At 69.4% G+C, this 57215-nt stretch carries 50 protein-coding genes and 5 pseudogenes (3 of these 55 cut by a window edge); 19 read left to right on the top strand and 36 right to left on the bottom strand.

The features are described from left to right. Positions 1-7, top strand: a pseudogene (locus OHB49_RS35720) (transposase); its annotated part reaches 158 nt to the left of the window's first position; the annotation flags it as partial. Here OHB49_RS35720 and OHB49_RS35725 read toward each other — a convergent pair. The 9 genes from OHB49_RS35725 to OHB49_RS35765 all read right to left on the bottom strand — a co-directional run. Further along, on the bottom strand, positions 1-205 hold the 5' portion of the coding sequence (locus OHB49_RS35725) for a hypothetical protein (protein WP_158711316.1). Its footprint begins 26 nt before the window's first position; the window shows 205 of its 231 coding nt (coding positions 1-205); its start codon is at positions 203-205; the stop codon falls past the left edge of the window. The pseudogene OHB49_RS35720 and the gene OHB49_RS35725 overlap by 33 nt on opposite strands. A gap of 224 nt (positions 206-429) precedes the next feature. Continuing rightward, a complete protein-coding gene (locus tag OHB49_RS35730) occupies positions 430-1434 on the bottom strand; it encodes an N-acetylglucosamine kinase (protein WP_329165015.1) in 1005 nt (334 codons plus the stop codon). Beyond that, on the bottom strand, positions 1425-2690 hold the full coding sequence (locus OHB49_RS35735) for a 6-phospho-beta-glucosidase (RefSeq protein ID WP_329163784.1): 1266 nt from the start codon (positions 2688-2690) through the stop codon (positions 1425-1427). Before OHB49_RS35735 ends, OHB49_RS35730 begins: the two co-directional genes overlap by 10 nt. Position 2691: 1 nt before the next feature. Next, positions 2692-3603, bottom strand: coding sequence for a carbohydrate ABC transporter permease (locus tag OHB49_RS35740; protein WP_030979739.1), 912 nt, complete (start codon positions 3601-3603; stop codon positions 2692-2694). A 5-nt stretch (positions 3604-3608) separates the two neighbouring features. Continuing rightward, entirely contained in the window at positions 3609-4544 is a 936-nt protein-coding gene (locus OHB49_RS35745; RefSeq protein ID WP_030979737.1) for a carbohydrate ABC transporter permease, read from the bottom strand. Between the two features lie 21 nt (positions 4545-4565). Further along, positions 4566-5906, bottom strand: a complete 1341-nt coding sequence (locus OHB49_RS35750) for an extracellular solute-binding protein (protein ID WP_329165018.1) — start codon at positions 5904-5906, stop codon at positions 4566-4568. 88 nt (positions 5907-5994) lie between these two features. After that, entirely contained in the window at positions 5995-7170 is a 1176-nt protein-coding gene (locus OHB49_RS35755) for an ROK family transcriptional regulator (protein ID WP_329165019.1), read from the bottom strand. A 272-nt stretch (positions 7171-7442) separates the two neighbouring features. Then, positions 7443-7568, bottom strand: coding sequence for a hypothetical protein (locus OHB49_RS35760; RefSeq protein WP_329165020.1), 126 nt, complete (start codon positions 7566-7568; stop codon positions 7443-7445). 68 nt (positions 7569-7636) lie between these two features. Then, positions 7637-7921, bottom strand: a complete 285-nt coding sequence (locus OHB49_RS35765) for a substrate-binding domain-containing protein (RefSeq protein WP_392755336.1) — start codon at positions 7919-7921, stop codon at positions 7637-7639. Between the two features lie 415 nt (positions 7922-8336). Between OHB49_RS35765 and OHB49_RS35770 the strand changes: the two genes are divergently transcribed. The 4 genes from OHB49_RS35770 (at position 8337) to OHB49_RS35790 (ending at position 12151) form a co-directional block, all read left to right on the top strand. Further along, positions 8337-8789, top strand: coding sequence for a hypothetical protein (locus OHB49_RS35770; protein ID WP_329165021.1), 453 nt, complete (start codon positions 8337-8339; stop codon positions 8787-8789). Then, on the top strand, positions 8789-9313 hold the full coding sequence (locus OHB49_RS35775) for a hypothetical protein (RefSeq protein WP_329165022.1): 525 nt from the start codon (positions 8789-8791) through the stop codon (positions 9311-9313). The genes OHB49_RS35770 and OHB49_RS35775 overlap by 1 nt, the downstream gene beginning before the upstream one ends. A 51-nt stretch (positions 9314-9364) precedes the next feature. After that, positions 9365-10428, top strand: a protein-coding gene (locus OHB49_RS45920; RefSeq protein ID WP_443079684.1) for an IS630 family transposase whose coding sequence is annotated in 2 segments (ribosomal slippage) — positions 9365-9812 and positions 9812-10428 — 1065 coding nt in all. Because the reading frame shifts where the segments join, the coding sequence is not laid out codon by codon here. A 49-nt stretch (positions 10429-10477) separates the two neighbouring features. Beyond that, complete coding sequence (locus OHB49_RS35790) at positions 10478-12151, top strand: hypothetical protein (protein WP_329165024.1); 1674 nt, start codon at positions 10478-10480, stop codon at positions 12149-12151. A gap of 29 nt (positions 12152-12180) precedes the next feature. Here OHB49_RS35790 and OHB49_RS35795 read toward each other — a convergent pair whose 3' ends face one another. The 4 genes and pseudogenes from OHB49_RS35795 to OHB49_RS35810 all read right to left on the bottom strand — a co-directional run. Continuing rightward, a complete protein-coding gene (locus OHB49_RS35795) occupies positions 12181-12399 on the bottom strand; it encodes a hypothetical protein (RefSeq protein WP_329165025.1) in 219 nt (72 codons plus the stop codon). A 318-nt stretch (positions 12400-12717) separates the two neighbouring features. Further along, entirely contained in the window at positions 12718-12861 is a 144-nt protein-coding gene (locus OHB49_RS35800) for a hypothetical protein (protein WP_329165027.1), read from the bottom strand. 1 nt (position 12862) lies between these two features. Continuing rightward, complete coding sequence (locus OHB49_RS35805) at positions 12863-13108, bottom strand: hypothetical protein (RefSeq protein WP_329165028.1); 246 nt, start codon at positions 13106-13108, stop codon at positions 12863-12865. Continuing rightward, positions 13105-13983: pseudogene (locus tag OHB49_RS35810) on the bottom strand (ricin-type beta-trefoil lectin domain protein); the annotation flags it as partial. The pseudogene OHB49_RS35810 and the gene OHB49_RS35805, both read right to left, overlap by 4 nt. A 70-nt stretch (positions 13984-14053) precedes the next feature. On the opposite strand from OHB49_RS35810, the gene OHB49_RS35815 reads away from it, so the two are divergent. After that, positions 14054-15216 (top strand): IS3 family transposase gene (locus OHB49_RS35815; protein WP_329165029.1). Its coding sequence is split into 2 segments (ribosomal slippage): positions 14054-14338 and positions 14341-15216, totalling 1161 coding nucleotides; the frame shifts between segments, so codons are not numbered across the junction. Between the two features lie 34 nt (positions 15217-15250). Here OHB49_RS35815 and OHB49_RS35820 read toward each other — a convergent pair. Then, positions 15251-15403: pseudogene (locus OHB49_RS35820) on the bottom strand (ricin-type beta-trefoil lectin domain protein); the annotation flags it as partial. Positions 15404-15875: 472 nt separating this feature from the next. Between OHB49_RS35820 and OHB49_RS35825 the strand changes: the two are divergent. Beyond that, positions 15876-16283: pseudogene (locus OHB49_RS35825) on the top strand (protein kinase domain-containing protein); the annotation flags it as partial. A gap of 132 nt (positions 16284-16415) precedes the next feature. Here the strand turns inward: OHB49_RS35825 and iolB are convergent. The 11 genes from iolB to OHB49_RS35880 all read right to left on the bottom strand — a co-directional run bounded on the left by iolB (position 16416) and on the right by OHB49_RS35880 (position 29665). Beyond that, positions 16416-17297, bottom strand: a complete 882-nt coding sequence (gene iolB, locus OHB49_RS35830) for a 5-deoxy-glucuronate isomerase (RefSeq protein WP_329165030.1) — start codon at positions 17295-17297, stop codon at positions 16416-16418. 29 nt (positions 17298-17326) lie between these two features. Beyond that, complete coding sequence (locus OHB49_RS35835) at positions 17327-18205, bottom strand: Cgl0159 family (beta/alpha)8-fold protein (RefSeq protein WP_329165032.1); 879 nt, start codon at positions 18203-18205, stop codon at positions 17327-17329. Between the two features lie 106 nt (positions 18206-18311). Continuing rightward, entirely contained in the window at positions 18312-19325 is a 1014-nt protein-coding gene (gene iolC / locus OHB49_RS35840; protein ID WP_329165033.1) for a 5-dehydro-2-deoxygluconokinase, read from the bottom strand. Between the two features lie 29 nt (positions 19326-19354). Next, the gene (locus OHB49_RS35845; RefSeq protein WP_329165035.1) at positions 19355-22024 is read right to left on the bottom strand and encodes an alpha-mannosidase; all 2670 of its coding nucleotides are present in this window, start codon (positions 22022-22024) and stop codon (positions 19355-19357) included. After that, entirely contained in the window at positions 22017-23171 is a 1155-nt protein-coding gene (locus OHB49_RS35850; RefSeq protein ID WP_329165036.1) for a Gfo/Idh/MocA family protein, read from the bottom strand. Before OHB49_RS35850 ends, OHB49_RS35845 begins: the two co-directional genes overlap by 8 nt. Then, positions 23168-24058, bottom strand: coding sequence for a sugar phosphate isomerase/epimerase family protein (locus tag OHB49_RS35855; protein WP_329165037.1), 891 nt, complete (start codon positions 24056-24058; stop codon positions 23168-23170). The genes OHB49_RS35850 and OHB49_RS35855 overlap by 4 nt, the downstream gene beginning before the upstream one ends. Beyond that, on the bottom strand, positions 24049-25275 hold the full coding sequence (locus OHB49_RS35860) for a CehA/McbA family metallohydrolase (protein WP_329165038.1): 1227 nt from the start codon (positions 25273-25275) through the stop codon (positions 24049-24051). The genes OHB49_RS35855 and OHB49_RS35860 overlap by 10 nt, the downstream gene beginning before the upstream one ends. Next, complete coding sequence (locus tag OHB49_RS35865; protein ID WP_329165039.1) at positions 25272-26399, bottom strand: ABC transporter ATP-binding protein; 1128 nt, start codon at positions 26397-26399, stop codon at positions 25272-25274. Before OHB49_RS35865 ends, OHB49_RS35860 begins: the two co-directional genes overlap by 4 nt. Next, positions 26399-27280, bottom strand: coding sequence for a carbohydrate ABC transporter permease (locus OHB49_RS35870; protein ID WP_326632188.1), 882 nt, complete (start codon positions 27278-27280; stop codon positions 26399-26401). Before OHB49_RS35870 ends, OHB49_RS35865 begins: the two co-directional genes overlap by 1 nt. Next, on the bottom strand, positions 27277-28266 hold the full coding sequence (locus OHB49_RS35875; protein ID WP_326632189.1) for a carbohydrate ABC transporter permease: 990 nt from the start codon (positions 28264-28266) through the stop codon (positions 27277-27279). The genes OHB49_RS35870 and OHB49_RS35875 overlap by 4 nt, the downstream gene beginning before the upstream one ends. Then, positions 28244-29665 carry an extracellular solute-binding protein gene (locus OHB49_RS35880; RefSeq protein ID WP_329165040.1) on the bottom strand — a complete coding sequence of 474 codons (1422 nt, stop codon included), beginning with the start codon at positions 29663-29665 and terminating at the stop codon, positions 28244-28246. Before OHB49_RS35880 ends, OHB49_RS35875 begins: the two co-directional genes overlap by 23 nt. A 67-nt stretch (positions 29666-29732) precedes the next feature. Between OHB49_RS35880 and OHB49_RS35885 the strand changes: the two genes are divergently transcribed. Next, on the top strand, positions 29733-30506 hold the full coding sequence (locus tag OHB49_RS35885; RefSeq protein WP_326632191.1) for a GntR family transcriptional regulator: 774 nt from the start codon (positions 29733-29735) through the stop codon (positions 30504-30506). Between the two features lie 175 nt (positions 30507-30681). Here OHB49_RS35885 and OHB49_RS35890 read toward each other — a convergent pair whose 3' ends face one another. The 3 genes from OHB49_RS35890 to OHB49_RS35900 all read right to left on the bottom strand — a co-directional run bounded on the left by OHB49_RS35890 (position 30682) and on the right by OHB49_RS35900 (position 33319). Then, entirely contained in the window at positions 30682-30813 is a 132-nt protein-coding gene (locus tag OHB49_RS35890; protein ID WP_329165042.1) for a hypothetical protein, read from the bottom strand. A 239-nt stretch (positions 30814-31052) separates the two neighbouring features. Then, positions 31053-32255: an IS110 family transposase gene (locus OHB49_RS35895; protein WP_329165043.1), complete on the bottom strand. Its 1203-nt coding sequence runs from the start codon at positions 32253-32255 to the stop codon at positions 31053-31055. Positions 32256-33148: 893 nt separating this feature from the next. Continuing rightward, positions 33149-33319, bottom strand: coding sequence for a hypothetical protein (locus OHB49_RS35900; protein ID WP_329165044.1), 171 nt, complete (start codon positions 33317-33319; stop codon positions 33149-33151). Positions 33320-33472: 153 nt separating this feature from the next. Here OHB49_RS35900 and OHB49_RS35905 point away from each other — a divergent pair, with 153 nt between their 5' ends. The 3 genes from OHB49_RS35905 to OHB49_RS35915 all read left to right on the top strand — a co-directional run bounded on the left by OHB49_RS35905 (position 33473) and on the right by OHB49_RS35915 (position 36310). Continuing rightward, positions 33473-33622: a hypothetical protein gene (locus OHB49_RS35905; RefSeq protein WP_329165045.1), complete on the top strand. Its 150-nt coding sequence runs from the start codon at positions 33473-33475 to the stop codon at positions 33620-33622. A gap of 248 nt (positions 33623-33870) precedes the next feature. Beyond that, positions 33871-35676, top strand: coding sequence for an adenylyl cyclase (locus tag OHB49_RS35910; protein ID WP_329165046.1), 1806 nt, complete (start codon positions 33871-33873; stop codon positions 35674-35676). A 199-nt stretch (positions 35677-35875) separates the two neighbouring features. Then, a complete protein-coding gene (locus OHB49_RS35915; protein ID WP_329165047.1) occupies positions 35876-36310 on the top strand; it encodes a dihydroxyacetone kinase subunit DhaK in 435 nt (144 codons plus the stop codon). A gap of 184 nt (positions 36311-36494) precedes the next feature. Here the strand turns inward: OHB49_RS35915 and OHB49_RS35920 are convergent, their stop codons facing one another. Both OHB49_RS35920 and OHB49_RS35925 read right to left on the bottom strand, forming a co-directional pair. Further along, entirely contained in the window at positions 36495-37745 is a 1251-nt protein-coding gene (locus OHB49_RS35920; RefSeq protein ID WP_329165049.1) for an MFS transporter, read from the bottom strand. 106 nt (positions 37746-37851) lie between these two features. Continuing rightward, positions 37852-38085: pseudogene (locus OHB49_RS35925) on the bottom strand (MFS transporter); the annotation flags it as partial. 161 nt (positions 38086-38246) lie between these two features. Between OHB49_RS35925 and OHB49_RS35930 the strand changes: the two are divergent. Further along, positions 38247-39005: a DeoR/GlpR family DNA-binding transcription regulator gene (locus OHB49_RS35930; protein WP_329165050.1), complete on the top strand. Its 759-nt coding sequence runs from the start codon at positions 38247-38249 to the stop codon at positions 39003-39005. Positions 39006-39710: 705 nt separating this feature from the next. Here the strand turns inward: OHB49_RS35930 and OHB49_RS35935 are convergent. After that, positions 39711-40373, bottom strand: a complete 663-nt coding sequence (locus OHB49_RS35935) for an HAD-IA family hydrolase (protein ID WP_329165051.1) — start codon at positions 40371-40373, stop codon at positions 39711-39713. Between the two features lie 164 nt (positions 40374-40537). Beyond that, the gene (locus OHB49_RS35940; RefSeq protein WP_329165052.1) at positions 40538-41752 is read right to left on the bottom strand and encodes an MFS transporter; all 1215 of its coding nucleotides are present in this window, start codon (positions 41750-41752) and stop codon (positions 40538-40540) included. Positions 41753-41829: 77 nt separating this feature from the next. On the opposite strand from OHB49_RS35940, the gene OHB49_RS35945 reads away from it, so the two are divergent. The 4 genes from OHB49_RS35945 (at position 41830) to OHB49_RS35960 (ending at position 45120) form a co-directional block, all read left to right on the top strand. Then, positions 41830-42387, top strand: coding sequence for a hypothetical protein (locus OHB49_RS35945; protein WP_329165054.1), 558 nt, complete (start codon positions 41830-41832; stop codon positions 42385-42387). Positions 42388-42580: 193 nt separating this feature from the next. Next, positions 42581-42835 carry a hypothetical protein gene (locus OHB49_RS35950; RefSeq protein ID WP_329165055.1) on the top strand — a complete coding sequence of 85 codons (255 nt, stop codon included), beginning with the start codon at positions 42581-42583 and terminating at the stop codon, positions 42833-42835. 147 nt (positions 42836-42982) lie between these two features. Further along, positions 42983-43549 carry a LemA family protein gene (locus OHB49_RS35955; RefSeq protein ID WP_329165056.1) on the top strand — a complete coding sequence of 189 codons (567 nt, stop codon included), beginning with the start codon at positions 42983-42985 and terminating at the stop codon, positions 43547-43549. Beyond that, positions 43546-45120 carry a DUF2207 family protein gene (locus OHB49_RS35960; RefSeq protein ID WP_329165057.1) on the top strand — a complete coding sequence of 525 codons (1575 nt, stop codon included), beginning with the start codon at positions 43546-43548 and terminating at the stop codon, positions 45118-45120. The genes OHB49_RS35955 and OHB49_RS35960 overlap by 4 nt, the downstream gene beginning before the upstream one ends. Before the next feature lie 51 nt (positions 45121-45171). On the opposite strand, the gene OHB49_RS35965 is transcribed toward OHB49_RS35960, so the two are convergent. Continuing rightward, on the bottom strand, positions 45172-45357 hold the full coding sequence (locus OHB49_RS35965) for a hypothetical protein (RefSeq protein WP_329165059.1): 186 nt from the start codon (positions 45355-45357) through the stop codon (positions 45172-45174). Between the two features lie 291 nt (positions 45358-45648). Here OHB49_RS35965 and OHB49_RS35970 point away from each other — a divergent pair, with 291 nt between their 5' ends. Both OHB49_RS35970 and OHB49_RS35975 read left to right on the top strand, forming a co-directional pair. Further along, positions 45649-46614 (top strand): DUF3710 domain-containing protein, encoded by a 966-nt coding sequence (locus OHB49_RS35970; RefSeq protein WP_329165060.1) that lies wholly within the window; start codon positions 45649-45651, stop codon positions 46612-46614. Between the two features lie 601 nt (positions 46615-47215). Then, complete coding sequence (locus OHB49_RS35975; protein ID WP_329165061.1) at positions 47216-51220, top strand: Ig-like domain-containing protein; 4005 nt, start codon at positions 47216-47218, stop codon at positions 51218-51220. A gap of 68 nt (positions 51221-51288) precedes the next feature. On the opposite strand, the gene OHB49_RS35980 is transcribed toward OHB49_RS35975, so the two are convergent. Continuing rightward, positions 51289-52260: an aldo/keto reductase gene (locus OHB49_RS35980; protein WP_329165063.1), complete on the bottom strand. Its 972-nt coding sequence runs from the start codon at positions 52258-52260 to the stop codon at positions 51289-51291. Between the two features lie 250 nt (positions 52261-52510). Between OHB49_RS35980 and OHB49_RS35985 the strand changes: the two genes are divergently transcribed. Beyond that, a complete protein-coding gene (locus tag OHB49_RS35985) occupies positions 52511-54754 on the top strand; it encodes a serine/threonine-protein kinase (RefSeq protein WP_329165064.1) in 2244 nt (747 codons plus the stop codon). 183 nt (positions 54755-54937) lie between these two features. On the opposite strand, the gene OHB49_RS35990 is transcribed toward OHB49_RS35985, so the two are convergent. Further along, entirely contained in the window at positions 54938-55813 is an 876-nt protein-coding gene (locus OHB49_RS35990; RefSeq protein ID WP_329166749.1) for an alpha/beta fold hydrolase, read from the bottom strand. Between the two features lie 791 nt (positions 55814-56604). After that, on the bottom strand, positions 56605-57215 hold the 3' portion of the coding sequence (locus tag OHB49_RS35995; protein ID WP_329166750.1) for a LacI family DNA-binding transcriptional regulator. 439 nt of this gene lie beyond the right edge of the window; the window shows 611 of its 1050 coding nt (coding positions 440-1050); its start codon lies off the right edge, out of view; its stop codon occupies positions 56605-56607.

A 57215-nucleotide genomic window follows, 5' to 3' on the forward strand; every position in this document is an offset into this window, starting at 1 on the left:
CCAGCTCACCGGCGGCGGCCGCAGTACCGCGGTCGGGCCTGCCACTGATGCCGGTGCCGATCCGGCGACCCCACTGGACGAAGACCGGGCAATCGCTGCCCGCATCGGCACGCGCTCCGGACTCCGGCGTCGGAGCCGGAGTCCGAAGCGGCACCGCGGCGGACTCCACGAGCACCGCCAGGTGCACATCGTTGTCGATGGTCACGGGGCAGTGCAGCCCCGCGGGCAGCAAAGTTACGGCGGGCCGCCCGGCCCAGTCCGCCGTTCACTGAGAGCGGATGCGGTGCGGACACCGGCAACTCTCCCGGCCCGCGGTGACGAGGGCACTGACCGAACTGAGGGACCGCAGCCTGGTCCTTGTTGTCCCGGCGGGCAAGGGCCACATACGGCGCATGTGGTTCGGGGTGCGCTGCGGGTGCGGATCAGCCGTCAGGAACGCACCAGGTGGCGGACGCTGGTTTCGTAGTGTGCCCGGGCGCGGGCGTGCGCTTGCGGTTCTGCGCCCAGCGCGTCGAGCCCCAGCAGTACGGAGCCCAGCACGGGCCGCTCGGCCACCACGCGGACTGCGGCCTGAGGGGCCCTCTGCCCCAGCAGGGTGCGAATGCGGCTGTCCAGTTGCGGGTGCCGGGCAGCCAGCACGCTGCCGCCCAGCACCACGGGTACCTCTTCTGCGAGCAGGCCGAGGCGGGAAAGCGCGACGGTGGACATGGCCACGACCTCATCGGCCATCCGGTCCACCAAGGAGCGGGCGACCGTATCGCCATGGGCAGCCGTCGCGAACAGTATCGGTGTCAGTTCGTGCTGTCGCTCCGCCGCGATGTGGCCCAGGTGCAGTGCCTCGATCAGTGCGTACATGGACGGTAGCCCGAAGTGCCCGGGCAGGGCGCTCACCAGGGCGGTGGGCTCGCCGCGGCCGTCCTCGGCCCGCGCCGCGTGCCACATGGCCTCCTCGGCCAGCCCTCTGCCACCGCCCCAGTCGCCGGAGATGCGGCCGATCGCGGGGAAGCGGGCGGTGCGACCGTCGGGCAGCATTCCCGCGCAGTTGATGCCTGCGCCGCACACGACGGCGACTCCTCGTGGCTCGGCGTCCTCCAGGAGGCCGGCGCGCAGCACGGCGAAGGTGTCGTTGCGTACGTCGACACTGCGGGCCCAGCCGCGATGTCGGATCGCCTCCTCCAACTGCTTTTCCTCCACCGGAAGATCGGCGTTGGCCAGGCAGGCGGAGACGTGTGTGCTGGTCGTGACACCCGCTGACTTCAGCGCCTGTTCGGCCGCCTCCGCGAGGACGTCGACAGCTGCCTCGACGCCCGCCCGGGACGGCTGGAAGCCGCCGCCCCGGGCTGCACCGAGGACGGTGCCGTCGCCGGCGACCACGGCGACGTCGGTTTTGCTGTTCCCCGCGTCGATGGCGAGGACGGCGGCGTTCACGCCCACGCGAGGTGCTCCCGGTTGTGTGCGATCAGCTTGTCGGTGAGTGCCTCGGCGTACTCGAACTGGCCGATCAGGGGGTGGGCGAGGAGTGCCTTGAAGACCCGGTCCCGGCCGCCGCGCAGGGCGGCTTCCAGGGCGAGGTCCTCGTACGCCGTCACGTGGGAGATCAGGCCGGCGTACAGCGGGTCCAGCTCGGGTACGGCGAGTGGTGTGGCGCCGGTGCCGTCGACGCGGGCCTGTACCTCGATCACGGCGTCGTCGGGCAGGAACGGCAGCGTCCCCTTGTTGTAGGTGTTGACCACCTGCACCGCGGAGCCGCCGGAGCCCAGCAGTGAGGACGCCAGGTCCACGGCCGCCTCGGAGTAGAACGCGCCGCCGCGTCTGGCGAGCAGCGCGGGCTTCTCGTCCAGTGCCGGGTCGCCGTACAGGGCGAGGAGTTCCTTCTCCATCGCGGCTACCTCGGCCGCGCGGGACGGCTTGGTGCCGAGCTCGCGTACGACCTCGTCGTGTGCGTAGAAGTACCGCAGGTAGTAGGAGGGGACGACGCCGAGCCGGTCGACGATCGCGCGGGGCATGTGCAGATCGTCGGCGATCGTGTCGCCGTGCTCGGCGAGCAGCTTCGGCAGCAGGTTCTCGCCGTCCGGGCCGCCGAGCCGGACCCCGAGTTCCCACGTCAGGTGGTTGAGCCCGACGTGGTCGAGGTGCACTTCGCCGGGGGTGACGTCGAGCAGCGCGGCGAACTTGCGCTGGAAGCCGATCGCCACGTTGCACAGGCCGACGGCCTTGTGGCCGGCTTGGAGCAGGGCCCGGGTCACGATGCCGACCGGGTTGGTGAAGTCGATGATCCAGGCGTCGGGGTTGGTGCGGCGGACGCGTTCGGCGATGTCGAGGACGACGGGGACGGTGCGCAGGGCTTTGGCGAGGCCGCCGGCTCCGGTGGTCTCCTGGCCGATGCAGCCGCACTCCAGGGGCCAGGTCTCGTCCTGGTTGCGGGCGGCCTGGCCGCCGACGCGCAGCTGGAGCAGGACCGCGTCGGCGTCGGCGACGCCCGCGTCGATGTCCGAGGTGGTGACGATGCGGCCCGGGTGGCCCTGCTTGGCGAAGATCCGGCGGGCGAGGCCGCCGACGAGTTCGAGGCGGTCGGCCGCCGGGTCGACGAGCACCAGCTCCTCGACGGGGAGTGTGTCCCGCAGCCGGGCGAAGCCGTCGATCAGTTCAGGTGTGTAGGTGGACCCGCCACCAACTACTGCGAGCTTCATGTCAGCCCTTCACTCCGGTCAGTGTGACGCCTTCCACGAAGGCCTTTTGTGCGAAGAAGAAAACGATGACGACCGGCGCCATGACGAGGAGCGTCGCGGCCATGGTCAGGTTCCAGTTGACGCTGTGGGCGCTCTTGAAGGACTCCAGGCCGTACGACAGCGTCCAGGATGCCGGGTTCTGGGCGGCGTAGATCTGCGGCCCGAAGTAGTCGTTCCAGCAGTAGAAGAACTGGAAGAGAGCGATGGCGGCGATGCCCGGTTTGGCCATCGGCACGATGATCGTCAGCAGGGTGCGCAGCTCGCCGCAGCCGTCGACGCGTGCCGACTCGATGTACTCCTTGGGGATGGTCAGCAGGAACTGCCGCAGCAGGAAGATCGAGTAGGCGTCGCCGAACGCCATCGGGATGATCAGCGGCCAGAGAGTGCCCGAGAGGTGGAACTGCTGGGCCCACACCAGGTACATGGGGATCACGATGACCTGCGGCGGCAGCATCATCGTCGAGATCACGAGGATCATCAGCGACCGCCTGCCGCGGAAACGGAACTTGGCGAGCGCGTAGGCGACGGGGATGGTCGAGCACACCGTGAACAGCGTGCCGAGCCCGGCGTACATGAGCGAGTTCTTCCACCAGCCGAGGAAACCCTCGGTCCGGAAGACGGCCGTGTAGTTCTCCCAGTGCCAGGAGTCGGGCCACAGGTCGCCGCTCATGGCCTGGGCGTCGCTCATCACGGACGTCAGGAACACGAAGACGAACGGCAGGATGAACAACAGCGCGACGGCGAGGGCCACGCTGTGCACGGCGATCCAGTTCAGAAGGCGTTTGCGGCGGGCGCGCGAGGCCTCCGGGCCGCGCTGACGCGGGGTGGAAACGGCCGAGGGTGCGGCCGGGGCCTTGATGGTCGTAGTGGTCACCGGAATCAGTCCTCCGCCGAGAGCAGGCCCGAGCGCTTACGCATGAGCAGCATGGTCACGGCCATTGCGATGGCGAACAGCACGAGCGACAGGACGCACGCCGCGCCGGTGTTGAAGTTCTGGAAGCCCATCGAGTAGACGAGCTGAGGGACGGTGAGGGTCGAGTGGTCCGGGTAGCCGGGCTGGATGACCGAGCCCGGTCCGATGGAGACACCGGAGGCGAGCTTCCCGGCCACCAGCGCCTGCGTGTAGTACTGCATCGTCTGTACGACACCGGTGACCACCGCGAACATCACGATGGGAGTGATGGACGGCCAGGTGACGTAGCGGAACCTGCCCCAGGCTCCGGCGCCGTCGAGCTCGGCCGCCTCGTACTGCTCCTTCGGCACGTCCAGCAGCGCGGCCATGAAGATCACCATCAGGTCGCCGATGCCCCACAGCGAGAGCATGACCAGCGACGGCTTTGCCCAGGACGGGTCGTTGAACCAGTTCGGACCGTCCAGGCCGACGGCCGAGAGGATGCCGTTGACCGGGCCCGTCGCCGGATTGAGGAGGAAGACGAAGGCGACGGTCGCGGCGACCGGAGGCGCCAGGTACGGCAGGTAGAAGGCGGTGCGGAAGAGTCCGGGCCCCGACTTGATCTTCGTGATCAGCAGCCCGAGGGACAGGCCGAAGATCACCCGCAGAGCCACCATGACGACCACGAGCCACAGCGTGTTCCACAGGGCCGGTCCGAACAGCGGCATCTGCTCGAAGACGTAACGCCAGTTCCGCAGGCCCACGAAGGTCGGCCGCTGGATCTGGTTGTAGTGCATGAAGGAGAAGTAGACGGTGGCGATCAGCGGATAGCCGAAGAAGACGCTGAAGCCGATCAGCCACGGGGAGAGGAAGCCGAGCGTGCGAAGTCTGCGCCGCGCGGGTGTGGAAAGAGTCATTGCCATGGTGTGCTGCTCCCGCGTCCGTCAGCTCTTCGACTGGAGGGTGTCGGCGTCGATCTGTTCGTCCAGCGTGTGCAGGCCCTTGCGCAGGTTATGGGCCCGCCCTGCCTCGGCTGAGTACGCGAAGTCCTGCAGCGAGGTGATGTACATGCCGCCGTTGGTGGACTGCGGCATGGATTGGCTGTACTTGTTCTGCGCGATGTCGATGAACGCCTTGAACGTCGGGTCGGCGTCCAGATCGGGCGACTTCAGCGCCGCGTAGGTCGAGGGAACGTTGTGGATCGCGTTGGCGAAGGACACCACCTGCCGGGTGTCCGTCGTCAGGAACTTCACCAGCTCCCACGCTCCGTTCTGATGCGTGCTGCTGTGGGCGATGCCGGTGACCGTGCCGGTCAGATAGCCGCGCCCGTAGGTATCGGCCTGGTCGTCGGGCACCGGGAGCGGCGCGACGCCCCAGTCGAAGCCGGCCTTGGCCTCGTTGAGCATCAGGCCGCGCCATTCGCCGTCCAGATGCATGGCGAGCTTGCCGGTGAGGAACGCGTTCTGCGCCGACATCTCGTCGCCGAACGACGTGCGGAACCTCTCCAGTGCGCCGTAACCGCCCTGCGCGTCGGCGAGTTGGCCGGCGACCCGGAAGAAGTCGTACGTGGCCTGCTGCTTCGCGAGGACCGATTTGCCCTTGCTGTCGAAGTAGGTGGGCCCCCACTGACCGAACAGCCGGTCCGGACTGTTCTGGTAGAGACGGAAGTTGGGCATGAAGCCGACCCGCTTGTAGGAGTCCTTCCCGGAGCGCACGGTCAGCTTCTTCGCGTCGCGCACGAACTCCGACATGGTCCGCGGCGGCCGCGAGATGCCCGCCTCCTCGAAGGCGTCCTTGTTGTAGTACATCCCGAACGCGTCGGCGAGCAGGGGCAGCGCGCACTGCTTGCCCTCGAAACTCGTGTACTGCAGAAGGCTCTTGGGGAAGACCTTCGTCTTGTCGACGCCCGTCTTGCGCAGGAACGGGTCGAGGTCCGCCCACATCCCGGAGTCGCAGTACTGGCCCACGTTGTTGGTGGTGAACGAAGTGATCACATCGGGGGCGCCGTCACCGCCGGCCCGCAGTGCCTGGTTGATCGTGGCGTCGGTGACATTGCCGGTCGAGGTGACGTGGATGTTCGGGTGGAGCTTCTCGAAACGGGCGATGGAGTCATTGATGGCCTTGACTTCGCCGGGCGCCGACCAGCCGTGCCAGAACTTCAGTGTGACCGGTGCGGTCGCATCGTCCTCGGAACTGCCGACGCCCGGGTTGGCGCAGCCGGACAGGAGCAGTCCGGCCGTGGCGAGCGCCGCGGACACGCAGGTGTGTATGCGCCATCGCTGCATGGCGGCTTCCTTTGCGGTGAACTCCCTCGCGGGGGAGTGCGGAACAGGGGGAAGGGGATCAAGCGATGAATCATCAAGCAGGGAGTGATCAGGCAGAGGTGTCGAAGACGGTGTGGCGTGCCTGGGTGAGGGCGCGGTGCAGAGCTCCGATGAGGATGGGATCGCCATCCAGGTCACTGATGCGGAGCTCGGGCCGCGGTAGCGCGAGACCGGTCATCTCGCGCTCCACATGGGCACGCAGTGCTTCGCCGCCGGCCTGGGCGACCTGGCCCGAGAGAACGACGAGGTCGGGGTCGACGACGGCGACGACTGAGGCGAGACCGGTGGCCAGCCGACGGGCGAGTTCCTTCAGGACGGCCTCGTCGCCGAGTGCCTCCTCCAGCGAGACGGCGCCGCCGGCCAGCCGGCGCACGGCGGACGCGGCGACGAGGGTCTGGAAACCGCCGCCGATGTCCTTCCCCGCACGGGTGCTGTCCTCGTCGCGCGCAAGGGGTGCACCGGGCAGCGGCATGTAGCCGATCTCGCCCGCGCCACCCGTGGCTCCGCGCAGCAGCGTCCCGCCCAGGACGATCGCGGCACCGACACCCTCGTCGATCCAGGCCAGCACATAGTTGTCCCGGCCCTGCGCGACACCGTCGTGCTGTTCGGCGATCGCGGCGAGATTGACGTCGTTCTCGATTTCCACGGGGGTGCCCAGAACCTCGGCGAGTTCGGCACGCAGCGTGCGGGAGTGCCACCCCGGCAGATGCGGGGCGTAACGGAGTTGTCCGGTGCGCGGGTCGATGGCTCCCGGGGTACCGATGACGGCGGCCTTGAGGTCGTCGTGGTCGAGCCCGGCCTGGCGTAGCGCACCGTCGACCGCCTCGGCGACGAGCTGAGCGGTGCGGTGGCGTGCGTCTTCGGTGACGGCGCTCGCCGCAAGGCGGCAGCGGCCCACTTCGTGTCCGGCGATGTCCGCGACGACAGCCGTGATTCCGGCCGGGTCGGCGGAGAGGGCCGCGACATGCCCGGCGTTGGGTTCCACCTCGTAGAGCAGTGCGTTCGGCCCGGGACCGCCGGTCTGCGCGCCGGTGGCCCGCACGAGTCCGGCGCTCTGCAGACGGTCCAGCATCTGCGAGATGGTCGCCTTGGACAGGCCGGTGAGCTCCCCGATGCGCGCCCGCGTCAGTGAACCGTGCGTCACGAGGAGGTCCAGCGTCGCGCGGTCGTTCATCGCACGCAGGACGCGCGGGGTGCCGGGGGTTCCCGTGACCGATGCGGCCATGGTGTGCTCCTCGCCGAATAGTTAGGACACTTTCCGATCTATTCGGGGAATGTAGGTCCGCGTGAGGAAGGCGTCAAGGGGCGACCGGCACAGCGGCCGAAGCGTTACAAGCGGGAAGCAGGCAGGGCCGGCCATGGGTCCTCGGCACACCCGAGGCGGATTGCAGGTGAGCCGCGGGGCTCGCGCGGCCCGGTGGATTGTGCCCCGGCCCGGCGGCCGTGTGAGGCGGCCGCCCTTCTCGGTCCCGCTCCTTCCCGGCCCCGCACCGCTGCTCACGGCCCTGCCGGCATGCCGCCCGACGCGGGCGGGCTCCGGGTGTCCGGCTGCTGTCCGGGGCACGCGGTGAGCAGCAGACCGAGTGTTGCGACGGCGATGGTCGGGATGCGGCGCACGCGCATGCCTTCCTCCGGTGGGGATGGCCGGGCCATGTAGGGCGCGGTGCGCGGCCGTCGAGCAGGGGCGTACGTCAGACGCGGGGGAGCGGCCTGACGCTCTCGCGGATGACGATGTGCGTGCCCAGGACGTGCCGTTCGGGACCGGTGGCCGGCGGCCCGTCCAGCGCGAGCCGGACCGCGGTGCGGCCCAGCTCCTCGGCGGGGATGTGGACCGTGGTCAGCCGGGGGGTGACCTCGGCGGCCACCGGGTCGTCGTTGTAGCCCACGACGGAGATGTCCTCGGGCACCCGCAGCCCGCGCTCCTGGAGGGCGCGCATCGCGGCGGCCGCGCTCTCGTCATCGCGTTGGCCTTCCATCAGACGATGACGGTCGTGTGGTCATGAGGGCGTCCGGCGATCAGGACGGAGAACAGGGTGATGACCTCGTGGGTGCGTCGAGCCCCAGGAGCAGATCGGTGCCGACGAGGACAGAATCGAGGGTGACGAATCTCCCCGGAAATCAGGACGAGGTTCTGCGCGTACAACGGGATCGGGGCGACGGAGCATCGATCCAGACCTTCCTTCGGTGACCGGGCGCGGTCACCGACGAATGGCAAGGCACCGAACACCACAGTGCCAATGGGCGACGGCGCCCACCCTCTGGTGCGGCAGTTAACCCCTGGATGCCCGCGACCCGCGGCGAGCGGTAGCCCAGGGCGTCCCGGTGCTCTCTCCGGAGTGCCATGCCGCGAAACCGCTTGCGTACCACCAACATCGCTTCCACCATAGGACTATGACGGTTCGACAGATGACATGGGCGGGTGCCCTCCTAATCGCTGTGATCTCCGTTGCGCTGGGCTGGCTCTTTGCACGGCAGGGTCTTGAAGGCGTCAGCTGGGCGGCGGGCATCATCGGCACGCTCGTCACGATCATCACTGCGGTGTTGGGGGAGATTCACCACCGACAATCACAAGCTGCGTCCCAGGCCAATAGCCCCCAGGCTTCCACGGGCGGCCAGCATGTGAACGCCAACGTCCAGGGCCGAGTGACTATGGTCCGCGGTGCCGACGGCAACGTAAAGATCACTTCCCCATCGCCCTCTCATGGGCCGTCCCTCCAGCCGCCGGCGCAACCTGCCAATCTTCCCGATGCCCACCCAGACACCTCTGGGCAGACCGTTCAGGGATCCGTCGGGGAATCCGTGCACCTGATCGACGGCGCCAAGGGTGACCTGGAGATCAACTGATGCGGAAGCGCTTCCAGCTCGGCCGCGCTCAGCTTGACGCGCGCAGTGTGGAGTTCCAGCCGCAGAAGATCAACGCCCGCGATGTCTACGGGGACATCGTCCTCGCACAGGCCGTGGGTGACGTGCATGTGCACGCGGCCTCGGTCACCCAGCAGTACCACCTTTCGCAGAAGCACTACGCCCGCAGGGAGTGGGCGAGCATGCTGGCCGACTCCGTGAACAACCAGGAGGCGGACGTCCGTGCCCGCCTGCTCGCGGACAGCGGTGATGCACTCGCAGCCGATCTGATTTTCCGGCGGGACGACCTCGGGCATTCGCAGTGGCGGGACGATGCCGGTGCCGCTCAGGGCACGCTTGCCGGTATTGCGGACTATTACAAGTCCCTGCGCCTCCATCGTCTGGTTGTGCTCGGCGACGCCGGTGCCGGCAAGACCATGCTGGGCATGCAGTTGCTCCTCGATGTCGTGGCCGAGCAGGCCGGGGCAGGAATTGAGAAGCCGCTGCTACTGAACTTGATCGGGTGATGTCGGGCCGTTCGCCTGCCAGCGCCTGAGTCGGGTCGGTAGTTGTGGTCTGTGAGATACGCGCAGGGCGGCGGCCTGACCGATGCGAAGAGGGCTGCGAGGGAGCGGGTTCGGCTGGAGGCGGTCGGCCTCTTCGAGGGCAGTGCGAAGAACAGAGAGATCGCGGCTGCGCTTCGAGTGAGTGAGCGGTCTGTGGAGCGCTGGCGTCGGCAGTGGCGGGAGCGGGGCCAGGAGGGTGTCCGGTCGAAGGGCTCACCTGGGCGTCCGAGACTGTCGAGTGTGCAGATGGCCAGGCTGGAGCGGGAATTGGAGCGTGGCCCGCTCGCTCATGGCTGGGCGGACCAGCGGTGGACGTTGGCCCGGGTGAAGACGCTGATCGGACGGTTGTTCCACGTCAGCTACACGGTGGAGGGGACATGGCGGCTGCTCAAGCGCCATGGCTGGTCCTGGCAGCAGCCGGCCCGGCGGGCGATCGAACGTGACGACGGGGCAGTGGAGTTGTGGAAGAAGGAGGTGTGGCCACAGGTAAAAGCACGGCGGCGGCCCGCGGAGCCTGGATCGTCTTCGAGGACGAGGCCAGTCAGTCGCTGAAGCCGCCACGCGCAAGGTCCTGGGGCCGCATCGGCCAGACACCCGTCGTCCGCGTCCGGGGCCGGGGCTCCGGGCGGGTCTCGATGGCGGGAATGACCTGCTTCCGTCCCGGAGAGCGGTCGCGGCTGATCTACAGCTTCCGCGTCCACCGGGGCCGCAAAGGCGAACCCAAGGGCTTCACCTGGCAGGACTACCGCGACCTCATCGTGCGGGCCCACAACCAGCTCAAAGGCCCCATCGTCCTGGTCTGGGACAACCTGCGCACCCACCTCATGCCGCAGATGAAGGACTTCATCGCCGCGAACGAGGACTGGCTGACCGTCTTCCACTTCCCTTCCTACGCACCCGACCTCAACCCGCAGGAAGGCATCTGGTCACTGGTGAAACGGACCATCGGCAACCTCGCCGCCGCGAACCTCGACCAACTCGCCACTGCCGTGAAACGCAGCCTCAAGAAGACCCAATACCGACCGCACCTCATCGACGGCTGCCTCATAGGCACCGGCCTGACCATGGACAGCTGACCACGATCAGGCCGACATCACGCATTCAAGTTCAGTAGTGCCAGTCCGATTGAACCTCTCAGGCTTCGACGACCCTCGCATCACCGCCTCGGGCGTCTCGCCCGGCAGGGTTGCCGAGCTCTTCTCCCGCTGGATCGTCGACGAGATCACTGCCGCCCACCCGCTTTCTCGCCGCAAGGCTCGCGACCTGGTCTGCGAGAAGTGGATTCTCCCGATCCTGGACGGGTTGGACGAGATGGACCCCGAGGGGACCTTGCCACGCCGGGCCTTGGCAGTGATTCGTGCGCTCAACGACTCTGCCCACGTCGGCAGAGCAACGGTGGTGGTGACCTGTCGTACCTCCCTGTACGAACGGCTCGCCGCCGTCACCCCGTCCGACGTTCCCGATCTCCGTCCGGGCGAGCTGCCCATACTCCAGAACGCGTCTGTGGTCCGGCTGGAGCCGCTCGCCGTCGAGCGTGTCCAGCGGCATCTCATCCACCGCTTCGGCCGAGCTCGCATGCCACCCCCTGCGTCTCCTCCCGCCGACGAAATGGACTGTGAGCCCGCGCCTGCCGCCCCCGCTCGTCGTCTCGTCGTCGCCCCTCGGTGGCAGCCTGTCCTCAGCCACCTCGGCGAACATCCCGACAGCCCGTTCAGCACGCTACTTCGCTCACCGCTGTGGCTGTTTGTGACGATCGCTGCCCACCTGAATCAGGGCAGCCCCGCCGAGCTGATCGGCTTGGAGTCCGCTGTCATCCGAGAACGGATGCTCGCCCGACTGGTGCCGGAGACCGTCGCCCAGCACCGACCGCCTCGAGGAGGTTGGTCGGCGTCAGAGGTTCACCAGTACCTGGCAGTATTTGCGGGGCATCTTGCCTACCGGAGGGCGGAAGGCAACGGCCTCTCGACGGGCTTCCGCCCTCATGAACTCTGGCAGCTGGCGGGAGTCCGTCTCCCTCTGCTGCTTACAGCGCTCGTGAACGGTACCCTGACCGTGCTCCTCTTGTTCGCCGCCTTGGTGGGCTACCACGATGCGACCTCGTACTGGATCCCGCCGTTCGCCGCAGGCAAGGCCCTGCTCGTCGGCGGCATGCTCTTTGTGATGTGGGTGTACGTCTACTCGTATCGCTCACCAGGACAATTGCGGAGCCTCGATACGACGATGCTGCGCACACCGTCGGGAAAACGTCGGCTCCTCGTCTCCTGCGTCTGGCCACTCGCCGGGTTGGGCCTCGGCTACCTGTTTGGCCTGTGGTTCAGCCAGGGCTACGGCGACCGGGTGGGGCAGGCCTATGGCATCTCCTGGGTGGCCATCGGCTTCATCCTTGCTGTCGAGACCGTGCTCGCCCACCGCCCGGCCGCGGTCCGCCGCCCCAGCCTCGTGATGTCGCAGGCCCTGTTGTTCCAGTACACCGTGCTCTTCAGCTATGGCCTGTTCTTCGCCCTCGCTTTCGGCGGAGCCAACTGGGCAGCCTACCCATGGCACCCCACGTCTTTCGTTGACGGGGCATTCCTCGGCAGTTGCATCGGGCTCGCCATCGGTGTCGGCCGCACCTGCGGTGCCCCCGGTACTCGCTACGCCATCGCGTGGGCCTTGCTCACTGCCCGCAATGTCCTTCCCCGACGGCGTCTCGGCCCCTTCCTCGACTGGGCCTACCATGCAGGTCTGCTCCGCCTCACGGGCATTGCCGTTCAATTCCGCCACCATGCGTTGCAGGAGTGGTTGGGGTGTAGGCGTTGAAGCCGCCCCAGGCTTGCTTCCCGTGACCTTCATGTCAAGCGGATCCCGCCGCTGGCAGCACCCCCAGATGGCCACCGCAGTGACACCCGGGACCAGCCAACAGCACCGACGCAGGGGAAGAGCAGTGCGGCCCACCACCCGTAGGCGACGGCGGTGTGGACGCTGACCTTCCACCAGGCGGTGACGGCCATGGTCAGCAGTAGGCCGGCGACCAGGGCGAGGACCTCGCGGGGTGCGTCGAGCGCCAAGAGCAGGCCGGTGCCGATGAGGACGGAGCCGAGGGTGACGAACAGTGGTATCCACCGCTGGGAGTGGACCTTGAGGTGCTTGTCGGTCCATCGGCCCCGGCGGACGCCGGCGACGATGTAGGCGATCGGCAGGCCGCCGCAGAAGGTGCCGGCGAGCAGGCCCCAGCCGACCCCGTGGAGGGAGTTGGTGGAGTGCCAGCCGATGACGAGCAGGACGCCGATGACCAGGTTGGCCGGTGCCAGGACCTGTCACGAGGCGGGCGAAGCGCCGCTCGGCAGGTGCGGCTGCGGTGGGCGGCAGCGGTGCGGTGGTGGCGGTCATGCCGGTATCTCATCGAGGTGGGCGCGGAGGAGATGGGGCTGCGGCGTGGCGAAGAAGCACGCGGCCAGGAGGACGACCGTGACGACGGGGAAGGCCGGGTGCAGTCTGGAGGCACGTATCCCGGTCTTCGACTCGGCCATGTCAGCGGAAAGTGAGGACCGAGGCCGCTGCGACGGTTCCGCATATGTGCTTGACCAGGAACGACAGGTTGGTGACGTGCAGGGGCTCGTCGACCGCTGACGCGATGGCGACCGGCCGAACCGTCATGGCCAGGGCGAGGGCGGCGAAGGCGAGCCAGAGGCTGAGACGTTCGGGTCTCCGGAAGGCGGAGCGGGTACGCCAGATGGTGACGGCCCAGAGCAGGACCGCGGGTATCGCGTCGATCATCTATCGGGCTTCTCAGGAATCGTTGAGCGCGGCGTTGAGCGGCGCAGTGTGCTGGGGGCGGCCTGGTCGCTGGTTCCACGCAGTGCAGCACGCGTCGCGATGAGGCCGGTCAGTGTCTCCGCGACCCAAGCCGCCGGGCGCAACGTGCCCGACTCCTGGACGAACTGTTGGTTCGCCGCACCCGAGCAGTTCCACAGGATGAGCGTGGCACCCGCCTTGTAGTCGGCGCCCGGCACATCGAGGCACCGGTCGTGGCTCAGTTCCGTACGGACGGCCTTCGTGCCTGCGTCGTACCACCAGCCCTGGTTGCGGCCGCCGTGGCAGTCCCAGCCCGCGATCTTCGTGTTGTTGCGGGTTACCGACGCGGGGACGTCGACACACGTGCCGGTGGCCTCGTTCTTCAGGGGCTTGAAGACCGAGTCCCAGGCGGCAGGCTCCAGGACCGGCTTTCCGGTGCTCGCCGGGTCGGCGCAGCTCGCCTCGCGCAGACCGGAGTTGTAGATCTGGGTCAGGCAGGAGGCGAAGGCGGCGTGCCCGCGCGCGTTGGGGTGGAAGGACTGCCGGACGGAGTTGGAGTCCGGCGGGAAGTGCGACAGGTCGATGTAGAGGCCGCGGGCCCAGGTGTCCTCCATGCAGACCTCGTGGCCGTGGAAGAGCCGGGAGTTGTCGAGGTAGACGGCCCCGGTGTCGGCGGCGGCCTTGCGCATTCCGCGCTCGAACGCGGGGACGGCGACGTTACGGCCCCAGGCGGCGTCGGAGTCGTAACCCGCGCAGCCACCCGGGATCTTGCCGGGGAAGTTCGGGTTGTCGTTGAAGGCGGGGCCGATCGGGCTGGGGTAGCCCATCACCACAAGCTTGTAGTCGCCACTGGCGTAAGGGTCTGATGCACGATCGGGTGACATATGAACTGGCTTGCCCTGTAGGGCGGGTGGGAAGGATGTCGCTGTGCCCAAGCCTTATCCGGAAGAGTTCCGCCAGGATGTCGTGCGGGTCGCGAGGAACCGCGGCCCGGGCGTGACGATCGAGCAGGTGGCCGCCGACTTCGGGGTTCACGCGATGACGCTGTGGAAGTGGATGCGCCGCGCGGACATCGACGACGGGACAAAGCCCGGAACGTCCGGCCAGCAGAACGCCGAACTACGGGAGGCACGTCGGCGGATCAAGCTGTTGGAGCAGGAGAACGAGGTCCTGCGCCGGGCCGCGGCCTACCTGTCCCAGGCGAATCTCCCGGGAAAAGGATCTACCCGCTCGTGAAAGAGCTGGCCGGTGACGGTGTTCCCGTCACGGTGACGTGCCGGGTTCTGAAGCTCGCCAGGCAGCCCTACTACCGCTGGCTCGACCGACCGGTGACCGATTCCGAGTTCGAGCAGGCTGCTCGCGCGAACGCATTGTTCGACGCTCACCGCGAGGACCCGGAGTTCGGCTACCGGTTCCTGGCCGACAAAGCCCGCAGCGTGGGATCTGGCATGTCCGACCGGACCGCGTGGCGGATCTGCCGGGACAACCGCTGGTGGAGCGTCTTCGGGAAGAAGCGCGGGCGGACCAGGAAGGCGGGCCCGCCGGTGCACGACGACCTCGTCCGCCGTGACTTCACGACGGACGGCCCGAACCGGCTGTGGCTCACCGACATTACCGAACATGACACCAGCGAAGGGAAGTTGTATCTCTGCGCGATTAAGGACGTCTTCAGTAAGAGGATCGTGGGCTACTCCATCGACGATCGGATGAAGTCCCGACTGGCCGTCGCAGCCCTGGACAGCGCCGTGGCCCGCCGCGACAACGTCGCCGGGTGCATTCTCCACAGCGATCGCGGATCGCAGTTCCGGTCAAGGAAGTTCGTCCGGGCGCTCGCCGGCCACCAGATGGCTGGTTCGATAGGGAGGGTCGGGGCGGCGGGCGACAACGCGGCCATGGAGTCGTTCTTCAGCCTGCTGCAGAAGAACGTCCTCGACCGCCGACAGTGGGCCACCCGTGAGGAACTGCGGATCGCGATCGTGACCTGGATCGAGAGGACCTACCACCGACGCCGCAGACAAGCCTCGCTCGGCCGGCTGACCCCCGTCGAGTTCGAGATCGTCATGACCACACCGGCCCTCCGGGCCGCGTGACCACACCTGTCACCCAACCCTGCATCAGACCCTAACCGGCGTCTGACATGACGTTCTGCAGGTCGCGTACGGTCTTCTCGACCTTGGGGACGAGCCCGTCGACCCGAGCCTGCCAGCCGCCCTCGTACGTCGGCCGGCACGCACCCTGGAGGAGCACCCAGCGCTCCACGCAGTCCGTCATCACCGGGCGGCTCCAGATCCTGCCGAACCCCGGCTGACCAGCAGACTCAACCGTCCCGACGAGCCTGGACAACCCCACCGGAACCGTGGAACCCGGGGCCCACTCGACGCTACAGCCGGGCCGTCTACCTGCCCGGATCCCGAAACCACCATCAGTCACACCACAAGGGGTTCGTGGGCAAGCTGACGGACCCTCATGAACGATTGAGGTTAGCCTGCCCGCCGGCGAACCCCCGTCAGCTTGTGCCGACGGGGTTCTGCGTGTGGCGATGGGCCGCACCGTACGGTGTTCCACTACACGATGAAGCCCCGCCATGCTCCTGTTGGCGGGGCTTCATCGTGTGCGGCACGGAGCAGCCCTGGGCTTCCTGTTCGTCACCCGCTTTGCTCTGCCGTACTGCTCTGCGGCTAGTTTGTGTGAGGACAGGTACGCAGGCCCGTGGTGGCAGAGGTGCACGGGGGACGGGAGGTCGGGAAGAGTGTCGCTGCGCGGAGGTGATCCAGCCGAGATCGGCGGTTATCCACTTGAGGCGCGGCTCGGCTCGGGTGGCATGGGCACGGTCTTTCTGGCCCGAACGAGTTCGGGGCGACCTGTCGCGATCAAACTGATCCACCAGCAGTTCGCGGCGGACGACGAGTTCCGCATCCGTTTCCGACAGGAGGTGGCGGCGGCGAGGCGGGTGAGCGGCGCGTTCACCGCCGCCGTGGTCGACGCTGCCCCTGAGGCCGAGCAGCCGTGGATGGCGACGACCTATATCGAGGGGCACACGCTCGCCCAGCACATCACCACGAAGGGCCCGCTGAACGGAGCGGAGCTGAGAAGGCTTGCCATCGGGCTGGCGGAGGCGCTGCGCGACATCCACCGGGTGGGGGTCGTCCACCGTGACCGCCGTCACTGTAGGAGCGGCTTCCGGCATCAGCGGCTGCCGGCGGCCGTCCCGCTCGGTGTGCTGGGCGGCGAGGAAGCGGACCAGCGCCTGGGCGACGGTCAGTCGGATCACGGGCTTGTCGGTCATGCCTTAAGCCTCCGGGGCTTCGTAGAACGGCAGCCGCGGGTCCACCGGGGTGTCCGGCCAGGTGCCGCGGATCCAGGTCTGGTCGGGATGGTCGCAGATCAGCCAGCTGCGCTCAGGGCCCGGGCCCGCCATCACGTTCAGGTAGTACAGGTCATGGCCCGGCGCGGCCATCGAAGGGCCGTGCCAGCCGTCCGGTATCAGCACCGCGTCGCCGCTGCGCACCTCCGCCAGCACATCGGTGTTCCGGCCGCGGCCGGACGGGCTGACACGCTGGTAGCCAAGGCCGGGGCTGCCGTTGTGGGCGGCGGTCTCGAAGTAGTAGATCTCCTCCAGCCGGGACTCCTCGCCCGGCCGGTGTTCGTCGTGCTTGTGCGCCGGATACGACGACCAGTTGCCGCCGGGCGTCAGCACCTCCACGGCGATCAGCCGGTCAGTTTCGAACACCCCGGCCGCCGCGAAGTTGTTGACCTGACGCGAGCAGGAGCCGCTGCCGCGCAGCTCCACAGGAACGCTGGACGCGGGCCTGTAGCGAGCAGGCAGCCGGCGTTCGCAGCGGGCGCCGGTCAGAGCGAAGCGGCCGCCGGCTTCCGTCCGTACCGTCACCGAAGCGTCACGCGGCACATAGGCGAAGTCGCTGATGCCGCTGAAGACGTCCTTGCGGCCCTGGATGTCGAACTCGGCGTCGTCGCAGGTCACCGTGCAGGCGCCGGAGAGCGGCAGAACGAACCACTCGCTGTCGCCGGTGGCGAACGTGTGCTCGGTGGCGGGCGCCAGCCCAAGCACCCGCAGCGAGGAGTGCTCCCAGCCCGCGCGCTGTGGGCTGATGTCCATCAGATACGGTCCGCGCGCCGCGCTTCCCGCCGGAACATATGGATCCAGCGTCATGTTGTCAGCCTCTCTTGGTCCTGATCCGGTCAAAGCAGCCCGACGGCCGTGTCGACCGCCGCCGCCACGTCGCCGTCCGGCGGATAGAGCAGGGAGCGGCCCACGACCAGTCCGCGCACGGTGGGCAGCGAAAGCGCCCTGCGCCACTTCTCGTAGGTGGCGTCCTGTTCCCTGCTGACCTCGCCGCCCAGCACCACAGCGGGCAGTGTGGAGCTCTCCACCGCCTCGGCCATGTCGTCAAGATCGGCGGTGACCGGCAGCTTCAGCCAGGTGTAGGCCGAGGTGCCGCCAAGGCCGGAGGCCACCGCGATCGCGGTGGCGACGGCCTCGCCGCTGAGGTCGTTGCACACCCGGCCGTCCACGCGCCGCGAGATGAATGGCTCGACGAAGACCGGCAGCCGCCGCTCCGCCATCTCGTCGATCGCCCGAGCCGCCGACTCCATGGTCGCCAGCGAGCCGGTGTCGTCGTAGTCGATCCGCAGCAGCAGCTTGCCGCCGTCGAAGCGGTGCCGCTCGATGTCCTGCGGGCGATAGCCGGTGAACCGGTCGTCCAGCTCGAAGGACGAGCCGGCCAGCCCGCCCCGGTTCATCGAGCACAGCACCACCTTGTTGTCGAGGGCGCCCAGCAGGAGCAGGTCGTCAAGGATGTCGGCGGTGGCGAGCACGCCGTCCACGCCCGGCCGGGACAGGGCGATGGTGAGGCGGTCGAGCAGCTCGTTGCGGTTGGCCATGGCGAGCCGCTGTCCCCCGACGGCGAGGGCTCCGCGCGCCGGATGGTCGGCCGCGACGATCATCAGTCGTCCGCCGTCGCCCACCAGCGGGCGGCGGACCCGCCGGGCGGCGGCCTCGGCGATTGCTTCGGGGTGGCTCGATCGCACGGCGGTGAGGTCGGAGATAGTGAGGCTCAACTGAGAGTTTCTCTTTCTGACTTGCTGTGCTGAAGGAGTCATCTGCCTACGCGCTGCCGCAACCGCCTTGCTCCCATGGAGGTCTGGGGGCGGAGCCAAGGAGCTTTCACCCCGGCACCTCAGCGGAGCTGAGAAGCGCGTCGACCTCGGCGGTGGTCGGCATCGCGGAGGAGCAGGCGAGGCGGGAGGCGACCAGGGCGCCGGCCGCGTTCGCGTAGCGCATGATCGCCGTCAGGTCCCAGCCCGACAGCAGGCCGTGGCACAGGGCCCCGCCGAACGCGTCACCCGCGCCAAGCCCGTTGACCACCTCGACCGGGTGCGGCGGGACCTCGGCCTCGGTGCCGTCCCGGTGCACGGCCAGGACGCCCTTGGGGCCCTGTTTGACGACGGCCAGCTCGACCCCGGCGGCGAGCAGCGCCTCGGCGCAGGCACGGGGCTCGCGCTCGCCAGTGGCGAGCGCGCACTCCTCAAGGTTGCCGACGGTGACCGTGGCGTGGCGCAGTGCCTGCGTGTAGTACGCGCGCGCCTCCTCGGGACCGGAGTGCCAGAACATCGGGCGCCAGTCCAGGTCGAAGATGGTGGCGGTCTGCGCGGCGCCCGCCTCCTTCGCCGTACGCGCCGCGCTCCTGGCGGCCAGGGCCGTCAGGGTCGCCGTGCGGCTGGGCTGCTCGCAGAGCCCGGTTCCGGTCATCCAGAAGATCCGGGCCGCGCAGATCACGGCGAGGTTCAGCTCCTTCGAGTGGATCTCCAGATCCGGCGCCCTCGGCTGCCGGTAGAAGTACAGCGGGAAGTCATCGGGCGGGAAGATCTCACAGAAGGTGACCGGAGTCGGGTACTCCGGCACCTCCGTGACCCACCGCGCGTCCACGCCGAACTCTTCGGTCAGCGCCTGGCGGCAGTAGTCGCCGAACGGGTTTCGCCCGGTGCGGCTGATCACCGCCGCGCGGCAGCCGAGCCGCGCGGCGGCGACCGCCACATTGGTGGCCGATCCGCCCAGGCACTTGCCGAAGGACTCCACCGCGGGCAGCGCTACGCCGGTCTGCAGGGGGTAGATGTCCACACCGATGCGACCCATGGTGATCACGTCGAAAGGTGTTTCCGGCCCCTGGTTTGCGTTCATGTCTCCTCCGGCAGGGCGGTCCTGGCCACTCAGTGGCCCAGCTGTACGGTCGCGATCTCCCAGGCGCGAAGCGGCAGCCGCAGCACGCCCCCGTCCACGGGCAGCTCCTCGCCGGGGCGGCCCAGCAGATCGCAGCGCCGGGCCCGGGTGAAGCCGCTTTCGACCACGGCCACAGTGTCCGCGCCGCCCTCGGCGACGACGCGCACCTCGCTCCAGCCGTCCCGCTCGCGGGCGCTGGTCAGCACCACGCCGGGGCCCTCGACCGCGAGACCGCGCTCCGGCTCCGGCAGCGGCGCGGACGCCTCGGCCGCGCCCGGGACGGCGTACAGGCCGTGTCGGAACTCCTCCGCCGCCCGCAGCACCGCATCCGACGCCGAGGTCCAGGCACCGGCGTACGGCAGCAGGGCCAGCGATACCGAGCGGAGGCCGCGGCTCTGCGCACCCGGCGTCGGCACCTGCGGGCCGGCCGGCTCGTCGCGCAGCGGGATCCGGTTGCGGGAGATCTGACCGGACGAGCGGAGCAAGGTGAGCGCCAGCTCGCGGCCTTCCTCCACCAGCTCGTACTCGCTGTACTCGTCCAGGAGCACTGCGAGCCCGCCCGCCGCGACGAAGCCCGCGGCGGGGAACGTCGGCAGTGGGTACTCCCCGCCGCCGCCCTCCGCGGTCAGACCGCGCTCGACCACCGCGAACTGGCCCTCGGCGAAGGAGGACTCGGCCTGCTCCGGCAGCGGCAGGTGCAGGCGCAGCCGGTGGTCGTCGCAGCGGTTGTCGAATTCGACACCGATCCGGGCGTACGGCTCGGCGGCGCGCAGTTCGACGCGCAGGGTGACGGTGACTGGCTCGGTGCGGGCCGAGCGGCCGTCCACGGCGAAGTCGCCGGCGGCGGGCCAGCTGTAGCGCCGCTCGACCTCCAGCGCGGCGCAGAGCGGGGAGCCGGCGGTGCGCGTGATCCGTACCGACTCGGGCTCGGCAACCAGTACATCGGCGGCCGGCGGGGCGTAGTTGTAGGTGTCGCCCAGATCGCCGCCGTCGACGAGCGAGCCGAGGCCGGCGGTCGTGGTGCCGTCCGCGCCGGTCAGGCTGAAGGTGCCGTCGCCGGCGACCTCGATCCGTACCAGGCCGTTGTCCAGCACCCGGCCGTCGCAGCGCACGTCGTTCGGCGGCAGCGCGGCGTCGGCGGGCGAGCCCTGGTCCGGCGTTCGCACGGCGGCGTAGCCCAGCGCGGGGACCTCGGCCCAGACGGGCACCTTTTCGCCGGGCGACGTGAGGATACGCACCCGCAGGCGGCGTTCACGCCAGCCCTCGCCGAGCGCCTCGCGCACTTCGGCAACATCGAAGGCGGCCGACTCGTGGCGGGCCACAGCGAAGGTCAGCGTCGAGCCGTCCTCGCTCAACGACCAGGAGGCGACGTGCCGCCCGTACAGCTCGGTTCCGTGGATACGGGTGAGTGCGACCTCCGCCGGCAGGTCCCGGTCGTCGGCGAGCACCTCCACACCCGGCCGGTCGACCTCGGCGAAGACCACGCCGGAGCGCTGTCGCGGCGAGGGGTTGAAGACCAGCAGCGCGTCCTGCGGGACGGCCGCCGCCCGGCGCTGCCCGATCAGATCGCACACCGCCTGGCCCAGCTGCTCGGCCTCCGCCATCCGGGCGCCGACCTGGACGGCGGTCTCGTCGCAGCCGCAGCCGGTGACCGAGTCATGGCAGCTGACGGCGATCAGCCGCTGCCAGGCCATGTCCAGGAACCGCTGCTCGCCGCCGTCGCCGTAGAGCGCGGCCATCGGCTCGGCGTAGCGCTCGACCCAGCGCTCCGCGTGGCTCATCGCCCGCTTCAGCTCCGGGCGGATGGAGTTGACGCCGGGCAGGATGTTCGCGCGGGCGTGGCTGCGGAGCTCGCCGTGCACCAGCGGCAGGCCGTCGGTACCGGCGGGCAGCCCCTCGAAGAACGCCGCCAGGGTGGCCAGCCGCACTCCGATGCCCGTCTCCTTGCCCGCCGCGGCCAACAGGTCGGGGGCGTCGGTCGCCGGCGCGGTGTGATCCGAGCCGTACATGCCGAGCAGTGGCCCGCTCTCCGGCAGCGTCCAGGCGCTCATCCGCTCATGCAGCTCCCGCAGCCGCTCGGCCACCGCGCCGCGGTCGGCGAGCAGGCCCGCGGCGTTGCCGTAGCCGCCGGCCGGGAGGTAGCGGGTGCGCACCGCAGTGCCGTCGGGGGAAACCCAGGCGAAGGTGTCCGACGTGACGGCGCCGGGCACGCCGCGGAAGACGCAGGCGTGGTCCAGGCCCGCGCCGCGCAGGATCTGCGGCATCTGCGCGATATGGCCGAACATGTCCGGAAGATAGCCGACGGGCATCGTGCCGCCCAGCTCCCCGGAGCGGCGGATCCCGCGCTCCAGATTGCGGACGACCTGCTCACCGGAGCACAGGAACTCGTCCATCAGGATGTCCCACGGACCGACGGCGAGCCGCCCGGACTTCACCAGCGCCGTCACCCGCTCGCGGGCCTCCGGGCGTACCTCCAGATAGTCGTCCACCGCAGCCATCTGTCCGTCCAGGGTGAACCGGTGGCGCGGGTCGGCCTCCATCCGGTCCAGCAGCTCGTCCAGCAGCGCCACCAGCTGCAGCCGGAAACGCTGGAAGGGCAGATACCACTCGCGGTCCCAGTGGGTGTGCGGGACTACTACGAGCTCATGGCTGTCACTCATGCGCGGACTCCCCGGCGGTGGTCAGGCCGTCACGGTCGGCGAGGCGACGGACGGCCGCTTGTGCGAAGGCGATGTCGGCGGCCGCGTCGGGGACCCCCGACAGGGGCGGTACACCCTGGGTCACGAGCCGGTGGAAGACGGTCAGTTCGGCCTCGAAGCCGCTCACGGGGGAGCGGAACTCGGTACGGGTCTGCTGCTCCTCGCGGCCCGTCGTCGCGATCAGCCGAGTAGGGGCGTTGAGGAAATACGGGGCCGGGAAGACCAGCTCCGCGCTGCCCGTGGCGTGGTGTACGGCCACTGTCTCCCGGTAGGCCGGGTAGTTGGGCTGGTAGAGCCAGCGGATGCCGTACCGGCCGCCGCCCCGCAGTTCGCCGGAGAGCTCGAGGGACGGCGCGTCGCCGGGGCCCGCGTTCCTGGCGGGCCACATCACGGCGTGGTCGACGGTGGCCGGAGGCCCGGCGAGCAGCCGGATCAGGGACAACTCGTGGCAGACGCTGTTCATGATGATGCCGTACAGCTCTCGCAGTGCGGCGGGCGCCTCCTCGCCGAGGGCGGTGCGCAGTGGCTTGTCCCCTGCGGCGCGCAGCTCGGCCAGCAGCTCCGGGGAGACGTCGCCGGCGGGCGGCGGCAGCTGGGCGAAGGCCAGCTGCGACTGCGGGGAGGGGTGCAGCACGGTCACGTCGATGTAGTGGATCGCAGCGGGGCCGCCGGCCTCCTCGACCAGCGCGGTCAGCCGCTGCGCTGCCGGGTCGTACTGCTTCATATAGCCGACCATCAGCCGGGCCGTCAGCTCCTCGCCGAGGCCCTCCAGTTCGGCCATCTCCTGCTGGGCATAGCCGAGAGGCTTCTCGGCCAGCACGTGGTAGCCGCGGCGCAGCGCGTCGGCGGTGGCCGGGGCGTGGCTGCCGGAGGTCAGCAGCAGTACGGCGTCGAAGCCGCCCGCCTGAAGCATGGTGTCGACGCTGGTGAAGCGGCGCTCGGCCGGGACACCGTAGCGCTCCCCGGTCCGCTCGGCCACGGACGGCGAGACGTCCGCGACGGCGGAGAGTGTGAAGCGGCTGCCGAGGCGTTCCAGCAGGGGCAGATGGATGGTCTGGGCGATGGTGCCGAGGCCGGCCACCGCGACCCGGACGCGGTCGGTCGTCACAGGCCCGCCTTTCGCAGCGCCTCACGGTTGGTCCGCTGGTCGGCGAGAAGGCCGGCGGGCTCGCGGCCCGTCTCGGGTGCGTCCTGCTCGATCACGGCCCAGCCGGTGTAGCCGGTCTCCTTCAGTACGGCCACGACCTCGGTCATCTCGATCTCGCCCGTGCCGAGCACGGGGAAGGCACCGTCGCGTACCGCCTGGGCGAAGTCGCCGCCCGCGGCGCGGGTGCGCTCCATGGCCTCGCGGGAGGCGTCCTTGATATGCACCTGCTTGATCCTGGGCGCCCAGTCGCGCAGCGCCGCCAGCGGGTCGCCGCCGGCCAGATAGAGGTGGCCGGTGTCGAGGCAGAGCGAGACATCGGTGGCCTCGAGGAGCTTCTCGACCTCCTGCGCGCTCTCCACATCGGTACCCAGGTGGTGGTGGAACACCGGCTCCAGACCACGCTCCCGGCACCGGTCCGCGGCCCGCTGCACGCGGGCGGCGAAGCCCGCCCAGTCCTCGACCGTGCCGTAGGCGATGCCCGGGCGGGCCATCCGCTCGGCGTTGTCCGGGCAGGCAAGGGTGGGGCGCGGAGCGAAGACCGGGTCGGGGACGGGAACGGCGGTGAAGACATCGAGGGCCGCCTCAAGACCGGCCTGGTCGGCGCTGAAGCCGTCCTCGGCGCCGTAGCGCAGGTCGATCCAGCCGCCCGCCAGGGCCAGGCCGGCGTCCGCGAGCCGGCCCGGGAGGGTGTCGACCGTGCCCAGATAGCCGATCGGGCCGGAGTCGATGCCTTCGTAGCCCGCCTCGGCCAGGGCGCTCAGCAGCTCGGTGGCGGTGAGGGGGGCTCTGTCGGCCGCGTAGATGCCGAAATTGACCGGTGCGTTCGCCACCCGGATGTTCACTGACACAGTGCGGTTACCTCGTTCTCGTAACTTTCCAGACGGTGCAGCCCGCTCTCAGCGGGAAAGGTGGTGCGGTCCGCGTGGACGAGCTCGCGCCGTCCGTCGGGGCGGATGAGTGCGGTGCCTTCGGCGCCGAGCGCGAGAAGTTCGTCCCCGAGCCGCAGCAGCAGGGGCGCACCGGGGCCCGCGGAGACCGCCGTACGCCCGGCCGCCAGGGCAGCGAGCAGGGCTGCGGGGCTGTCGTCTTCGGCGAGCAGCCAGGTGGTGGGGGAGCCGGGCCGCCCGTCGTTGCCGTGGCGGTGGAAGTCGCTGCCGCCGATGGCGATGACATCGGGCCGCCATGCCTGGGCCCAGGACAGCGGCGCCCCCCAGCGGCGGTCGAACCAGCCGGAGTGCCAGACCTCGGCGTGCCGGGGCCGGTCGGCGAGCGGCAACCGCCAGGCGCAGTCGCTGCCCAGCGGGTGGTTCAGGGACATGACGCCGCCGTGTGTGCGGGCGTGCTGGTACCAGGAGTCGGCGGGCTGACGGAAGTCCACCCAGCCGGTGTCGCCGAAGACGTTGGCGTGCCCCTCGTCGCGGGTGACCTCCTGGCCGGGGAGTAGCCTGATGCCGTAGCGGGCTCCCACGGCCGGGAGCTCCGGGTGGTGGCTGACCGTGTTGTGGTCGGTGACGGCGAGGAAGTCCAGACCCTCGTCGCAAGCCAGCCAGGCCAACTCGGGAACGGTGAGGGCGCCGTCGCTGTGCACCGTGTGGCTGTGGAAGTCGCCGGCGTACCAGAGCATTTCGCCAGACGCCGGGATATCCCGGCGCTCGCGGGCGGGCGGCCGTCCGCCCACCGGCTTCGGCGCGGCGGGCGGGGGCAGGGGGGCGGGGCGGGTCGTCGAGGTGGTCACCCGCACCTCGTAGTCCAGGCCGCCTGGCGGGATACGGTGCAGCCGCAGCAGTACGTGCCAGAGGCCGGGCTCCAGCTCGCCCTTGAGATAGCCGGGCGTCGCCCAGTCCACGGCCACCGTGTAGGTATCGCGGGCGCCGCCCGACCAGCCGCGGAAGGCGTCCGCGCCGAGACAGCCCAGGTCCAGCACGCCCTGCTCGCGGTCGAATTCCAGCTCGACGGTGACCGCCGCCGCTCCGGGAGTCACCTCGAAGGGAAGCTCCCGGAGCATCAGCTCCAGCCGGTCCCCCAGCGACCAGCGGCCGCGGTGGACGGTGGTGGTGACGGTCATGCGGCGGCTCCCTCCTCACGGCCGGCGGCATCCTTGGCCGCGGCGTCGCCTCCGGCGTCGATGAGGTCGCCGTCGCGGTACAGCAGCACCCGGTCGGTGCGTGGTATCGCATAGCCCTTGTCGCCGGCCTTGAGGAAGACCTCCTCGTCGACGACGACCTGGACGAAGCCCGCCCCGCCGTGCAGCGTCACCAGCTGGGCGCTGCCCAGGTTCTCGATCACCGTGACCTCGCCGGAGAAGGCGTCCTGGACCGGCTCGGTGGAGTACGAGAGGTACTCCGGACGGATACCGAGGACCAGTTTCTCCCCGTCGCCCAGCGCACCGCCCGCGTACTCGGGGGGCACCGGCAGCTGCTGATCGCCGATGACCAGGTTCCCGCCGGACACCACCGCGTCCAGCAGGTTCATCGGGGTGGAGCCGATGAACGAGGCCACAAAGGTGTTGGCCGGCCGGTGGAACACCTCCTTCGGCGTGCCCAGCTGGCGGATCCGGCCGCCCTCCATCACCGCGATCCGGTCGGCAAGCGCCAGCGCTTCGGCCTGGTCGTGGGTGACGAAGACGGTGGTGACGCCGAGTTCACGCTGGAGGCGCTTGAGGAAGGTACGGGCCTCCAGGCGCATCCGGGCATCGAGATTGGACAGGGGCTCGTCGAAGAGGAAGACCTTCGGATGGCACGCCATCGCCCGGGCCAGCGCCACGCGCTGCTGCTGCCCGCCGGACAGCTGCCCGGGGCGGCGTGCCAGATAGTCGCTCAGGCCCAGCTCGGCGGCCGTCTCGGCGGCCTTCTCCGTACGTTCGGCCGTCGGGACCTTCTTGATGCGCAGCGGATAGGCGATGTTTTCGGTGACCGTCATGTGCGGGAACAGGGCGTAGTCCTGGAAGACCATCGCCACATCCCGCTGCCCGGGCGCCGTGTTCGTCACATCCCGGTCGCCGATCTGGATCGAGCCGCCGCTGGAGGCTTCGAGGCCGGCGATGGTACGTAGCAGGGTGGTCTTGCCGCAGCCGGATGGCCCGAGCAAGGCGAAGAACTCGCCGTCTTCGACCGTCAGGCCGATCGAGTCCAGCGCGCGTACTCCGCCTGGGTAGACCTTGACGAGTTCGCCCATGGTGATAGATGCCATCAGCGCTTGATACCTCCGTGGAACCGGAATCCGTACCGGGAGCTGACGAAGAGAAACATCAGGACCACCGGAAGGGAGTAGAGCAGGGAGTAGGTGGAGATGAGTGCGAGGTTCGGCTGCCCGCCCTCGGTGTAGAAGGTGTACATCACCACCGCGGCCGGGGACTTCTCCGGCGAGCGCAGCAGCAGGAACGGGACCAGGAAGTTGCCCCACACCTGCGCCACCGACCAGACCGCGATGGTCGCCAGCCCCGGCCGCACCAGCGGCACGACGATATGGCGCACGATCTGCAGCGGTGAGGCGCCGAAGACCCGCGCCGACTCCTCGTACGACACCGGCGTGCCGTCCATGAAGTCCTTCAGGATGAAGATGGCGCTGGGCAGCATGCCGCCGGTGAGGATCAGGATCACGCCGAGCTGGGAGTCGATGAGATGCAGCTCGAAGGCCAGGTTGAACAGCGGCACCATGGCCGCCGTACCGGTCACGATCGACGACAGCAGGAGCAGGACGTACAACAGCATGTCCCGGCCCGGCAGCTTCACCCGGCTCAGCGCATAGGCGGCCAGCGCGGAGAACAGCAGCGTCAGCGCGCCCGTGCCACCGGCCAGGATCACCGAGTTGCCCAGTGAACGCAGCGCGTACGGGTTGTCCGCCAGCACCTGGAAGTTCCGCAGGGTGAAGTCGGGCAGTGAGACGGTGACGCCGGGTGCCGAGTCGAACGGGGCTGCGAGCAGCCACAGCAGCGGCAGTGCGAAGAACGCGATCAGCAGGCAGATGAACGTGTAGAAGCCGGCGTGCCGCAGCACGCGCCGGGCCTGTGCCACAGCGGCCCCATGCTCGGCGGCATCCCGCCTGGTCGCCTTGATGTCGGTGGCGGTCATGCGGCATCGTCCTTCCGCGACCTGAGCATCCGCACATAGAACAGCGCGATGATCAGGTTGAAGAGCAGCATCAGCACCGAGATCGCCGCGCCGAAGCCCAGTTCGCCGCTGTTGAGTGCGAGCTTGTAGATGAAGACCGGCATGATCTCGGTCTTGTCGTCCGGGCCGCCGGCGGTGAGCATGAACGGCGTGAAGTCGTTGAACGTCCACAGGCTGATCAGCAGCAGGTTCGTCAGGATATGGCCCTTGATCCGCGGGATCACCACATCGCGCAGCTGCTGCCAGGTGGAGGCGCCGGCCAGCCGGGCGGTCTCCAGATGCGACGGCGGCACGTTCCCGATGGCTGCCGCATAGAGCATCATTGAGAAGGCGGCGCCCCGCCAGATGTTGAACACGATGATCGACGCCATCGGGTACTCCAGCAGCCAGCCCGTGCCAGGCGTCTGGAGCAGGGCGTTGAGTGTGCCGCTGTCGCGGTCCAGCAGGGCGATCCACAGGAACGCCACCACGGAGCCGGGCAGCACCCAGGCGAGCAGCAGCAGCGACTCGACGAGGCGGCGGAGCGCCCCGCGCCGTTCGCGCATCACCCACGCGACGGCGAAGCCGAGCAGCACCTGGCCGATGACGGCCGAGCCGATGACGTACTCGACGGTCAGCCACATGGAGTTGCCGAACCGGTCGTCGCTCAGCGCGTTCTGGAGATTGTCCAGCCCCACGAACTGCGGGTTCGCCGCGGCGAGCCCGGTCAGCCGGTAGTCGGTGAGGCCGAGGTAGATGGTCCAGATCGCCGGGAACAGGAGGAAGGCCGCGATCAGCAGCATCGCCGGGACGATGAACGCTGTGGCGCGGGCCCGGCCCAGGCCGGCGGCATCGCCGCCGGCCTGGACACGGTTGGAGGGGGCGCCCGGTGCCTCCGGGCGCCGCTCCACGTCCTCGCTCTTCGCCGGTGTTCCGGCTTCGAGCTCAGGACTTGATGTTGCCGGCACCGCCCACGGCCCCTTCCAGCTTCTTCGCGTAGTCGGCCGCCGCCTGCTCCGGGCTCTTGCCGTCGACCACCGCGGCCGTGGCCTCCTGCAGCAGCGTGGAGACCTGTGCGTACTCCGCCAGCGGCGGGCGGAATGAGGTGACGGGCAGGACGTCCTTGGAGACGAAGCTCAGCATCGGGTCGCCCGCCAGCACCTCGTCGTTCACGTCGGTGCGAGCGGTGATCCGGGCCTCGCCGGCCAACTGCTTCTTGATGGCGTCGGCCGAGTTCATGAACTTCATCAGCTCGAAGGCGAGGTCGGTGTTCTTGCTCTTCGGGTTGATCGTCTGCACCCCGCCGCCGGAGTAGGAGACGAAGTCCTGGCCGTTCACGCCGGAGCCGGCCGTCATGGCCGGGATCTTGGCGTAGCCCACGACCTCGTCGCGCTTCTCCATCGGGGCGACGCCGCCCTTGGGGTTGATCACACTGCGCCAGAAGTAGTCGCCCTCGAGCAGCATGCCCACCTTGCCCGCGGCGAACTCGGCGAAGGACTTGTCGCGGCCCTTGGCCTCCTTCTGCAGCAGCGGGTCGCCCAGCTTGTCGCCGTAGATCTCGCTGTACAGCTTCAGGGCGTCCTTCACACCCTGGGTGGCGCCGGTCCACTTGCCATCGGCCCAGGCCGATTCGCCGGTGCCAGCCAGCAGCGGCAGGAAGCCCTGCATGGTGGTGGCCTCACCCATGGCGGTGCCGGCGTTGAGCTGGATCGGGGTGACGTCCTTGACCGACTTCAGCTTCTCGCCGGCCTCGATGATCTGGTCCCAGCTGGTGGGTTGCCACTTCTCGGGCAGACCGGCCTGCTTGAACAGCTCCTTGTTGTAGTAGATCACCCGGCCGTCGCTGCCGCCGGGTATGCCGTAGAGCTTGTCCTCGAAGGTCGCCAGCTGCTGCACGGAATCCGGGATCTGCTTCCAGCCGTCCCAGCTGGAAGCACCCTTGACAACGTTGTTCAACGGCTTGATGTACCCGGCCTGGGCGAACTCGCCGACCCAGATTCCGTCGATGTCGTATACGTCCGGTCCGGAGCCCGACTGCAGGTCCAGGGCCAGCTTGGTCTTGTACTGCTCGTCGTCCACGCCGCTCGGTCGGAACGTCACCTTCACGTCGACGCCCTTGGCCTTCTGGGCCTTGGTGAACTGCGGGATGACCCACTTCTCGATCCAGTCCGCCTGCGCGGCGTTCTTGCCGCCAGCGATCGCGTTGGCCGTGATCGTAAGGGAGTTGGAGCCCCCGGCGTCATCGCCTGAGCCGCCGCAGGCGGCCAGGATCAGCGTCAGGGAGATGGCGCCAGTGAGCGCCATTGCACGTCTGGTCAGCACATTCATGGATGGGGTCTCCTCGGTGAAGTACCCGGACCCTGCCATGTGATTCACAATGACGTGAAGAGCTAATGTCTTAACAATTAAGTAAAGGGTCTTGTAGTGTCTACGCATGAGACCAAAGTCCACCGCCGAGCGCGCGGAGGTGTCGGACCTTCTCCTCAGCGTCGACCGCTCCAGTCCGGTCCCGCTCTACTACCAGCTCTCCCAGCAGCTGGAACAGGCCATCGAACAGGGCAGGTTGCGGCCCGGCTCCCTGCTGGGCAACGAGATAGACCTCGCCGCCGGGTTGGGCCTGTCCCGGCCCACCGTACGCCAGGCCATCCAGGCGCTGGTCGACAAGGGCCTCATGGTCCGCCGTCGCGGCGTGGGCACCCTGGTGGTGCACAGCCAGGTCAAGCGGCCCCTCGAACTGAGCAGCCTCTACGACGATCTGGAGTCCGCCGGCCAGCGCCCGGCGACCCGAGTTCTCGATGTTTGCGCGACAGCAGCCGACGCGGAGGTCGCCACCGCGCTGGGGGTGGCGGAGGGCGAGCCGGTGACCCGGGTGGAGCGCCTGCGTCTGGCGCACGGGGAGCCACTCGCCGTACTTCGCAACCACATACCGGCGGACGTGGCGGGGCTGAGTGCGGATCAGCTGGCGAAGACGGGCCTGTACCGCCTGATGGGCGCGGCGGGCACGGCGCCGCACAGCGCCCGCCAGACGATCGGCGCCCGCAGCGCCACCGCTGAGGAGGGGTTGCTCCTGCACGAGCCGGAGGGCGCGCCGCTGCTCACCATGCGGCGGGTCGCATACGACACGACGGGACGGGCGGTCGAGTACGCGAACCACTACTACCGGGCATCGCGGTACTCCTTCGAGCTGCAGCTGCTGATCAGGAGCTGAGTGTCGGCGGGCAGGGGGGTACGCCTCACTCGGCCGGGCCGCCGCCCACGAAGACATGCAACTGCGCTGGCAAAAGGCCCTGCGGACCGGGATTTCCCGACGTTTGTCGCCGCATGGACCGAGCGGAGCGGATAACTCCACCGGTGAAGGAGGGGTGCTTGCGGGGCGCCGCCGGTCACGGTTTCCAGGACTGGCGTGCCGTACGGGTCTCGGCCCAGCGCTGGTGCAGGGTGTCGGTGCCGTCGCCTGCCCGGTACGTCGCCTTCCCCGTCTCGACCGCCGGTTTCGTGCTGACGGTTTCCCCCAACCGCGCCCCAGCAGGCCGACGGCGCTCGAGTTGGAGCGGTACGTGCGCTTCAGGGCCAGCGGCACGCCAGGCTGGCCAGCGAAGCGTCGGTGAGCTGTTCGTAGAACGTGCCGGTATGTCGCCTGCCGAGCCGCGAAACCTGGGGCTGGCCCTGCGGCTTCTCTCGGCCTTGCTGCCTGTGAAATCTTTCCGATGGCACATCACGAGGAGGGCGGGGGGGGGTGCCTCTATGTCTTTCGTCAAGCGAGGCGAGGGGTTCGGGGTTCGTAGAAGGTGCCGTCGCGGAGCATCGCGAACAGCACGCTGATGCGATGGCGGGCGAGGCGGAGAAGAGCCTGTGTGTGGGTCTTTCCGCGGGCCCGGCATCGGTCGTAGTAGGTGCGGGAGGCGGGATCGTGCAGGGCAGCGAAGGCGGAGAGGAACATCGCTCTCTTCAGTTGGCGGTTGCCGCCTCGGGGTGCGTGTTCACCGTGGATCGAGGTCCCCGACGACTTCGTCGTTGGGGCGAGGCCGGCGTAGGAGGCGAGGTGGGCGGCGCTGGGGAAGCTGGTGCCGTCGCCGACGGTGACCAGCAGGACGGCGGCGGTCCTGACCGCGACCCCCGGCATCGAGGTCAGGACCGGGGAAAGAGGGTGTGCCTCCAGCAGTTGCCCGATCTGGGCTTCCAAGGCCTGGCGCTGGTCGTGGACGGCCGCGAGCGAGCGGGCCAGCGACGGCACCACGACGTCGAGAGTGCCCGTCCCGGGGACGACGACGGTCTGCTCGTCGAGCGCGTCGAAGACCTCGTCGATCAGCCGGATGGCCATGCGCGGGGCCTTGGGCCGGACCACCTCAACGAGTCTGCGGCGTCCGGCTTTCCGCAGAGCGGCCGGGGAACCGTAGCGTTCCAGCAGCCAGGTCACGGCCTGGTGGTCGAGACGGGGTCCGAGGACGCGTTCCAGCGAGGGATGGAACTGGGTGAGCAGGCCCCGTATGCGGTTGCTGGTGCGGGTGGCCTCGGCCGCGAGGTCCTGGTCGAAGCCGACCAGAACCGTGAGTTCGGCGGTGATCTCATCAGTCAGCTCGAGCGAGCGCAGGGTGTGGGGCATGGTGCGGGCGGCGTCCGCGATCACCGCCGCGTCCTTGGCGTCGGTCTTGGCCTCGCCCGGGTAGAGGTCGGCGATCCGACGCATGGCCAGGCCGGGCAGGTAGGCGACCTTGCAGCCCGCGTCCCGGGCCACGGGCAGGGGCAGGGCGCCGATCGAGGCGGGCTGGTCCACGATCACCAGCACGGTGCCGAACTTCGCGGCCAGCTTGTCGAACACGGCCCGCAGTTTCGGCTCGCTGTTGGGCAGTGGCTTGTCGAAGACCTTCTTGCCGGCCGTGGTGAGCCCGTGGCCATGATGGGCGCTCTTGCCAACGTCCAGGCCGAGGAAGACGCCTACGTCACCGATGTCGTACAACCCATCCTCCCGAGCAGGGTTCGTGCGGTGCTGGCCAAGGCGTTGGCGCCGTACGCGCGCATCCACGTTATGCAGACCTGCCGCCCGCAAACGGCCGGGCATTGCACCCAGCCAGGCGGTAGTCGGACCTCTCATCAGCGTCTCCAACGGCGCCTCTCGGGCCCGGTAACACCACCCCCCAGGTCATCGCTCGACAGGGGGACACAGTCATGCCGGGCCCGGAGGCCAGCGGCCCTCTTGCAGGACCGCGAAGAACATAACGGGGGGGTAGCTTGGCGGTTGTCTTAACGGAGGTTGGTGGACACGAACGTCGATAATGCGGACCGTCAGGTGCGTTTGAGCTTCTTCGGCTAGAGAGTCGCTTCGGTGGGACTGTAGAAGGGAAGTCCGGCCACGCCAACTGAGTGATGCGCTTGGTCGGGGAGGTGGTCGTCTTGCGACAGTCCACGTGGTACGCGACCGCGCTGCTGTCCGTCGTGTGGGTGTGGGCGTCGGTGGTCAGCGGCGGCGGTGGGCCAGAGTCTCCGGTCTGACAGTCAGGTAGGTCTCTGGGGTGGTGGCTTCGAGATCGCTGGGTGACAGAGAGAAGTCCAGGCCCGCTTCCAACCTTGCGGTCCATGGCAGTTCTGCTGCCGATACGAAGGCATCGCGGACTCTGCGATGAAATGCGCGGTCGTTCGAACTGTTGGCGCTGTCGGTGCTCGCATCGAGCGGATGATGTGCGGTGGTTCATCTCTTCATGGCTCAGGTCGACCACGACACTGGAGTGGCGCCGCCAGGACCCGTTGGTCTGAACAGCCCTGGCCCCGAATTGATTCGGGGCCAGGGCTGTCTTGCGTGGTGCGGGCGAGGATCTCGATGAGCTCGCCCGCGCCGGGATCCCGCCGACGTCGTCAGCGTCTGCGGGAAGGGCGGCCAGCTCCGATTCCCGCGACGTGCAGGGCAAGAAGTGCCAGGCCCAGGAGCATGAGGTTCACGGAGGAGAAGACGTCGTTGGTGGTGATTTCTGCTGCGTTGATCAGGAAAGCGATGACGAACAGGACGGCCGCGGCTATGCCGAGCATGGGGTGCTCCTCTCGAAGGGGGTGAGGTGCTTGTGCCCGGACATCCCACAGACAGACCCCGTTTCCGCTGCGGCTTCGGGACGTCGGCCGGGCTGCGTGCCGGGATTGCGGGGGTGTTCCTCGAAGGCGGGGATAGATCTACGCGCAGGACTCATGAGCGATCCGACCGTCAACTTCCTCGCCGCGTTCGCGGGCGCCGGCCGAGCCCTGTTCAGCAAGCTCGACGACGCCCTCGAGCGCCCTCCGCTGCTGGCCCGCAGCGCGCCGCGGAGGCCGGAGAAGCGCGGTCTTCCACGGCTGTGAGGCCCGGGCCCGGCGCCGGTGGAGCCGCGCGGGCCGAGCCGCTCATCGGGTCCAAGGGGGCCGAGAGCGGAGTCATGCGCTTCTCACAGCCTCGCCCGGTCATCGCGCGAGCTCTCAAATTGCCTTCACCGCAAGCGCATTGACGCTCCACATCCACGGTGATTCACTTCGTGACTGAGAGCGCTCTCAGAGATCAGGGGCCGGTTGACGGTCCCGTCTGTTCACCCTATGCAAGGAGAGCCGTGTCCATGATTCCCTCTCGTCGTAGTGTGCTGCGCGGGGCGGCCGCTGCCTCGGTGCCGCTGATCAGTGGTGTTTGGTCAGGACCGGCGTTTGCGTCGGCCGCCGCCTCCGGCAAGTCCCGGACCGGCGGCGCCTCCTCCGTGCTCGGCCCGAACGTCCTGGTCTTCGATCCGTCCATGAACGATGTGTCGATTCAGGCCAAGGTCGACGCCGTATTCGCCATCCAGGAGTCCAACCAGTTCGGCGACGAGCGCTTCGCCCTGGCCTTCATGCCGGGCACTTACACCGTCGACATCAACGTCGGCTTCTACACGCATGTCGTGGGCCTTGGCGCGAGCCCCGCCGACGTGGTGATCAACGGCCATGTCACCGTCGACGCCCAGTGGTTCGACGGAAACGGCACCCAGAACTTCTGGCGGGCCGCGGAGAACCTGACCATCGTGCCGCCGGACGGACTGGAGCGCTGGGCGGTCGCCCAGGCCGCTCCGATGCGCCGCGTCCACATCAAGGGGAACATGACCCTGATGCCGAGTCCGCCCGGCAACCAGTGGTCCAGCGGCGGCTTTCTGGCCGACAGCGTGGTGGACGGACAGGTCGAGTCCGGCTCCCAGCAGCAGTGGCTGTCGCGCAACGACACCTTCGGCAGCTGGACCGGCTCCAACTGGAACATGGTGTTCGTCGGTACCGAGGGCGCCCCCGCGCAGGCCTTCCCGACCCCGCCGTACACCACCGTCGACCGCACCCCCGTGGTACGGGAGAAGCCGTTCCTCACTGTGGACCGTCACGGCTCCTACCAGGTCTTCGTTCCCGCGCTGCGCACCAACAGCACCGGCACGACCTGGGCGGACGGCCCGGCCCGGGGGCGCAACATCCCGCTGTCGCAATTCCATGTGGCCCAGCCGGGCGACTCGGCCGCGGAGATCAACCGGGCCCTCGCCCACGGCAAGCACCTCCTGTTCACGCCGGGCATCTACGACATCTCCGCGCCGCTGCGCGTGAACCGCGCCGGCACCGTGGTCCTGGGCCTCGGCCTGGCCACCCTGCGCTCCACCCACGGCAACACCGTGATCGAGGTCGCCGAGGTCGCCGGCGTCACCCTCGCCGGCCTGCTGTTCGAAGCGGCCTCCAGCCACACCCCGGTACTGCTGCGCGTCGGCAACGGCCGGAGCCCGCGGCGGCACAGCGCCGACCCGACCGTGCTGTTCGACGTCGTCGCCCGGATCGGCGGCGCGCTGCCCGGCGGTGCGGGGGTCAGCGTCCAGATCGACAGCAACGACGTGATCTGCGACCACCTCTGGCTCTGGCGCGCCGACCACGGTCTCGACGGCGCCGTCGGCTGGACCGTCAACCCCGCCGACAACGGCATCGTGGTGAACGGCGACCATGTCACCGCGTACGGGCTCTTCGTCGAGCACTACCAGAAGTACGAGGTGCTGTGGCAGGGCGACCACGGCCGCACCTACTTCTTCCAGAACGAGCACCCCTACGACGTGCCCACCCAGTCGGCCTGGCGGCACGGTTCCACCCTCGGCTACGCCGCCTACAAGGTCGGCGACCGGGTGCGCGACCACCACGCCTGGGGCCTGGGCAGCTACTGCTACTTCAACCGCAACGCGGACATCTACACCGACGCCGCCTACGAGGTCCCCGACACCCCCGGCGTCGTCTTCACCGACCTGATGACGGTCTGCCTCAACGGTGCGGGCGGCGGCGGCATCCTGCACTGCATCGACAAGGCCGGCGACCCGGTCCAGAACGGTTTCGCGACGTACTCCATGAAGTCGTACTCCAACGGGGTCGGCAGCGTCTGATGCCTCTGCGCGACAGCGGCGGGTCCTCGTGGGCGCCGCGTCGGCCGTGAGCGGGTGAGGAACGGTGGCGCGGCGGTCGCACGGACCGCCGCGCCGCTCGCGTTTGTCGGGGAGCGGTGGCCGGTGCCGCCGGCCGCCGGGCGGAGGAGGGGCTCAGCGGGCCTCGCGTCCGCGGAGCAGGACCAGGACCGCGCCGCCGATGGCGACCAGGCCGATGGCGGTGGCCGTCGGGAGCGGGGTGGGCCCGTGCGGGGGAGTAGCCAGTCAGCGCGTCCGGCTGCACGACACGATCGGCGCTCAGCGCAGAATCCACCGGATCTTCCAGCCGGCGGCAGCTTTCCGGGGCCTGCCGCTGACCGACGTGCTCCGGGAAGCTACCGAGAACGAACAGTTGAGCAGCTACCTGCAGTGGGTGCTTGGCACGGCCGGCCGCGATGTCGCGCCCGATGTCGTGCCCGCCGCAGCCGCTCTGGGCCAGCTGACCGAGCGAGGCATCGAGATCAGGCGCAGCTACGTGGGTGAGTACTGCACCTCGCTCGAAATGGCCGGCGCCTCCGTCACACTGGTCCGGCTGGACGACGAGATCTCCGATCTGCTAGCCGACCCCGCCGAGATCCCGATCCGCTTGTTCTGACGGGCCGATGACATTCCTCGCCCGGAGGATCAGGCGCCGCGAAGACCCCGATCGGCTGGGTGAGGGCCTCTCCGGTGCGCACGTCCAAGGCGGCGGCGATGGAGACCGTGGAGTGCCGGCGGTACTCGAACTACTGCAGCGCGGGTCGGCCGGGCGCGGGTGCCCTGCCGGGGTGGCGCAGGTCTTACCCCACGGCATGCCGGGAACGGTTGAGGGCGGCGATGCCGACGGTAGCCACGAGACCGTACAGGGCGGGTGCGAGGAACACGTGCGGCAGCCCGAGCAGGGCCACGCCGAGGCCGCCGGTCAGCCCGCCGAGAGCGCTGGCAACGGCGGTCGAGCTCATGAAGATGGCCGAGGCCGTCGCGACGGCCTCGGGCAGCAGGCGTTGGGCGACGATGATCCCGAGGCCGGCGAATACACCCCACACCCCGCCCATGAGGACCTGTCCGGCGAACATGCCGGCCGCGCTGCCGGTCAGGGCGAAGCAAAGATTCGCGCCTACGCCGAAGGCGGCGCCGAAGACCATCAGGCGCATCATGCCGATCCGGCGGGCGACGACCACGGCCACCGGCATCAGGATCAGCTCTATCAGGGGCTGGATGCCGATCACCGTGCCGCTGACCGCCGTCGGCAGGTGCATGTCGTTGTGCATGTAGATCGTGAGGTAGCCGTACTTGATCGGCTCTCCGGCGTAGACGAGCACATACAGACCGGTGAAGGCGAGCAGGGGCAGCATGGCCCGCACCCCCAGGTGCCGTTCGGAGCTCTCGGCCGACGTCTGCGCCTGCGCCTCGGCCTGTGCACCGGGCTGTGCCGAGCGGTCGCGCGCGAAGCCCATGGGGACGATCTGCACGAGGGTGCACAGCCCGGTGGCCACGAGCATCGCGCGCGGGCCGGCGGCGGTCGCCAGCAGCGAGCCCGCGACGGGGCCCACGATCCATCCGGCCGTCAGCGCCATGCGCACGATCGAGACGACCCCGTCGCCGACGGGGCTGGCGGTGGCCTGCAGGTCGTCGTGGACGGCCGCGAACAGCTGGGACCCGGCGGCGCCGGAGAAGCCCAGGACCACGGCGCTGATCGCGAAGGGCATCCACACCTGGGTCGAAAGGGCCATGGCGGTCCAGCCGAGGAATCCCGCCACGGCGCACAGTCGGAAGAGCCCGAGCCGTCGCCCCGTGCGGTCCGAGCGTGCGCCGATGAAGTACCCAGCGACCGGAGCGGTGATGCTCGTCAGGTAGTACAGGCCGGCCGTGGTCAGCGAGACGTGCAGGTTGTCGACGAGGAACAGGGTGATCTGCGGGGCGGCGGCCGAAGCGCCCAGTCCGGACAGGAACAGCGCGACGGTTGAGCCGCGGTAGAGCGGCGAGTTCCACACCGACCGCATTGCGGACGGAGCGGCCACGACGCCATCGGCGGCGAGTATTCGTGACAAGTCAGGTCCCCCCAGGAGCTCGAACTCAAGAGGCCTCACACCGTATCTTCGAACAAACAGAACATCAATGGTGTTCTTATGCCTGCGTTTGGCTCGCATTCTCTGTTCAATCTGGGCCTGGCAGGCTCAGACCGCCGACGCCGTCGACGACAACGCGGAAGGCCGCAGGTAGGAAGAACGTGAGGTGGAGCGGCACGAACGTGGTGACCGGCCCGACGACCGCGGGCCCGGCGAGCATGCCGAGGTAGCCAAGACCTGCGACACGCGAGACGTTGACGCCGATGGCGGCCGCGAACGCCCCGTAGCGGAGGATGACGAAGGGCCCGAACCGTGCGGAGAGGGCGATCCGCATCCCCCACGAGGAAGCCGTTCCAAGTGAAGTGGGTGAGGGTGGCCAGGAGGCCGGCCCGCCCGTAGGTTCCTGTCCACGATTCAAACGTAGCGAACAGAGTTGAGTTTCAAAACATTGCTATTTGCGCAGATATTCCGTTCAATAGGACTATGGCTGGCACTGACCGACTGAGGCAGATCACCGAATCCGTGCGCGAGGCGGGCCGCATGAGCGTCGCGGAGCTCGCGGGGCTCACCGGGGCGTCGGAGATGACGGTCCGCCGCGACCTCGAGGCCCTGTCCGCCCAGGGAGTTCTTGAGCGCTACCGCGGCGGGGCCCGGAGCCTTCTGCTCCGCGGCGAAGAGCCCCCGTTCGTACTGCGGAGCCAGGACGGGCTGGAGAACAAGCAGCGCATCGCCGCCGCAGCGGCGCGTCTGGTCGCGGACGGCGAGTCCGTCGTCGTCGACAGCGGCACCACCTGCCTCGAAGTGGCCCGCGCGCTGGCAGGCCGCCGGGTGACCGTGATGCCGCTGTCCCTGCACGCCGTGAACGTGCTGGCCGAGACCCCGCAGCTGACCCTGCTGGTGCCCGGCGGCCGGCCGCGACCGGGCGAGCTGGCACTGACCGGCCCGCTGACCGTCGCATCGCTGGCCGCCCTACGCTTCGACACCGCGATCATCGGCTGCTGCGGACTGGACGCCACGGACGGCCTGACCGCCTACGACCTGGACGACGCCACCGTCAAGAGCGCCGCCATCACCTCCGCCCGCCGCGTCATCGCCGTCACCGAGGGCGCCAAGCTCTCCCGCACCGCACTGGCCTTCGTCGTCCCCGTCTCTTCCCTCCACACCGTCGTCACCGACGGGGACGCCCCCGAGGACCAGGTCGACCTCCTCGCCGCGGCAGGCGTCACAGTGCAACAGGTGTGACCCGCCGGGCACTCCGGCGCACAGCCTCCCGCTCCAGGATTCCCTCCTCCGCGCAGTGACGCGCACCGGTTCCCGTGCATCCCCGCGTCGGCGTGCACCTTTGGTGATCTCTGGTTACGAAAATCGCGGCAGAGCACAGCTGTCTGGCTACCTGCTCGAACCCGGGATCGATCCGCGTGAGCGGATCCGCCGTGGCATGTACACCGTGCCCGCCAGCGCTCGCGCGGAGCGCACCGCACTCCACGACATCGGGGACGATCCGCGCGCCGAGGGCCGCACGCGCGATCTCACGGACCGGATGGGAGACATCACCGCGCACGGGAAGGCCCATGGGCTGCCCGTGCGCGGCACGTTGGACAAGCCCCGCAAGCCCTACGACCTGGACCTACCGCGGCCGCCGTGCACCGCCGGGCTCGACTCCGTCGTCGTCTCCCCCTACTTCGAGAACCGCTGGGCCTGCCGGCCTGCCGGCCTGGCGTCTCGCATCGGCCACCGTCCTTCACGAGTTGCGGCCTGGGCCTCCGCCTCGGGCCCGAGACTCATCGCGACCCGGTCTCGGGACGGCAGAAGGTTCGCGGGCAGCACACCGTCCGCCAGGCCGTCGAGTACTGCCACCCGGCCGCCCTGCTGCCGCGCCCGAGCGGGAAGCACGGTCAACCGGCGCTGCAGCCTGCGACATCTCGCGTCATTTGGCGTGAAAGAGTTCTACAACCTGTGGTCCTTCATGATGTCGTGCAACTTCCCGGTGAGTCGTCGAGTTGGCAACCAGGTATCGATGATGGCTGTCAGCTCGTCGCGGTCGGTGAAGACGTGTCCGTTCATGCCGGTGGCCTGCGCGGCGCGTACGTTCTCCTCGCGGTCGTCGATGAAGAGGAAGTCGGCCGGGGCGGCCCGCATGGCGACGACGCAGTGGTGGAAGGCCGCTGGGGCGGGCTTTGCTGCTTTGATCTTCCCGGAGAAGGCAACGTGGTCCAGATTGTGCAGCCAGGGCTGCGCGGCGAGGAAGGCGTCCGCGTGGTCCGAGGGGATGTTGGACAGCAGAGCGACCTCGGCGACGTCGCGCAGGGACTGGACGTAGGCCACCATCCGCTCGTCGATGCGTGACCAGCTGTCGATGTCGGTGAGGCGCAGATCCTCGATCGTGTCGGAGTCGACGGGCAACGACAGCCATCGCAGTACGGCGGCCCAGTATTCGGGCGCGGACTGCCGCCCGGCGTCGTAGGGCGGGCGGCAGGCCCAGTAGGCCGTGGTGAAGGCGTCGGTGGGTGCGGGGCAGCGGGCGGCCAACTCTTCCAGGGCGCCCGGGCGTTGGTGGCGGGCGATGACTCCGAAGAGGTCGAACAGCACGATTTTCCGGTCGCTGGACATGGTGGTGGGTTCCTCCGGATTCCGAGGGGCCAGTGTTCAGGGGTGGTGGGCCTGGCCTGGGCGACCTTTCGGGCCTCGGCGCAGGTGGCGCGGTGTCCCGAACGGCACACGCTCACGGGGGAAGCCTGTGCGGCACGGTGTCAGGGGCCGTGCCGCACAGGCAGTCAGTGGCTGCTGGATGCCGTCTCGCGTGTGCGGTCGGATCCGGTGCGCAGGATCCCGGCGGCCACTGAGGTGATCACACACAGCAGGGTCAGCAGTACGAAGGCGTCATTCAGGGGTACGAGGTGGGTCAGCCAGCCAATTACGGCGGGGCCGGCAAGCATTCCGACGTAGCCGAGCCCGGCGACGCGCGAGACGTTGGCCCCCGCGGCGGAGGGGTCGGCGTGCCCGGCTGCGCTGAACAGCTGCGGAACACAGCCGGACAGTCCGAGACCGAAGAGTGCCCAGCCTGCGAACGCGGCCCATATCCACGGGGAGAGGGCCACGGTCGTGATGCCGACGGCGGCGATGGCCGCGCCGTAGCGCAGGATTGCCATGGATCCGATCCGGGCGGCTAGACGGTCGGTGAGCAGTCGGCCGATGGTCATGGTCGCTGCGAAGGTGCCGTAGGCGAAGGCGGCAGTGCTTGCGGGTGCGCCGAGGATGTCCTTCAGGTGCAGTGCGCTCCAGTCGTTGGCGGCTCCCTCGCACAACATGACCATCAGGGCCAGGACGGCGAGGAGCCAGATGCGCCCGCCGCCGCTGCGGCGCTTGACGGGCGGCGTTTGCTGAGCCTGCTCCGCGGAGCCTGCGCCGGCAGCGGCGGGTTCGGTCGGCAGCAGGGTGCGTGCCGACACGAGAACGGTCACGATGCCCAAAGCTCCCACGGCGGCCATGACTGCGGCCGGGCTCAGGCCGGCGTCCGCCGCTGCCGCTGCGACGAGCGCGGCAACAACTCCGCCGACGGAGAACGTGGCGTGGAAGGCCGACATGACTGGGCGGCCGTACGCCTTCTCCACCTGCACGGCGTGGGCGTTCATGCTCACGTCCAAGCAGCCGTTGCAGAATCCGAAGATCAGCAGGGCACCCGCAAGCGTCCACGGGTTCGCAGGGAGACCGGGCAGTACCAGGGCCGCGCTGCACAGAACGCCGGCGGCGGGGGCGACGAGGCGCGCTCCGAGCCGGTCGGTCAGCCGCCCGGCCACCTGCATCCCGATGAAGGCCCCGAGCCCGAGAAGCATCAGGAGTCCCCCGAGCGTCGCGTGGCTGATGCCCACGCGCTCCTCGATGGCTGGGATGTGCACCACCCAGGTGCCCATCAGAGTGCCGCAGAGGATGAAGTACACGAAGGTCGCCACGCGGGCGGCTCGAAGCGAATGACTCACGCCAAACACCATAACGAACATTTAGTATGTTTGAAAATCGCCTGATCTCACACGATGTATGTTCGTTTGGTGTGAGGTTCAATCGCGGTATGAGCAACGCAGACCGGCACGGCACGATCGTGCAGACCGGCAGGGAGTCGGGCAGGATCACGGTCCAGGAACTCGCCCACCTGCTGCGCCGGCGGCCGGTCACGGTGTTGCCGTTGTGCCTGCAGGCCATCCACGTACTCGACCAGGGTTCCGGTCCGTCCACGCTGAAGGTCCCCGGCGGGCAGCCCCGGCCCGCCGAGGGAGCCTTCACCGGCCCGCTTACCCTCGCGTCCCTGGCGGCGCTGCGCTTCGACACCGCGATCATGGGCTGCTGCGGCCTGAGCGCCACTGAGGGCCTGACCGCCTACGACCTCGATGACGCGGCCGTGAAGAAGGCCGCCATCGCCTCCACGCGCCGCATCATCGTCGCCGCCGACGGCGGCAAGCTCGGCCACACCGCCTACGTCTACGTCGGCCCCTCCACGCTCCTGCACACCCTGGTCACCGATGCCACCGCATCCGCCGGACAAAGCAGCCGCGCTCGAAGGCGCCGGCACCGTCGTCAAGGTCGTCTGATGATTACGCACGCGACCGCACCTCTGTGGTCTGCCGGGTAGGGGATGTCCTCGCCCCGTCCGCGCAGAGTTTCCACAAACGCGGGCAAAGCCCAGTCCCTCCCTCGACCGGTCCCGGAGGCGGCAGCCGTCCGCCGGTGTGGTTGACCCAGGCTGAAGGAGGGGCCTCAAGCTGGTTGAGGCCGTGGCTCGCAAGCGGCACCTCGGCCGAGCTCCGAGTGATTGCTTATGTCTCTTGCCTCTCGGAACGTTCGCCACGGAGTCCGCCAGGGGGCACGGACTTACCGAGGCGGCACTGGAAGCACCACTGCTGGACGCCGAGTTGCGTGCAGAGGGCATGACGTTCGAGATGACCGTCACCCGTCACGAGGGCCCTCCCGGCGGGGCCGGGCGACAGGGACGGGCACGGTACAGGTACGTGTGGAAGCGACCAGCCGACGGCCGGCGCGAGGCCATCGACCCCTTCCTGGACGGCGTCCTCACAGCCTGATGGTCGCTTCGCCCCAGATCACCGACCCGAGCACGCGGAATCCCGGGGGCGAACGCTCCCCGGGCCGTGCGGGCCTTGGCGGCCGGAATAAGATCGCGTTGATCGGCCAGGGGGGTCGGATCTTTCAGGGCCTCTGGGGGCGACACTGTGGGTGTCATCGTGGGTGCGATTGTTGCGGTATTTGTCGTTGTGGGCGGGTGGTGGGTTGTTCGGACCTACAACCGGCTCGTTCGGCTGCGGAACCAGACGCAGGCTTCGTGGGCGCAGATCGATGTGCAGTTGAAGCGGCGGCATGAGTTGATACCGAATCTCGTTGAGGGGGCGCGCGGCTACGCCGCTCACGAGCGCGGCACCTTCGAAGCGGTCACCGCCGCGCGCGGGAAGGCCGTAAGCGGCGGGCTCGGTGTTACGGACCGGGCAGCCGCCGAGGACGCGCTCACCGCGACGCTGGGGAGGCTGTTCGCGCTCGGGGAGAGCTATCCGGAGCTCAAAGCGGATCAGCACTTCAGCACGGTGCAGGCCGAGTTGAGGTCGGCGGAGGACAAGATCGCGTACGCGCGGCAGTTCTACAACAGCGCCGTGCAGAGCTACCACACCGCCCTCGAGAGCTTCCCGGGGAACGTCGTGGCGAGGCTGGGCGGCGCACATGGGCGGCGGGAGTACTTCGAGGCCGCCGGCGTGGCGCAGGATGCCGTCCAGGTGAGATTCGCGTGACGCTCACCGAACAGCTCTATTGGGGTGGCGCCGGCCTGATCGTGCTCTGGCTGGCCGCTTTCGGGCTCGCGCTGGTCGCCACCCGGAACGGCGCGGTCACGCCGGGGCCCGCGACCCAGGAGTTCGGGGCCGACCCCGAACCGCCCGCCGTGGTCAGCCTGCTCGGCAATCAGTGGCGGGGAGTGGAGCATGCCGCCGCGGCCACCCTGCTGGATCTCGCGGCCCGCGGGCTCGTCGAGCTGCGACAGCCGGGCTCCGACCCGGCCCGTAGCACCGTGCACCTCACCGAGGCGGGCCGGGCGGCGCCGGGGCTGATGCCGTACGAGCAGCGGGTGCTGGTCCGCGTCACCGCCCGCGCGGCGAACGGCAGCGCACCCATCGGGGCGATCGCCTTCCGTGACGACGAGCGTGCCGCCTCCTGGAACACGGCGCTGCGCCGGGAGATCATCGCCGAGGCCCGGCTGCGCGGCCTGTCCCGGCGCCGGTTCGCGCCGCTGCTCGGCAGTGCTTTGCTGATCGGCGCCTTCGTGCCCGGAGCGCTGTTCGCCGTGGCCGCGGTCATGGGAGGGCACGGCGTGCGCGCCGCGCTCTTCGTCGGTGTGGCCCCGGGGGCCGCGCTGGCCTTCCTGCTCGGCAAGGCGCTGGGCGAGCGGGCGACACCGAAGGGCCTCGAACGCGCCGGACATTGGGCCGGACTGCGAGCCTGGCTGACGGCGCACGAGGACTTCGCCCAGCTGCCGCCCGCATCCGTGACGGTCTGGGACCGCTATCTCGCGTACGGGACCGCACTCGGCGTCACGGTCCTGACCAGCCGGCTCCTCGGCTTCGACTCCGGAGACCGGCGACGCGTCTGGTCCTCGTACGGAGGGACCTGGCGCCCGGTGCGGATCCGCTACCCGCGGCTGCGCCCCGGCTTCGGCGGCTCGACGGGCCGGCTGCTGCAGTGGGCGGCCGCGGCGGGCGTGGTCGCGATGGGGCTCTGGGCCTTCGCGATGCTGCGGCAGCCCGACTGGGTGGTCGCGGTCGACGCGCACAGCGGCGGCTCGTGGCGCCGTCCGGGACTGGTGCTGAGCGCCGGCTGGGTGGGCAGCGCGCTGCTCGGCCTTGTGGTGGCCGGCAAGTTCAGCCGCTGGACGCTGCTCGTGGCGTTCCTGGCGATGATGCCCGGCAACTTCGCGAGCGGCAGCCACGGCTGGTTCAGCGATGCGGCGGCCCACGAGGGGCCCCTGCTCGGCGAGTTGGCGGCGATCGCAGCCTTCGGCGTGCTGGCGACGTACTTCCTGGCACTCGTCTGCCTGGAGTGGCGGGAGCCCGACACGATCACCGGTGAGGTGCTGCGGATGGAGTCGCGCAAGGGCAAGGAGGTGGCCCGGTTCCTGGCCCTGGACGAGGGGAACGCGGACCTGACCACCGCCTGGGCGCTGCCTGCGGCCTCGCAGGGCATAGCGACCGGCGCCCAGGTGCGGCTGAGGGTCTCGCGGGGCACCCGCACCATCCGCTCCGCGGAGCTGGTGAGGGCCGCGATGTGGGAAGGTGACCGAGTGAAGTCCCCCAAGCAGGACGTCTCTTAAGGCAGACGATGCTCTGGAGCGCCTCCGCGGTGAGGCGCTCCAGACGCCTGTCTACGTGCTCACCGCGGCCAGGATCTCCGGGCAGCCCGGCCGTCGCCCGGGGGCCGCAAGACGCCGCTCCAGCAGCGCGATCCCGTACCCGTGCAGCGCGCCCAGCGGGAGGAGGGTCCACAGCCGGCCGTCCGCGTCCGTCACATGGATCGGCCAACGTCCGCCCGGAGCAACGGACCAGCTCAACCGCCGGAGCGGTCATGCGACCGACTGGCCGCCGCGCCGGGTTGGCGCCGAGGAACGCCGCTGGGGTAGAAGTCCGGGAGACAGGCGAGGCCTCGGCCGAGGAGGGCGCACAAGCTGCGGAGTTCAAGACCGGCGCGGTCGAGGAGATGTCCAGCCTCGCGCAGCAGGTCGGTGATCACGTCGGGGGCGGAACGCCGCTGGCGGACCCGGTCACCGCGGCGGCCGCGGCCATTACTGTCGGGGTCGACGCGTTCAAGAGGAGCCTGGCGCGCAAGGCTCGAAGGGCGGCTGATGAACAGGATCAGGGCGAGTGCCGAGCGGATCGTCGAACAGTACGGCCGGGACGGGAGACTGTCCGAGGAGAGCCTCGCCCTGGCCGAGTTCGGGGTCTGGAACCGGACAACCCCCGGAATGCTTCTGCTGGGGACCGGCTATCTCGCCGCTCTTGAGGATCCCGCCCTGGTCGAACGGACCCTGGAGTCCGGCAACGAAGCGCTGGCCATGATGCTGAAGGACGACGATCTCTTCGGGGCACTGGCTCTGACCGACGCCGGTGCGGAGTTGAGCTGGGATCAATGGATGGCCTGGATCTGGACGTACTGGCAGAGCCGGGGCATGTCGCCCGGCGTGCTCGATGAGTTGTTCGAGGAGGCCGAGGAGGTCTGGACGGAGACAGTCGACTCCGGTGAGCTGACCCGGCCCCGCGTCCGCGACGGTGCATGCGGCCCCTGGGACGCGTCCGAAACGCCGGTGCCCGCGAATACCGAGCGGATCGACTACGGCGTCATGAAGATCCCGCGCCTCGAGGGCGCCGAGACGCGACCCCTGTACGCCGGTGAGCGCATCGTCGGTGTGATCGTGAGGTTCGGCGGGCACGCCTTCTCCCTGCAGGTCTACCGGGCACGCGGGGGACCCGTGTGGGACACGGTACGACCCAAGATCATCAACGGAGTGCGGGACCAGGGCGGCAGCGCGGAGGACGCCGAGAGCAGCTTCGGTGCCGAGGTCCGTGCCCAGATCTTCGTCGTAAAGGACGGGCAGCGGATGCTCCAGCCGACGCGGATCGTCGGGTGCGACGGGCCGGGATGGCTGGTGCGTGGGTTCTATGGGGGGCCGGCCGCGCTGGCGGACGTGGTGGACCTGCGGACCCATCACCTCTTCACCCAGACGGTGGTCGACCTGTCGGCGGCGGAGGTCCAGGCGGACGCGACCGAGGAGATCACGGACGTGGAGGTCCGCTGGCCGGCCACGGAATGATCCGAATGGGCCAGGCGTTCGGAGTCGCGCCCGTTCGGCAGCCCGGTCCGAGCAGGCGAGTTGGCGAGCGGTGCCAACTCGCGTGCTCAGTCACAGTGGCTGTGAATAACGGCGTGGTCCGCGATTGAGGCCCCGACGTGCTGGCCCAGCGGATTGGCTGGTAGTTGATCAGAGGGCGTCTTGCCGGGGCGAGTACCAGTGCGGTGCTCAGCTCGCGGCGGGTTGGCCGGTGAGTGGAGTGGCCCGACAGCGGCGGTGCGGTGCCGGCGGCGAGGATCACACCATCGGCGACCCCGCGGGTCGGCGCGCACAACGGCAGGCGCAGACCGAAGCGGGGGCGCTCATGCTGTGTCCAGGAAGTCGCGGACCAGCTCGGTGAATTCCTCGGGCAGGTGGTCGGGCGGCACTTTCGTCCCCGGACGCCCCGTGGGGCGTCCGCGGGCCGGCACATTCGTGCGTCCTGGGTCTTTACGCCGTCGTCATGGATGGTCTAGAACGACAGTCATCCGATGTTACGTGAGTCCGGCTCCTGATTTCCGCACGCCGCAATAGAGTCATGCGCGGGGCCAGGCGCATTCATCGGACCACTAAGTCAACACCGTTGGCTGAGAGCCGTACCGCCCCGGAGGGCATCGTGCAGAAATTCCCCCGCCGTCGCCGGCGGGTTCCGTACAGACGGGCCGTCGCGCTCTGCTCGGCGGTGCTCACCGTCCTCGCGGGTGCCGCCGTGGTCGACGGCGGCACCGCCGCCGCGGCCGTGGGACCGACCACCGCCTGGCAGCACGGAGACTTCGCGCTCGACCCGGCAGGCGTCGTCAGTCGCTCCGACATCGTGCTCGGTTCGCCGAACTCCGACCCGACCGCGTCCATGCCGCTGGGCAACGGATCGCTCGGCGTGGCGGCCTGGGCAGCGGGCGGCTTCACCGCCCAGCTCAACCGGTCCGACACCATGCCGGACCGCAAGTCGCCCGGCCGGCTCAACATCCCCGGCCTGTCCGTCATTTCACACGCCGCCGACTTCCGCGGACAGCTGGACCTGACCGACGGCGTGCTGCGCGAGTCCGGCGGCGGCATGTCGATGAAGGCCTGGGTCGCGGCGGAGAAGGACGAGCTGATCGTCGACGTCTCCGGCGCGGACCCGGGCGTGGCGCAGACCGCCACCATCAACCTGTGGTCGCCGCGGAAACCCACCGCCGCCGTGTCCGGCACCGTCGGCACCCTGGCCGAGACCTGGGCCGACGGCAGCCCGCCGATCGGCAGCGGAAAGACCTTCGGCTCGCTCGCCGCCATCACCGCGGGCGGCCGCCGGGTGAGCACCACCGTCAGCAGCCCTACGCAGGTCAAGGTCAGCTTCACCCCGCACGCCGACGGCACCTTCCGGGTCGTCGTCGCCTCGCCGGGCTGGACCGGCGGCAACGCCGCCAAGACCGCCGCCAAGGTGATCGGCCATGACGCGACCGCGTCCGTGAGGACCCTGACGTCCGCACAGGACCGTTGGTGGAAAGGTTTCTGGGCGCATTCGGGCCTGATAGCGATGAGTTCGGCGGACGGAAGCGCCGAATACATCGAGAACCTGCGCACGCTGTACCTCTACGAAGAGGCGGCGTCCATGAAGAAGGGGATCTACCCGGGCAGCCAGGCCGGCGAGGCCGACATGTTCGCCTGGAACAAGGACGCCCAGACCTGGACGCCGTCCGCATACTGGCTGTGGAATCTGCGCACCCAGATCGCAGCGAACATGAGCTCGGGCAACTACCAGCTCAACACCCCGATCTTCGACATGTACGCCGACGACCTGCCCGCCATCGAGGCGTGGACCAAGCAGCAGATGGGCGGCCGTCCTGGCGCCTGCCTGCCGGAGACGATGCGCTTCAACGGCAACGGCATCTCCCCCGGCGTCGGCGAGAACGGCTCGTGCAGCGAGCCGGGCAGCCCCAACTGGAACGCCCTGGACATCTCCTCGGGTCCTGAGGTCGCCCTCTACATGTGGGAGCAGTACCAGGGCACCGGCGACAAGGCCGCACTGAAGCGGTACTGGCCGTTCATCAAGTCGGTCACCGAATTCCAGCTGGCCTACCAGACCGTGGGCGCCGACGGCCTGCTGCACGCCAAAGCCAACGCCCACGAGACCCAGTGGGCGGTCCAGGACCCGACCACCGACATCGCGCTCGACCAGGCGGTCTTCCCACTGATCGGCAAGATCGCGCGTGTGCTCGGCACCGACCGCGGCGCCGACAAGGCGCTGGTGGCCCGCGTCGCCACCGCGCGGAAGCAGATCCCGCCCTACCCGCGCACCGACCTGGCCACCCGCGGCAAGCTGCTCAACCCCGGCTACACCGCGGCCGAGACCGCCGCCGCGGACGCCACCGGCACCGACATGATCGCGATCTCGTACGAGCCGGCGGCCGAGCGCAGGAACGGCGAGAACATCGAACTGGAGCCGCTGTGGCCCTGGAACACCGTCGGTGACCAGGACGCAAACCTGTTCTCGCTCGAGCAGCGCAGCTACGCGCACCGGCCCAACAAGGGCGGCAACGACTGGTCGATGGACGCCATCCACGCGGCCCGGCTGCAGAACCCCGCCGAGGTGCGCGGCAACCTGATCTCGCTGACCGAAGGGCACCAGGTCTACCCCAACGGATTCGCCGACCTCGGCAGCTCGGTCGGCTTCCAGCCCTACATCGAGCAGGAGTCCGGCGTCGCGACCGCGGTCGGCGAGGCGCTGGCCCAGGACTACGACGGCATCGTCCGCTTCGCACCGGCCTGGCCGGCCGAGTGGGACGGGGCGGGCAGCGTCTACATCCAGGGCAAGAGCAAGGTGGACGTGCAGGTACAGGGCGGCAAGCTGGTCACCGCCGCGATCGAGGCCGGCACCTCCGGCACTCTGCGGGTGAAGAACCCGTGGCCCGGGCAGCTCACCGAGGTCGTGGACGGCAAGAGCGGCCATGTCGTCGTCCACCCGAGCGCCGCGGACCTGCTGAACGTCCCCGTGAAGTCCGGCAAGTCATATCTGGTGCAGCAGGTCGCCCAGCCCATCGCCGCCCTGCCGTTCGCGCAGGTCACCGGTAGCGCGCCGACCGCGGCCCGGCACCTGGGCGGCGTACAGCTCGGCCTGGACGAGGCCACCCGGTCCGGCAGCGCCACCGTCGGCACCGTGCTGGGCGGCACCAACCGGGACTACGGCCTCAGCCAGAACGAGGACGCCGGCTCCCCCACCACCGCGGGTGACGTGGCCGGGCTCACCGCCCGCACCACAGAAGGCGACCTGTCCTTCGACGTCGCCGACGACGTGGCCGCGACGGGGTCCTACGACGCCAAGGTCACGGTGTCGTACTACGACTCCGGCACCGGTTCGCTGTCCGTGCAGTTCGACGCCGGGGCCAAGGACCGCTACCACGAGGCCGGCACCATCGCGCTGACCGGTACCGACACCTGGAAGACCGCAGATGTCACCCTCAGCGGTGCCTGGTTCGGCGGGCTGCAGAGCGCGGGCGGCGACCTGCGGCTGCACTCGGCGGCCGGCCCCTTCACCGTGCACAGCGTGGGCCTGACAGTCACCGGCGCCCGGGTGCCCGACGGGCACGCCTTCCCGCCGGCCCCGGCGATCACCACCCCGCGCGGCGGCGCCACCGTCAAGCTGGGCTCGGCGGTGTCCGGTACGGCGATCCCCGACGGCACGGTGACCGTGCGCGAGGCGTCACGGGTGCTGTGCACCGCCACCGCCGACGACAGCGGCGCCTGGAGCTGCGCTCCCGACGGCGGCTTCACCCCGGGGCGGCAGACCGCCACCGCGACGGTCGCCGACCCGGGCGGCATGGTCAGCGACGCCTCGGCCGGGGTCGCCTTCGACGCCTCCGACCTGCCGTCCGGCACCGCTGTTGTCGGCTCGGTCGTCGGCGCCACCGACCACGCGTACGGGATGAGCGAGGACGAGCGGCCCTCGGGCGGCTTCGACGGCCCGACGACCGCCTCGGTGGTCGACGGCCTGTCCGCGCGCACCAGCACCCAGGGCAATATCTACTTCGACGTCGACGACTCGATCGCGCACGCCGGGTTCTACACGGCGACCTTCACCCTCTCCTACTACGACCAGGGCACCGGTTCCTTCTCGGTGCAGTACGACAACGGCGGCTCCGACCCGTACAAGTCCACCGCGGGAATCGCGCTGACCGGCAGCAACACCTGGAAGACCGCGACCGTGACGGCCCCCGACGCCTACTTCGGCGGCCAGCAGCACTCGGCGGCCGACTTCCGGCTGCGCAACGGCAGTGGTCAACTGACGGTGCACAGCGTGGCGGTGAAGATCAGCGGTGACGGCGTCCCGAACGTCACCCACTTCGCGCCGCCGGTGACGGTCGCCTCGCCCGCGGCGGGCGACACCGTCGATGCCTCCCCGGCCGTATCGGGCTCCGCGGAGCCCGGCGCGACGGTGACCGTGAAGTCCGACGACGCGGCGCTGTGCAAGGCCACCGTTTCCGACAGCGGCAGCTGGACCTGCACCGGGTCCGGCGAACTCGCCGCGGGGCCGCACACGTTCAAAGCCACCGCCGCCGACCCGACCGGCACCCCGGCGGAACCGGCCACCGTACAGGTGACGGTGGCGTAACCAGCAGCGCGGGAAGGAGCGGTCCGGCCGAACGGCCGGGCCGCTCCTGTGCGTCGGGCCGGGCGGGCCTACGCGAAGCCGACGACGCCGCGCGGGCTGTAGTGCTCCTCGAGGCGCCTGCACTCGTCGTCGCTCAGCCGCAGGTCGACCGACGCGACGGCGTCGTCCAGGTGCTGCGGCTTGGTCGCACCGACGATCGGCGCGGTCACCCCCGGTTGCCGCAGCAGCCAGGCCAGCGCGACCTGGGCCCGGGTGACACCGCGCTCGTCCGCGATCGCCGCGACGGCGTCCACGATGTGCCGGTCGGTGTCCTGGTAGAGGGTCTTGCCGAACTCGTCGGTCTCGCTGCGCGCGCTGGTGGTGTCCCAGGCCCTGGTGAGCCGGCCGCGGGCCAGCGGGCTCCACGGGATGACCCCGACACCCTGGTCGGCGCACAGCGGCAGCATCTCCCGCTCCTCCTCGCGGTAGAGCAGGTTGTAGTGGTTCTGCATGCTGACGAAACGGGTCCAGCCGTGCCGCTCGGCGACGTACTGCGCCTTGGAGAACTGCCACGCGTACATCGAACTCGCCCCGATGTAGCGGGCCTTGCCCGCCTTCACCACGTCGTGCAGGGCCTCCATGGTCTCCTCGATCGGCGTCGCCGGGTCCCAGCGGTGGATCTGGTAAAGGTCGACGTAGTCGGTGCCCAGCCGGCGCAGGCTGTGGTCGATCTCGGTCATGATCGCCTTGCGGGACAGCCCGCCACCGTTGGCCTCCGGCCGCATCTGGCCGTGCACCTTGGTGGCCAGCACGATCTCGTCGCGGCGGGCGAAGTCGGCAAGCGCCCGGCCGACGATCTCCTCGCTGGTGCCGTCGGAGTAGACGTTCGCGGTGTCGAAGAAGTTGATCCCTGCCTCGACGGCCTGCCGTACGAAGGGCCGGCTGGCCTCTTCGTCCAGCGTCCAGCTGTGGTTACCGCGGTCGGCGACGCCGTAGCTCATACAACCCAGGCAGATGCGGGAGACGTCGAGACCGGTCGTGCCGAGTTTCAGATAGTCCATGGCCACCCACCCTACGTCGACGTCCGGTCGCCCTCACCGGAGGCGAGGCACCGGTCGAGCACCGCGGGCCAGGGACCGTACCCCGAGACAGGGTTGAGATGGCCGCCATCGTGTGCGGCACGGAGCAGCCCTGGGCTTCCTGTTCGTCACCCGCTTTGCTCTGCCGTACTGCTCTGCGGCTAGTTTGTGTGAGGACAGGTACGCAGGCCCGTGGTGGCAGAGGTGCACGGGGGACGGGAGGTCGGGAAGAGTGTCGCTGCGCGGAGGTGATCCAGCCGAGATCGGCGGTTATCCACTTGAGGCGCGGCTCGGCTCGGGTGGCATGGGCACGGTCTTTCTGGCCCGTACGAGTTCGGGGCGACCTGTCGCGATCAAACTGATCCACCAGCAGTTCGCGGCGGACGACGAGTTCCGCATCCGTTTCCGACAGGAGGTGGCGGCGGCGAGGCGGGTGAGCGGCGCGTTCACCGCCGCCGTGGTCGACGCTGCCCCTGAGGCCGAGCAGCCGTGGATGGCGACGACCTATATCGAGGGGCACACGCTCGCCCAGCACATCACCACGAAGGGCCCGCTGAACGGAGCGGAGCTGAGAAGGCTTGCCATCGGGCTGGCGGAGGCGCTGCGCGACATCCACCGCGTGGGGGTCGTCCACCGTGACCTGAAGCCCTCGAACGTCGTGCTCTCCCCCGAGGGTCCGCGCGTCATCGACTTCGGCATTTCGCGCGCCGTGGACCAGCAGACGCTGACGATGACAGGGCGGGTCATCGGTACGCCGCCCTTCATGTCGCCGGAGCAGTTGCAGGCGCCGCGTGGTGTGGGGCCGCGGTCCGATGTCTTCTCGCTGGGGACGCTGCTGGTGTACGCAGCGACGGGCCACGGGCCCTTCGACGCGGACAGCCCATACATGACGGCGTATCAGGTGGTGCACGAGGAGCCGTCGCTGGGTGCCGTGCCGGTGGCTCTGCGCGCGGTCGTCGAGTCGTGCCTGGACAAGGAGCCCGAGGGGCGCCCCTCGGCGGACGAACTCCTCGTGCTGCTGCGGGACCTGCCGGCCGACCTCGGCGCGACCGACGCGAACGGGGTCGGCGTGGGTCGCACCCGCGACATGATCACTCAGCATCACTTCGCGACGCGGGCCACCCCGACGCCGACTGCCCCGACCACCGCCCCGGCCGGTCCCGATACAGGGAGCACCGGCACCCCCATCGGCCGCCGTCTGCGCAGCCGATGGCGGCCTGTGCTCGCGGCCGCGGTCGCGGTGGCAGCGATCGGCGGGGGAGTCGCCGTGCTGAAGGCGGGCGGCTTCGGGGAGAACAGCGGCGGCGACAAGGGCAACAACGTTGCGGTGCCGGGTGCCGCACTTCCGGCCGGCTTCGAGCCGTGGCGCAGGACCGTGCAGGGCGGTCGCGAGGGCATCCCCGACGAGCTGCGTTGCGTCGCACGCGGCGACGCGCTGTTCTGCGGGGGCGGCGGTGTCGTCGCGATCCGTATCAGGGCCCTGGACGGCTCGCGGGTGTGGACGGCGAAGAGCCCGGGCGTTCCCGTCCAGGGCATGCACCTGGTGGGCGCCACCGACGACACGGTGCTCGGATACCGCTTCGCCGCCCAGGACGCCCCGCAGGACCCTCCCACCGAGGTGGTGGCCATCGACGCGAACAATGGCCGGGAGTTGTGGTCCGTACCGTCCGGCGGCCGGTCGACGGCCGTCACGGGTCGGACGCAGGACGCCGTGGTGGTCGGCTCCGCCGTCGTGACGGTCGACGCTTCCAACTCCCGCTTCGAGGCCCGCGACGCGCACAGCGGCAAGGTCGCCTGGACGACGTCGTTCCCCGCGGGTACGCAGTGCGCTCCCGTCCCGGTGGGCCCACAGCTCTTCGCGATGTGCGCGACGGATGCGGAGGTGCATGCCTCAGAGGTGCGCCACCCCACCCTGTACACGGTGGATCGCGCCTCGGGGACGCTGGGCAGGCCCATCGCGGTCAACGGCCCCGCCGTGCCGATGGGCGTCGCCGACGGCAGGCTCGTACTCCTTCAGGAGCACATGGAGGGAACGGCGCTGGCCGGGTACGACGGGGTGGCGCGGGTCGACCCGGCCTCGCGGAAGGTCACGTACTCCCGACTGGCCAAGACATACGCGGGGACGCCCGGCATGGCGGACGGCACCGTCTACGTGAGCGGGCAGGCCGGTCTCGTCACGGCCCTCGACCCCGCGACCGGCCGGAAGGAGTGGTCGCGGCAGACGGGCGTGGAGGGCGCGTCGGGTCCCGTGGCGGGAGCCGAAGCGCTGTATTTCAGCTCGGCCACCGGCCGGGTGGTCGCGCTGTCGCCGTCCGATGGCAAACCCTTGTGGACAACAGATCCGCAGGCCGATGGTTTCACGGGCGAGCAGGGCGCAAGCCCGCGCGTGACCGTTGCGGGGCGTGCGGTGATCGTGGCCGCGGCCAACAACACTCTCTTCGCCTTCGACGCGCAGAAGCCCCCGAAGTCGGGCTGACCCCGGCGGCACAGGCCGCCGGCCGCCTTCCTTGCCGTGCGGACACCTCAGCGGCTCACTCGGTGGCCCGCGCAGCGAGGTCGCTTCTTGTGTGCGCCGCGCCCGCAGCGCTCCTGGAGTTGGGCGTTGCTCATGCCTCGATGACGGTGCTCGTTGTCGTCGAGAAGTCGCGCCGATTCCGCACTACTGCAGAAAATTCAGCAGTTGGCGTGTGGTCTCCTCGGGTGCTTCCTCCGGGATGAAATGACCGACTGGTACCGGGCCCCCGCGAACGTCATCGGCCCACTCCCGCCATATCGCGATCGGGTCATCGTAGAGTTTCGCGACCGAACCGCGCTCGCTCCAGAGGAAGAGCATGGGGCAGGAGATCTTCCGGTTCCCGCGATCCGCCTCGTCCTGCTGGTAGTCCAAGGTCGGGGATGCGCGGAACTCCTCGCAGATGGCGTGCACCGTATCGGGGTGGCTGAATTTCTCGATGTACTCGCCGCGTACCTCGGTCGGGAAAGCGTCCTTCACCTCGGACCACGTGTTGAGCATGAAGTCGACCATGTTGGCCGGTGCCGCGTTGATGAACTGTTCCGGTGCCGGTTCCGGCGCGGCGAGGAAGGACCATTGCCAGTAGAGGAGACTGAAGTTTTTGTCGGCACGGTTGTACGCGTCGCCGACGGGAACGACGTCCATGACGGCGAGCCGGAGAACAGCATCCGGGTGATCCAGTGCAAGACGGTAGGCGCAGCGCGCCCCGCGATCGTGTCCCGCGATACTGAACTGGTCGTAGCCCAGATGTCGCATGACCTCGAGCTGGTCACGGCCGATCGCGCGCATGCTGTAGGGCTCGTGATCGGCGGTACTGGCCGGGTTGCCGCTGTCGCCGTACCCACGCAAATCGGTGGCGACGACGGTGTAGCGCTCGGCGAGGTGGGGTGCTACCCGATGCCACATCAGATGCGTTTCCGGAATACCGTGCAGAAGCAGCAGAGGCGGCCCGCTACCGCCTTTGCATCCGTGGATCGACGTACCCGCGGTAGAGATGTCGAATTCTTCGAATTGATCGAACATGGCCACGAACCCCCTCGAGACTCAAGGATCGTCCTGTCCTGTCGCAACTGGCCGTCGGAGTCAACGATGAATTCCTCTTATTACCGTTGACCAGTTCAAGTGCCCCGAGGTGTCGTCCTGTGGGCGGCACGATCACGCCCTGGTCCTCGCTCCTCCGGTCGACGCCAGCGCTCTCGGTCCTCAGCTCCGGTCCGCAACAAGCCCTAGATCGACGTGGAGTTGAATACCACTGGAGTCCACCCCGCCAGGCTACCTCGGCACACGGCGGGTGTAAACCGACAAATTGCAGGGCGGAGGCTTTTACCGCAGCATTGCCGGGCGGAGAATTTTACTGCAGCTGTGGCTCCTTGATTCCGAAGTCGATTGGTCTCCGTATCGCGAGGCGGGGGTGGTCCTGTCCGGATGGTGGGAGGAATGCGACTTCGAACTGCACGGGAGCCGGAGAGCCGGCACAAACGTAGGCGTATGTTTCGCTGTACATGGACGCGCGTATTCGGAATGCTGCCACTGATGCGCGGCCGGGGGTTTGTAGGCGAGGCAGTCGCCTTCCTCGCTCAGGTCCAGCACCCGGACGGCACCTCGGGCGACGTCGACACGAAGCGCCTGTGCCGGCATGCCGCCCGACGCGGGCGGGCTCCGGGTGTCCGGCTGCTGTCCGGGGCACGCGGTGAGCAGCAGACCGAGTGTTGCGACGGCGATGGTCGGGATGCGGCGCACGCGCATGCCTTCCTCCGGTGGGGATGGCCGGGCCATGTAGGGCGCGGTGCGCGGCCGTCGAGCAGGGGCGTACGTCAGACGCGGGGGAGCGGCCTGACGCTCTCGCGGATGACGATGTGCGTGCCCAGGACGTGCCGTTCGGGACCGGTGGCCGGCGGCCCGTCCAGCGCGAGCCGGACCGCGGTGCGGCCCAGCTCCTCGGCGGGGATGTGGACCGTGGTCAGCCGGGGGGTGACCTCGGCGGCCACCGGGTCGTCGTTGTAGCCCACGACGGAGATGTCCTCGGGCACCCGCAGCCCGCGCTCCTGGAGGGCGCGCATCGCGGCGGCCGCGCTCTCGTCGTCGCCCGCGACGACGGCCGTGAAGTCGGGCCGCCCGTCGCACGCGTCGAGGAGCCCGCGCATCACCTCGTACCCGGCGATCCGGCTGAAGTGGGTGCCGTGCAGCCGGGCCGCCGACGGCGGAAGCCCGTGGTCGGCGAGGGCCTTGAGATATCCGGCCACGCGCGCCTCGCCCGTGGTGTGCCCCGGTTCGTACCCCAGCAGGACGATTTCGCGGTGTCCGGCGCCCAGCAGGTGGCTGGTGACGGCGTGCGCGCCCGCCTCGTTGTCGTACTCGACGACGATCGCGGGCACATCGGGTGCGGGCGTGGGTCGGCCGCAGAGCACCAGACGCGAACCGGCGG

It is taken from the genome of Streptomyces sp. NBC_01717 (assembly GCF_036248255.1).
Taxonomy (GTDB): domain Bacteria; phylum Actinomycetota; class Actinomycetes; order Streptomycetales; family Streptomycetaceae; genus Streptomyces.

Coding starts and splice junctions, on each gene's coding strand:
- OHB49_RS35735 (WP_329163784.1), bottom strand. CDS start 2,690: ATGAAGCTCGCAGTAGTTGGTGGCGGGTCCACCTACACACCTGAACTG.
- OHB49_RS35745 (WP_030979737.1), bottom strand. CDS start 4,544: ATGGCAATGACTCTTTCCACACCCGCGCGGCGCAGACTTCGCACGCTC.
- OHB49_RS35750 (WP_329165018.1), bottom strand. CDS start 5,906: ATGCAGCGATGGCGCATACACACCTGCGTGTCCGCGGCGCTCGCCACG.
- OHB49_RS35755 (WP_329165019.1), bottom strand. CDS start 7,170: ATGGCCGCATCGGTCACGGGAACCCCCGGCACCCCGCGCGTCCTGCGT.
- OHB49_RS35760 (WP_329165020.1), bottom strand. CDS start 7,568: ATGCGCGTGCGCCGCATCCCGACCATCGCCGTCGCAACACTCGGTCTG.
- OHB49_RS35765 (WP_392755336.1), bottom strand. CDS start 7,921: ATGGAAGGCCAACGCGATGACGAGAGCGCGGCCGCCGCGATGCGCGCC.
- OHB49_RS35770 (WP_329165021.1), top strand. CDS start 8,337: ATGACGGTTCGACAGATGACATGGGCGGGTGCCCTCCTAATCGCTGTG.
- OHB49_RS35775 (WP_329165022.1), top strand. CDS start 8,789: ATGCGGAAGCGCTTCCAGCTCGGCCGCGCTCAGCTTGACGCGCGCAGT.
- OHB49_RS35800 (WP_329165027.1), bottom strand. CDS start 12,861: ATGGCCGAGTCGAAGACCGGGATACGTGCCTCCAGACTGCACCCGGCC.
- OHB49_RS35805 (WP_329165028.1), bottom strand. CDS start 13,108: ATGATCGACGCGATACCCGCGGTCCTGCTCTGGGCCGTCACCATCTGG.
- iolB (WP_329165030.1), bottom strand. CDS start 17,297: ATGACGCTGGATCCATATGTTCCGGCGGGAAGCGCGGCGCGCGGACCG.
- iolC (WP_329165033.1), bottom strand. CDS start 19,325: ATGAACGCAAACCAGGGGCCGGAAACACCTTTCGACGTGATCACCATG.
- OHB49_RS35845 (WP_329165035.1), bottom strand. CDS start 22,024: ATGAGTGACAGCCATGAGCTCGTAGTAGTCCCGCACACCCACTGGGAC.
- OHB49_RS35860 (WP_329165038.1), bottom strand. CDS start 25,275: ATGACCGTCACCACCACCGTCCACCGCGGCCGCTGGTCGCTGGGGGAC.
- OHB49_RS35865 (WP_329165039.1), bottom strand. CDS start 26,399: ATGGCATCTATCACCATGGGCGAACTCGTCAAGGTCTACCCAGGCGGA.
- OHB49_RS35870 (WP_326632188.1), bottom strand. CDS start 27,280: ATGACCGCCACCGACATCAAGGCGACCAGGCGGGATGCCGCCGAGCAT.
- OHB49_RS35880 (WP_329165040.1), bottom strand. CDS start 29,665: ATGGCAGGGTCCGGGTACTTCACCGAGGAGACCCCATCCATGAATGTG.
- OHB49_RS35885 (WP_326632191.1), top strand. CDS start 29,733: ATGAGACCAAAGTCCACCGCCGAGCGCGCGGAGGTGTCGGACCTTCTC.
- OHB49_RS35900 (WP_329165044.1), bottom strand. CDS start 33,319: ATGCTCGGCATAGCCGCGGCCGTCCTGTTCGTCATCGCTTTCCTGATC.
- OHB49_RS35905 (WP_329165045.1), top strand. CDS start 33,473: ATGAGCGATCCGACCGTCAACTTCCTCGCCGCGTTCGCGGGCGCCGGC.
- OHB49_RS35910 (WP_329165046.1), top strand. CDS start 33,871: ATGATTCCCTCTCGTCGTAGTGTGCTGCGCGGGGCGGCCGCTGCCTCG.
- OHB49_RS35915 (WP_329165047.1), top strand. CDS start 35,876: ATGGCGACCAGGCCGATGGCGGTGGCCGTCGGGAGCGGGGTGGGCCCG.
- OHB49_RS35930 (WP_329165050.1), top strand. CDS start 38,247: ATGGCTGGCACTGACCGACTGAGGCAGATCACCGAATCCGTGCGCGAG.
- OHB49_RS35935 (WP_329165051.1), bottom strand. CDS start 40,373: ATGTCCAGCGACCGGAAAATCGTGCTGTTCGACCTCTTCGGAGTCATC.
- OHB49_RS35940 (WP_329165052.1), bottom strand. CDS start 41,752: ATGGTGTTTGGCGTGAGTCATTCGCTTCGAGCCGCCCGCGTGGCGACC.
- OHB49_RS35945 (WP_329165054.1), top strand. CDS start 41,830: ATGAGCAACGCAGACCGGCACGGCACGATCGTGCAGACCGGCAGGGAG.
- OHB49_RS35970 (WP_329165060.1), top strand. CDS start 45,649: ATGAACAGGATCAGGGCGAGTGCCGAGCGGATCGTCGAACAGTACGGC.
- OHB49_RS35980 (WP_329165063.1), bottom strand. CDS start 52,260: ATGGACTATCTGAAACTCGGCACGACCGGTCTCGACGTCTCCCGCATC.
- OHB49_RS35990 (WP_329166749.1), bottom strand. CDS start 55,813: ATGTTCGATCAATTCGAAGAATTCGACATCTCTACCGCGGGTACGTCG.